Annotated in this window: 52 protein-coding genes and 4 pseudogenes (2 of these 56 only partly in view); 30 read left to right on the forward strand and 26 right to left on the reverse strand. The window is 58.0% G+C overall.

What is annotated here, in order from left to right; translation table 11 throughout:
* The 3 genes from KHO49_RS25205 to KHO49_RS31635 all read left to right on the forward strand — a co-directional run.
* Window positions 1-233: the 3' portion of a hypothetical protein gene (locus tag KHO49_RS25205; protein WP_170004158.1), read on the forward strand. 493 nt of this gene lie to the left of the window's left edge; only the last 233 of its 726 coding nucleotides appear in the window; its start codon lies off the left edge, out of view; the stop codon is at window positions 231-233.
* A gap of 414 nt (window positions 234-647) precedes the next feature.
* Complete coding sequence (locus KHO49_RS25210; protein ID WP_249735836.1) at window positions 648-890, forward strand: type 2 periplasmic-binding domain-containing protein; 243 nt, start codon at window positions 648-650, stop codon at window positions 888-890.
* 9 nt (window positions 891-899) lie between these two features.
* Complete coding sequence (locus tag KHO49_RS31635) at window positions 900-1,082, forward strand: Imm32 family immunity protein (RefSeq protein ID WP_502938143.1); 183 nt, start codon at window positions 900-902, stop codon at window positions 1,080-1,082.
* 22 nt (window positions 1,083-1,104) lie between these two features.
* Here the strand turns inward: KHO49_RS31635 and KHO49_RS25215 are convergent, their stop codons facing one another.
* Window positions 1,105-1,461, reverse strand: a complete 357-nt coding sequence (locus tag KHO49_RS25215) for a DUF6572 domain-containing protein (RefSeq protein ID WP_170004156.1) — start codon at window positions 1,459-1,461, stop codon at window positions 1,105-1,107.
* A 38-nt stretch (window positions 1,462-1,499) separates the two neighbouring features.
* The gene (locus KHO49_RS25220; protein ID WP_213666011.1) at window positions 1,500-2,003 is read right to left on the reverse strand and encodes an SPOR domain-containing protein; all 504 of its coding nucleotides are present in this window, start codon (window positions 2,001-2,003) and stop codon (window positions 1,500-1,502) included.
* Between the two features lie 371 nt (window positions 2,004-2,374).
* On the opposite strand from KHO49_RS25220, the gene KHO49_RS25225 reads away from it, so the two are divergent.
* Window positions 2,375-3,244 carry an AraC family transcriptional regulator gene (locus KHO49_RS25225; RefSeq protein ID WP_110597093.1) on the forward strand — a complete coding sequence of 290 codons (870 nt, stop codon included), beginning with the start codon at window positions 2,375-2,377 and terminating at the stop codon, window positions 3,242-3,244.
* Between the two features lie 68 nt (window positions 3,245-3,312).
* Window positions 3,313-3,567 carry an Imm32 family immunity protein gene (locus KHO49_RS25230; RefSeq protein WP_110597094.1) on the forward strand — a complete coding sequence of 85 codons (255 nt, stop codon included), beginning with the start codon at window positions 3,313-3,315 and terminating at the stop codon, window positions 3,565-3,567.
* Between the two features lie 48 nt (window positions 3,568-3,615).
* Here the strand turns inward: KHO49_RS25230 and KHO49_RS25235 are convergent, their stop codons facing one another.
* Window positions 3,616-3,972: a DUF6572 domain-containing protein gene (locus KHO49_RS25235; protein WP_108546317.1), complete on the reverse strand. Its 357-nt coding sequence runs from the start codon at window positions 3,970-3,972 to the stop codon at window positions 3,616-3,618.
* 476 nt (window positions 3,973-4,448) lie between these two features.
* On the opposite strand from KHO49_RS25235, the pseudogene KHO49_RS31640 reads away from it, so the two are divergent.
* A pseudogene (locus KHO49_RS31640) lies at window positions 4,449-5,204 on the forward strand (MCP four helix bundle domain-containing protein); the annotation flags it as partial.
* 66 nt (window positions 5,205-5,270) lie between these two features.
* Window positions 5,271-6,059, forward strand: coding sequence for a methyl-accepting chemotaxis protein (locus KHO49_RS31645; protein WP_372859300.1), 789 nt, complete (start codon window positions 5,271-5,273; stop codon window positions 6,057-6,059).
* Between the two features lie 603 nt (window positions 6,060-6,662).
* On the opposite strand, the gene KHO49_RS25245 is transcribed toward KHO49_RS31645, so the two are convergent.
* Together KHO49_RS25245 and KHO49_RS25250 are read right to left on the reverse strand one after the other, a co-directional pair.
* Window positions 6,663-7,121 (reverse strand): hypothetical protein, encoded by a 459-nt coding sequence (locus tag KHO49_RS25245; RefSeq protein WP_213666012.1) that lies wholly within the window; start codon window positions 7,119-7,121, stop codon window positions 6,663-6,665.
* A 32-nt stretch (window positions 7,122-7,153) separates the two neighbouring features.
* Window positions 7,154-7,522: an antibiotic biosynthesis monooxygenase family protein gene (locus tag KHO49_RS25250; protein ID WP_102880282.1), complete on the reverse strand. Its 369-nt coding sequence runs from the start codon at window positions 7,520-7,522 to the stop codon at window positions 7,154-7,156.
* Window positions 7,523-7,654: 132 nt separating this feature from the next.
* Between KHO49_RS25250 and KHO49_RS25255 the strand changes: the two genes are divergently transcribed.
* From KHO49_RS25255 to KHO49_RS31165, 5 genes are all read left to right on the forward strand, one after another.
* A complete protein-coding gene (locus KHO49_RS25255; RefSeq protein WP_213666013.1) occupies window positions 7,655-8,083 on the forward strand; it encodes a MarR family winged helix-turn-helix transcriptional regulator in 429 nt (142 codons plus the stop codon).
* A gap of 193 nt (window positions 8,084-8,276) precedes the next feature.
* A complete protein-coding gene (locus KHO49_RS25260; protein ID WP_102880284.1) occupies window positions 8,277-8,708 on the forward strand; it encodes a hypothetical protein in 432 nt (143 codons plus the stop codon).
* 470 nt (window positions 8,709-9,178) lie between these two features.
* Complete coding sequence (locus KHO49_RS25265) at window positions 9,179-10,900, forward strand: ShlB/FhaC/HecB family hemolysin secretion/activation protein (protein WP_283777126.1); 1,722 nt, start codon at window positions 9,179-9,181, stop codon at window positions 10,898-10,900.
* Between the two features lie 32 nt (window positions 10,901-10,932).
* Entirely contained in the window at window positions 10,933-18,405 is a 7,473-nt protein-coding gene (locus KHO49_RS25270) for a two-partner secretion domain-containing protein (protein WP_213666015.1), read from the forward strand.
* Window positions 18,406-18,415: 10 nt separating this feature from the next.
* Complete coding sequence (locus KHO49_RS31165) at window positions 18,416-18,769, forward strand: hypothetical protein (RefSeq protein WP_249735838.1); 354 nt, start codon at window positions 18,416-18,418, stop codon at window positions 18,767-18,769.
* Window positions 18,770-18,872: 103 nt separating this feature from the next.
* Here the strand turns inward: KHO49_RS31165 and KHO49_RS25280 are convergent, their stop codons facing one another.
* The 4 genes from KHO49_RS25280 to KHO49_RS31170 form a co-directional block, all read right to left on the reverse strand.
* Entirely contained in the window at window positions 18,873-19,274 is a 402-nt protein-coding gene (locus KHO49_RS25280; protein ID WP_213666016.1) for a type II toxin-antitoxin system HicB family antitoxin, read from the reverse strand.
* 35 nt (window positions 19,275-19,309) lie between these two features.
* Complete coding sequence (locus KHO49_RS25285; protein WP_041120604.1) at window positions 19,310-19,492, reverse strand: type II toxin-antitoxin system HicA family toxin; 183 nt, start codon at window positions 19,490-19,492, stop codon at window positions 19,310-19,312.
* Window positions 19,493-19,878: 386 nt separating this feature from the next.
* Complete coding sequence (locus tag KHO49_RS25290) at window positions 19,879-20,139, reverse strand: DUF6429 family protein (RefSeq protein ID WP_123392720.1); 261 nt, start codon at window positions 20,137-20,139, stop codon at window positions 19,879-19,881.
* Between the two features lie 132 nt (window positions 20,140-20,271).
* A complete protein-coding gene (locus KHO49_RS31170; protein WP_249735840.1) occupies window positions 20,272-21,312 on the reverse strand; it encodes a hypothetical protein in 1,041 nt (346 codons plus the stop codon).
* 133 nt (window positions 21,313-21,445) lie between these two features.
* Here KHO49_RS31170 and KHO49_RS25300 point away from each other — a divergent pair, with 133 nt between their 5' ends.
* The 12 genes and pseudogenes from KHO49_RS25300 (at window position 21,446) to KHO49_RS25350 (ending at window position 31,502) form a co-directional block, all read left to right on the forward strand.
* Window positions 21,446-22,033 (forward strand): hypothetical protein, encoded by a 588-nt coding sequence (locus KHO49_RS25300; RefSeq protein WP_123392722.1) that lies wholly within the window; start codon window positions 21,446-21,448, stop codon window positions 22,031-22,033.
* A pseudogene (locus KHO49_RS31175) lies at window positions 22,034-22,382 on the forward strand (transposase family protein); the annotation flags it as partial.
* A pseudogene (locus tag KHO49_RS25305) lies at window positions 22,376-22,586 on the forward strand (IS3 family transposase); the annotation flags it as partial. The pseudogenes KHO49_RS31175 and KHO49_RS25305, both read left to right, overlap by 7 nt.
* 273 nt (window positions 22,587-22,859) lie before the next feature.
* On the forward strand, window positions 22,860-23,378 hold the full coding sequence (locus KHO49_RS31325) for a sugar O-acetyltransferase (protein WP_123392725.1): 519 nt from the start codon (window positions 22,860-22,862) through the stop codon (window positions 23,376-23,378).
* Window positions 23,379-23,398: 20 nt separating this feature from the next.
* The gene (locus tag KHO49_RS25315) at window positions 23,399-24,637 is read left to right on the forward strand and encodes an aminotransferase class III-fold pyridoxal phosphate-dependent enzyme (RefSeq protein ID WP_102880289.1); all 1,239 of its coding nucleotides are present in this window, start codon (window positions 23,399-23,401) and stop codon (window positions 24,635-24,637) included.
* On the forward strand, window positions 24,615-26,402 hold the full coding sequence (locus KHO49_RS25320) for a thiamine pyrophosphate-binding protein (protein ID WP_249735842.1): 1,788 nt from the start codon (window positions 24,615-24,617) through the stop codon (window positions 26,400-26,402). Before KHO49_RS25315 ends, KHO49_RS25320 begins: the two co-directional genes overlap by 23 nt.
* Window positions 26,403-26,498: 96 nt before the next feature.
* A complete protein-coding gene (locus KHO49_RS25325) occupies window positions 26,499-27,344 on the forward strand; it encodes an SDR family NAD(P)-dependent oxidoreductase (RefSeq protein ID WP_213666017.1) in 846 nt (281 codons plus the stop codon).
* Entirely contained in the window at window positions 27,337-27,960 is a 624-nt protein-coding gene (locus tag KHO49_RS25330) for a DUF1349 domain-containing protein (protein WP_213666018.1), read from the forward strand. The genes KHO49_RS25325 and KHO49_RS25330 overlap by 8 nt, the downstream gene beginning before the upstream one ends.
* A 6-nt stretch (window positions 27,961-27,966) precedes the next feature.
* Window positions 27,967-28,752, forward strand: coding sequence for an HAD-IIB family hydrolase (locus KHO49_RS25335; protein WP_213666019.1), 786 nt, complete (start codon window positions 27,967-27,969; stop codon window positions 28,750-28,752).
* Between the two features lie 18 nt (window positions 28,753-28,770).
* Entirely contained in the window at window positions 28,771-29,796 is a 1,026-nt protein-coding gene (locus tag KHO49_RS25340; RefSeq protein ID WP_213666020.1) for a methyltransferase, read from the forward strand.
* Between the two features lie 109 nt (window positions 29,797-29,905).
* Window positions 29,906-31,096, forward strand: coding sequence for an MFS transporter (locus KHO49_RS25345; protein WP_349628984.1), 1,191 nt, complete (start codon window positions 29,906-29,908; stop codon window positions 31,094-31,096).
* 82 nt (window positions 31,097-31,178) lie between these two features.
* Window positions 31,179-31,502 (forward strand): hypothetical protein, encoded by a 324-nt coding sequence (locus tag KHO49_RS25350; RefSeq protein WP_249735844.1) that lies wholly within the window; start codon window positions 31,179-31,181, stop codon window positions 31,500-31,502.
* A 400-nt stretch (window positions 31,503-31,902) separates the two neighbouring features.
* On the opposite strand, the pseudogene KHO49_RS31190 reads toward KHO49_RS25350, so the two are convergent.
* The 6 genes and pseudogenes from KHO49_RS31190 to KHO49_RS25375 form a co-directional block, all read right to left on the reverse strand.
* A pseudogene (locus KHO49_RS31190) lies at window positions 31,903-32,085 on the reverse strand (hypothetical protein); the annotation flags it as partial.
* A gap of 2 nt (window positions 32,086-32,087) precedes the next feature.
* Window positions 32,088-32,717 carry a His-Xaa-Ser repeat protein HxsA gene (gene hxsA, locus KHO49_RS25355; RefSeq protein ID WP_081818692.1) on the reverse strand — a complete coding sequence of 210 codons (630 nt, stop codon included), beginning with the start codon at window positions 32,715-32,717 and terminating at the stop codon, window positions 32,088-32,090.
* Window positions 32,714-33,943: a His-Xaa-Ser system radical SAM maturase HxsC gene (gene hxsC / locus KHO49_RS25360; RefSeq protein ID WP_213666022.1), complete on the reverse strand. Its 1,230-nt coding sequence runs from the start codon at window positions 33,941-33,943 to the stop codon at window positions 32,714-32,716. The genes hxsA and hxsC overlap by 4 nt, the downstream gene beginning before the upstream one ends.
* Before the next feature lie 5 nt (window positions 33,944-33,948).
* Window positions 33,949-35,436, reverse strand: a complete 1,488-nt coding sequence (gene hxsB, locus KHO49_RS25365; RefSeq protein WP_213666023.1) for a His-Xaa-Ser system radical SAM maturase HxsB — start codon at window positions 35,434-35,436, stop codon at window positions 33,949-33,951.
* Window positions 35,433-35,738, reverse strand: coding sequence for a His-Xaa-Ser system protein HxsD (gene hxsD, locus KHO49_RS25370; RefSeq protein WP_349628986.1), 306 nt, complete (start codon window positions 35,736-35,738; stop codon window positions 35,433-35,435). The genes hxsB and hxsD overlap by 4 nt, the downstream gene beginning before the upstream one ends.
* A gap of 591 nt (window positions 35,739-36,329) precedes the next feature.
* Window positions 36,330-36,611, reverse strand: coding sequence for a hypothetical protein (locus KHO49_RS25375; RefSeq protein ID WP_092316092.1), 282 nt, complete (start codon window positions 36,609-36,611; stop codon window positions 36,330-36,332).
* An 860-nt stretch (window positions 36,612-37,471) separates the two neighbouring features.
* Here KHO49_RS25375 and KHO49_RS25380 point away from each other — a divergent pair.
* Complete coding sequence (locus KHO49_RS25380; RefSeq protein WP_213666024.1) at window positions 37,472-38,254, forward strand: hypothetical protein; 783 nt, start codon at window positions 37,472-37,474, stop codon at window positions 38,252-38,254.
* Window positions 38,241-39,359, forward strand: a complete 1,119-nt coding sequence (locus KHO49_RS25385; RefSeq protein WP_213666025.1) for an ATP-binding protein — start codon at window positions 38,241-38,243, stop codon at window positions 39,357-39,359. Before KHO49_RS25380 ends, KHO49_RS25385 begins: the two co-directional genes overlap by 14 nt.
* Before the next feature lie 179 nt (window positions 39,360-39,538).
* On the opposite strand, the gene KHO49_RS25390 is transcribed toward KHO49_RS25385, so the two are convergent.
* From KHO49_RS25390 to KHO49_RS25420, 7 genes are all read right to left on the reverse strand, one after another.
* Window positions 39,539-41,389: an NERD domain-containing protein gene (locus tag KHO49_RS25390; protein ID WP_213666026.1), complete on the reverse strand. Its 1,851-nt coding sequence runs from the start codon at window positions 41,387-41,389 to the stop codon at window positions 39,539-39,541.
* Window positions 41,390-41,676: 287 nt separating this feature from the next.
* Window positions 41,677-42,477 (reverse strand): amino acid ABC transporter ATP-binding protein, encoded by an 801-nt coding sequence (locus KHO49_RS25395; protein WP_249735846.1) that lies wholly within the window; start codon window positions 42,475-42,477, stop codon window positions 41,677-41,679.
* A 16-nt stretch (window positions 42,478-42,493) separates the two neighbouring features.
* Window positions 42,494-43,735, reverse strand: a complete 1,242-nt coding sequence (locus tag KHO49_RS25400; protein WP_213666027.1) for an NAD(P)/FAD-dependent oxidoreductase — start codon at window positions 43,733-43,735, stop codon at window positions 42,494-42,496.
* 46 nt (window positions 43,736-43,781) lie between these two features.
* Complete coding sequence (locus tag KHO49_RS25405) at window positions 43,782-44,492, reverse strand: ABC transporter permease (RefSeq protein ID WP_016962591.1); 711 nt, start codon at window positions 44,490-44,492, stop codon at window positions 43,782-43,784.
* Window positions 44,489-45,208 (reverse strand): ABC transporter permease, encoded by a 720-nt coding sequence (locus KHO49_RS25410; RefSeq protein ID WP_110597106.1) that lies wholly within the window; start codon window positions 45,206-45,208, stop codon window positions 44,489-44,491. Before KHO49_RS25410 ends, KHO49_RS25405 begins: the two co-directional genes overlap by 4 nt.
* An 86-nt stretch (window positions 45,209-45,294) precedes the next feature.
* Window positions 45,295-46,047, reverse strand: coding sequence for a transporter substrate-binding domain-containing protein (locus KHO49_RS25415; protein WP_047285526.1), 753 nt, complete (start codon window positions 46,045-46,047; stop codon window positions 45,295-45,297).
* A 16-nt stretch (window positions 46,048-46,063) separates the two neighbouring features.
* Window positions 46,064-46,939 carry a MurR/RpiR family transcriptional regulator gene (locus tag KHO49_RS25420; protein WP_213666028.1) on the reverse strand — a complete coding sequence of 292 codons (876 nt, stop codon included), beginning with the start codon at window positions 46,937-46,939 and terminating at the stop codon, window positions 46,064-46,066.
* Between the two features lie 132 nt (window positions 46,940-47,071).
* Here KHO49_RS25420 and KHO49_RS25425 point away from each other — a divergent pair, with 132 nt between their 5' ends.
* The 4 genes from KHO49_RS25425 (at window position 47,072) to nahK (ending at window position 53,486) form a co-directional block, all read left to right on the forward strand.
* Complete coding sequence (locus KHO49_RS25425) at window positions 47,072-48,109, forward strand: Ldh family oxidoreductase (RefSeq protein WP_213666029.1); 1,038 nt, start codon at window positions 47,072-47,074, stop codon at window positions 48,107-48,109.
* A 208-nt stretch (window positions 48,110-48,317) separates the two neighbouring features.
* Window positions 48,318-49,502, forward strand: coding sequence for a porin (locus KHO49_RS25430; protein ID WP_213666030.1), 1,185 nt, complete (start codon window positions 48,318-48,320; stop codon window positions 49,500-49,502).
* Window positions 49,503-49,756: 254 nt separating this feature from the next.
* Window positions 49,757-50,920 carry a nitric oxide-sensing protein NosP gene (gene nosP / locus KHO49_RS25435; RefSeq protein WP_110597109.1) on the forward strand — a complete coding sequence of 388 codons (1,164 nt, stop codon included), beginning with the start codon at window positions 49,757-49,759 and terminating at the stop codon, window positions 50,918-50,920.
* Window positions 50,850-53,486 (forward strand): hybrid sensor histidine kinase/response regulator NahK/ErcS', encoded by a 2,637-nt coding sequence (gene nahK / locus KHO49_RS25440; protein ID WP_213666031.1) that lies wholly within the window; start codon window positions 50,850-50,852, stop codon window positions 53,484-53,486. Before nosP ends, nahK begins: the two co-directional genes overlap by 71 nt.
* Before the next feature lie 407 nt (window positions 53,487-53,893).
* On the opposite strand, the gene KHO49_RS25445 is transcribed toward nahK, so the two are convergent.
* The 4 genes from KHO49_RS25445 to KHO49_RS25460 form a co-directional block, all read right to left on the reverse strand.
* Window positions 53,894-54,559: a response regulator transcription factor gene (locus KHO49_RS25445; protein ID WP_015635003.1), complete on the reverse strand. Its 666-nt coding sequence runs from the start codon at window positions 54,557-54,559 to the stop codon at window positions 53,894-53,896.
* Between the two features lie 46 nt (window positions 54,560-54,605).
* Complete coding sequence (locus KHO49_RS25450; RefSeq protein WP_213666032.1) at window positions 54,606-55,148, reverse strand: PQQ-dependent catabolism-associated CXXCW motif protein; 543 nt, start codon at window positions 55,146-55,148, stop codon at window positions 54,606-54,608.
* A gap of 341 nt (window positions 55,149-55,489) precedes the next feature.
* Entirely contained in the window at window positions 55,490-56,284 is a 795-nt protein-coding gene (locus KHO49_RS25455) for a lanthanide ABC transporter permease protein PedC (RefSeq protein ID WP_123392772.1), read from the reverse strand.
* Window positions 56,281-56,791, reverse strand: partial view of a lanthanide ABC transporter ATP-binding protein PedB/LutE gene (locus tag KHO49_RS25460; protein WP_213666033.1) — the 3' portion only. Its footprint extends 248 nt past the window's final position; 511 of the gene's 759 nt are visible here — the last part of the coding sequence; its start codon lies beyond the right edge, outside the window — the gene reads right to left on this strand; its stop codon occupies window positions 56,281-56,283. The genes KHO49_RS25455 and KHO49_RS25460 overlap by 4 nt, the downstream gene beginning before the upstream one ends.

Raw genomic sequence — 56,791 nt, forward strand, 5'->3', positions numbered from 1 at the left:
ACATCGAGAAAGCCACTTGGCTGTTGAGCCAGCGTCAGGATGCCAATGGGGTGTTGTTGCTGTTCTCCAATGAAATTTCCGAGGAGGGCAGCAATCTGAGTTTTGCTGTGGAGTTTGGGAAGATTGTGGCGCGGTTGGATTTGCTGACGCAGATTCTGGATGAGCGCTATCGGCGGGTGGGGTTCAATTATGCGCAGAGTCTGTTGTTGATGAATTTTTTGCCGGTGCAGTAGTTGGGGGCAGAGCACTCGTCTTGTGGCGAGGGAGTTTGGCGGTTGTGGAGCCTGAGTTTGTGGTTTGTGTGTACATATCCGTTGCTGCGGGTGTGGCCGCTTATGGTTTCGCCCTTACGGCGAGTCACTTTGGAAAGAGCCCAAAGTAACCAAAGGCTCTTGCCCCTCCACTCGGTGCCTCGCTTAGGCTCGGCATGCCCGAACGAAGGCATTGATCCGTGGGCCGCCGCCACAGGCCATCCATGGCCTGGGGCGGCTAACCCGGCATCCCTGCCGGGTTACCCACGGATCAATGCCTGCGTTCGGCCATCGTGGTTAACGGGGCGTTCAGATCAAGATCAAGATCAAGAGCGCGACGGCGGCCTGCCGGCCGGCCTGAAGCTAAGGGTGGGGTGCGTTTGTGTAGGAGCTGGCTTGCCAGCGAAGGCGTCAGTCCAGGCGCTGCATGAGTTTGTGCGCCAGTCCGATACGGTGGCCTTTGCCAGCGCCATCAGTGGTGAGGGGCGGGGGATGGATGGGCTGGTGTCGGTGCCGCTGTCCAACCCGCGCTTGGGCGATCGGGACATTCAGGTGCTGACCATGCCCAAGCGGGTGTTGCCGGAAAGCCTGGCGTTCTTTATCGACACCTTGATTGCGCGGTTGCAGAAAGAGGGCTGAGGGAGGCTGCTGACCGTTCTCGCCGAGCCGGACACGCTCAGGGCGCTGGGTGAGTTCCTGATCAAGGCTTCAGCTGACATGGCGGCCAATGGCCTGGAGCATGTGCACCTGCAAGATGTGATCGAGCACTTCTCGCACCAGGATGATGTGGATGTGATTGCCCTCAACCGGGCGCTGATCAAGCCTGCCTGAGGCACCGCCGTGCGCGGCCCGGCTACATGTTGCGAATCCTCTCGTTGACCCTGAGTTCGAACTTAAAGCCAATGCCCACGTCATTCAGGGTTTCGGTCACGCGGGCCATGAAGTACTCGGCCTGCTCGGGCAGTTCATACAAGCCTACGACCTGGATGATCGGGTACTTGCCATAGGCGCCGGGGATCTCGGTGTAGATCTGGCCACCTTCGATGAAGGCGATGTAGCTGTTGATTTTCTCTTGCAGCAAGAGCAGGTGTTCGCCTTGTTCCGCCTTGCTGCCCCATTCGAGGTGGTCGGTCATCACCAGCAACAGGCTGTCGGGCGGGTCTTTGGGAATTGCCCAGAAATCGATGACTTTGGGATTGGTGATGGACACGTCTGATCCTTAACGAGGTCGGCTTGCAAGCATTTGATTTACCGGGTCACTGAGCGCCAGGTCACCATTCCATCCAGGCCATGCTCGGACTTCTGGTAGTTGAGTGTGTTCTGTGCCTCGGCCTTTTCTTCGAACGGGCCGACAAAAAGGTGCGGTGGTTCATCGAGAATGGTGGGGATGTCGATGAGCCCCATCTGTGCAGCCAGGCGTTCAAACTCTTCATCGGTTTGAGCGCTGATGCGCGCTACCCAACCGCTGCGATCCCTCAAGGCGATAGGCTCCACTTCGGCGCCGCAGCGCTTGCATCGTGAGGTGTTGGCCTTGATGTCCTGGCCGCAGGCAGGACAAGGGCGCAGATCTTCATGCACCAGCGCGTCAACGCCGGTCTTTGCCAGCCGGGGCATCAACCACAGGGCAAGCAGGGCGACACCCGGAAAGAACAGCCCGATTGCAAACCATCTTGGCCCCGAGCGCCCACGTGTACTGGCAGCGTAAGCGGTTATTGCCGTGAGAATGAGCCAGACGGGGAGCGAGACGCCCATTGCAACTCCTTGTGTTGAGGTGTGAGTAATGCTCCCGCTGAACGGGGGGCTGCAAAATATCCGTTCTTTGGCGGCGACGCCATAAACCATCATGCGAGCGGCCTGGTGTGGGGTAGTGGCCAGTGAGGTCAAGTGGTCGCTCGGTCGGCGCCGCTGCCGTTATCAAACCGGAGCGCCTTTGTGTTGCTGGCGCGCCAGGCCATTGGCTTGCTGTCGAATGATGAGGACAATCACGGCGCGGGGTGATTCAAGGCCTTACCCCGGGCGGCTGCCACGAACCACCCGGGTGCACCTTGAGCAAGAGCGGCTAGGCGCGTGCCTGCCGGGATAGCCGATCCTGTGCCTACCGTTATTCCCGGAGCCTTTGCCCAGTGCCTGACCTGTCGATCAACGCCGCCTACGCCAAACGCTTCAACGCGGTACTCGCTTACATCAATGAGAACCTTGAAGGCGATCTGTCGGTGAGGACGTTGAGCCGGGTGGCGAACTTCTCCGAGTTTCACTTCCATCGGCAATTCACCGCCTTCGTCGGCGTGCCGGTTGCACGTTATGTGCAACTGATGCGCTTGCGCGGTGCGGCCCATCGCCTGGTGTCCCGGGCGGACCACTCGGTGCTGGAGGCCGCGTTCGGCGCCGGTTTCGAAAGCCCCGAGGCGTTTTCCAGGGCGTTCAGGCGGGCGTTCGGCATGAGCCCGAGTGCGTTCAGGAAGCAGCCGAACTGGCAGGTCTGGAATGCGGTATTTGCCATCCCTCATTTTTCCAGGAGCATCATCATGCAGGTACGAATCGTGGACTTTGCCGACACCCGGGTTGCAGCGCTGGAGCACTGCGGGCCTGCCGAGCTGGTCAATGAAAGCGTGCGCAGGTTTATCGATTGGCGGATGCAGAGCGGGCAGTCGCCGGTGGCATCGAGTCGCAGTTTTGGCATTCCCTTCAACAACCCCGATACCACGGCGCCGCAGGAATTCCGCTTTGCCATCTGCGGCGAGATTCATGAGGCGGTGGTGGCCAATGAGGTGGGTATTGGCGAGATGCAGATTGCCGGTGGCCGCTATGCGGTGGTGCGGCATGTGGGCTCGCCGGATCACATCGGTGAAAGCATCTACCCGATCTACCGCGATTGGCTGCCGGGCAGTGGCGAGGAACTGCGGGATCAGCCGATGTTCTTTGAATACCTGAGTATTTATCCGCAGACCCCACTGGAGCAGTGGCTGACGGATATTTATGTGCCCTTGCAGTAGTGGGGATGGGGCAAACCTTGCTCATGACCTCGATTTGAGCATGACCTTCGGGTACAGGAGTTCGACCTTTGCCAACGTTGAAACGCTTTAGCGTTCAGGGAACCGCGGTGGGCGGTGAGCAGAGCATCCAGCTGGACGAGATCTCGATTCTCGCCGAGCCGGACACGCTCAGGGCGCTGGGTGAGTTCCTGATCAATGCGGCCAACGAAATGGCGCTCAATGGGCGGGAGCATGTGCACCTGCAAGAGGTGATCGAGGACTTTTCCCATGAGCGGCATGTGGATTTCATTGCGCTTAACCGGGCGCTGATCCTGCCGGCATAAGGTGGTGCTGCGCGCTGCTCGACCGAGGGGCAGCGCGCAGCTGGCGGGCTACAGGCCGGGAGCCTGTTCGGTCACTTTCAGCTCGAAATCGAAGCCAATGCCGCGCTCGTTGAGGAGCTCGCCAATGCGTTTGAAAAACCAATCGACTTGCTCGGGCAGCTCGTGCAAACCCAGGACCCGGATCATCAGCTGCTTGCCGCAGGCATCGGGAATTTCGCGGTAGATCTCCTCACTTTCGATAAAGGTGATGTAGGTGTTGATCTTCTCCTGCAGCAGGAGCAGGTGCTCGCTGTGCGCCGCTTCGTCACCCCATTCGAGAGGGTCGACCATGATCAACAGCAGGCTGTCGGGCGCGGATTTGGGGATTGCCCAGATATCGATGACTGTTGGGTTGGTGATGGACATGGCTGATCCTTCAGGCGGTTGAGGGCGGCATTGTATGCCGTAGCGGCTGGATTCTTCAGTGGGCAGTCGGTTTTTGCCCCGTTCAGGCGCAACCTGGCCGAGCGGTTTTCAAGAGCGGTCGGATCGACGGTGGTGACAAAATGCCATTATCTGCTATGGCTTGTTAGGCCCCCGGTGGATAGAAGCCGGCTTCAGGTGCCATTGCCCAGAAGCATCGAGACGGCGCGGGCCGCGTTGTTCGACTTAACTGATGCTCACCCGCCAAGGGCGACATGGGCGCAGGAGCACGGAGTGGGGCCTGCGATCCCGACAGGCCTGGATTGACCCGAGTGAGCATCGACGTTGCCGTGCCGGGTGGGCCGCTAATCCAGTCGTCGGCTTGTTTACAGCTCACGGACACTCAGTCGATAGCGTGGAATGACAGCAGGGAAGTACCGACCCTTCTATTAGAGAGATAAAAAATGAACGTCCGGACAATGAACCTCGCTCCACGGTCTGCCGCCTTTTTCTCACTCATTGTCCTGGTGGTGTTTGCCCTGGGCATTGTCGCGGTGCTGCAAATGGGCAAGCTGCGAGACGCTGAACAGGATGTCGAGACCAACTGGATGGCCAGCATCCGCGAGATCGGCAAGATGAAGACCGGCGTCTTGCGCCTGCGCCTGGAAAGCATCCGCATCACCGTGACCACCGACGAACAGCAGCGGCAAACCCGCATCGCCTCCTTGAGTGGTTATCGAAACACGCTGCAGAGCACCATCAGCCAGTACCAACCCCTGATTACCGGGCCGGCGGAGCGCGAGCTGTACCAGGCGGTGGCGACTGATGTGCAGGCTTACTTCAAGCTGCTGGACGAGCTGGAGCCGCTGTTGCGCAGCGGTGACAACGCTGCGGCCATCACCCTGATCAATACCCGCATCAGCCCCATGACCAACATCCTGCAAGAGAAGATGGACAAGCTCTCGGACTTCAATGACGAGGGCGCGAAGCAGGCGGGGATCACCGCCGCGTCGGTGTACAGCAGCGGCCTGACGTTGGTGCTGGTGTTGATGGGGGTGACGGTGGTGCTCACCGTGGTGCTGGCCACCGTGCTGACCCGCAGCATCACCTCGCCCATCGGCGATGCCCTGGCGGTGGCCGAGCGCATCGCCGGCAGCGACCTGTCCCGGGAGATCGCAATCAGCGGCCGCGATGAAGCCGGCCGCCTGCTGGCCGCCCTGGCCAAGATGCAGAGCAACCTGCGGGAAACCATCGCCCACATCGCCGATTCCTCCACCCAGCTGGCCTCGGCCTCGGAAGAAATGACCGCGGTGACCGAAGATGCCAGCCGCGGGCTGGTGCGGCAGAACGATGAAGTCAACCAGGCGGCCACCGCCGTGACCGAAATGAGCGCCGCGGTGGACGAGGTGGCCCGTAACGCCGAAGCGGCTGCGCAGTCGTCCCGCGAGTCCATGGAGTTCACCCGTTCCGGCATCGAGAACGTGGCCCAGACCCTCAAAGCCATCGAAGGCCTGGCCGACAACGTGGCCAGCACCGGCGAGCAGGTCAAGGCCCTGTCCGGCAGGGCCCAGGACATCAGCAAAGTGGTGGAAGTGATTCGCGCGATTGCCGAGCAGACCAACCTGCTGGCCCTCAACGCGGCCATCGAAGCCGCCCGCGCTGGCGAGCAGGGCCGGGGTTTTGCGGTGGTGGCCGATGAAGTGCGGGCCCTGGCCCACCGCACCCAGCAGTCGACCCGGGAAATCGAACAGATGATCACCGCGATCCAGGCCGATTCGACCCAGGCGGTGAGTGCGATGAACGTCAGTGCGGAGATGGCCAGCAGCTCGATTTCGGTGGCGCAGAATGCCGATGTGTCGCTCCAGCAGATTGCCCAGGCGATCACCCAGATCAATGAGCGCAATCTGTTGATTGCCACGGCTTCGGAGGAGCAGGCGCAGGTGGCGCGTGAGGCGGATCAGAACCTGACCAGTATTCGTGAGTTGTCGATTCAGAGTTCGGCGGGGGCCAGTCAGACGGCCAGTGCTTGTGGGGAGATGGCCAATCTGGCGATTGAGTTGAATCGGTTGGTGGCGCGGTTCAAGGTTTGAGGGTGGTTTTTTGCCCTGCGGTGGTCTGGTTACTCTGTGGGGGCTGGCTGGTCAGCGAAGCTTGTCGAAGATGATGGTGGGGGGCTTCGACAGCGTTTGTTCTTTGGGGAGGGGGGGGCATATCCGTTGCTGCGGGTGTGGCCACTTATGGTTTCGCTCTTACAGCGAGTCACTTTGGAAAGAGCCCAAAGTAACCAAAGGCTCTTGCCCCTCCACTCGGTGCCTCGCCTAGGCTCGGCATGCCCGAACTCCGGCATTGATCCGTGGGCCGCCGCCACCGGCCATCCATGGCCGGGTGGCGGCTAACCCGGCATCCCTGCCGGGTTACCCACGGCTCAATGCCTGCGTTCGGCCATCGTGGTTAACGGGGCGCTCAGATCAAGATCAAAATCAAAATCTGACGGCGGCCTGCCGGCCTGAAGATGGGGCGGTGTGTACCGCGCCCCGTGTAGGAGCTGGCTTGCCAGCGAAGGCGTCCGTCCAGGCGACGCATGACTCACGGGCCTCTCGCCGGCAAGCCGGCTCCTACAGCCAGATGTGTGGTGGTTGGGCCTTCGTAGGAGCTGGTTTGCCAGCCAAGGCGTCGGTCCAGCAAGGTATGGCTTACCGGCCCTGAGGCATGGCCCTCTGTAACCGACCGGTAAGCCGCAAACCATCGCGTACGTTCAACCCCATCAATGTGAGGTTGGTGGCTCCGGCGATCAGTTCGATGACCTGCACCAGGTAAAAACCCGTGTCGAAGTTGCCAGCCGACGCCCACCGGTTGAGCACAATGGCGCAGGGCACGAGCACCAACAGGCCGTTGGCGGCAATGAAGGGCATGCGTTTTTTCTTCGAGGCGATCAGGTGTCCCTGTCGCGCCTGGCTCAGCCCCATGCCGCTGGCTCCTGCCACTGCCATCGCCGGGATCAGTACCCAAAGCCCAGGGCTGACGATCAGTTGCTTGAGCAGAGTGATCGCATACGGGGTGCCCATGCTTTCCACCAGCAGGGTCGAGACAAAGAACGTGGCGATGCACAGCAGGGCCAGCAGGCTGGCGGTGAGGTGGAGTCGTTTGAGCATGGGGCGCTTTCCGTCAGTCAATGGGGCGGTGTTCAAGCCGTGCAGATGTTCGGCACGGCTACCTTGGTGAACAGATGGGGCATGGCCAGGGCGCTTGAGGGGTAACGGCCCAGGGCGTTGGCGAAGTCCGGGTGATTGAAGGCTTCGCGAAAGCGCTCCACCGACTCCCATACGGCGTAGTTCAGGAACATGCAGCTGCCACCGATGGCCTGGTGGAGCTGCGTGGAAATGTAACCGGCCCGCTGTTTCATCCAGTTGGCATCCAGCTCCCAGGCACGCAGAAGCTCGGGTATATCGTCCTCGTCGACGCTGAACAGGTTGACCAGCACCACCGGTGACTCGCTGCACTGGAGTTGCTGATGGATGGGGACTACAGGATCAAGCGGGCGAATGGACAACATGGCGGTCTCCAATATGTAAACATGATGACAAGATGGTGCGATGGATAAAAGCTAGCTTGATTGACATCATGATGTCAATGTGGAAAAGTTCGCGGCATGAAAAAACCAAACCACACCCCCGCTGGACGCGCCATGACCGATCTGGTCCTCGAGCTCTTTCGAGCCAGTGCGCGCATGCTCACCGCAGGCGATCGCCTGGTGGCTGAGATAGGTCTCACCAGTGCCCGCTGGCAGCTCCTTGGCACGATCGTCGCTGTCGATCGGGCGCAGCCCGTCTCGTGGATTGCCCGCGACATGGGCGCGAATCGGCAGAATGTTCAGCGGATCGTCAACGATCTGGTGAAGGATGGCCTGCTGGAATTTCAACCGAACCCTCACCATCGCCGAGCGCAACTGGTGGTGCTGACGGAGGCTGGAAAGGCGGCATTCGATCAGGCGTTGAAGCTTCAAGCGCCCTGGATCAACGACCTTGCTCAGGGGCTGGAAGTCGATGAGATCCAGACGACCCACCGTGTGCTGAACCAACTGCGCAACCGGTTAGAGCAAGACCAGGACGAATGAGCCGGGCCGGCCTGGAGACGGGCAACTCCTCAGGGGGACTCGGCCACAGGCTGTCGGCATCCCCGATGATGATCGGGCCAAAATCACTGCCAGCGTTTCAGGACCTGGGCCCTTTATTGGGAGAATGGCCTGTTCCCCATAACGCGCTCTGCCCACCCAGCAGCGATCTTTTGCACAGTTTTAAGGTTGATGTATGAATGCATTCGATTTTAAGAAATTTAATGTGGGTTCCATTGTTCGAACAGCTGATAGTTGCGCGGCGCTCAAACACCAGATCGGATTCTTGATCCAGGTTCTGGAGGCCTTGGATATCAAGTTCTCTGACTGCGAGCAGGACCCTTTGCTTCTGGCGAAAGCCTATGTGGCCGGGGATATTCCCATTGAACAGTGCAAGGCGCAGGCTGCGGTCTGGTGGGCAAAAATCGACGAAAAAGGCGCCGTGCGAGCGTTTCAGGATCGGGACGTCTTGATGGCCCGGCTGGCCATTTGCTTACTGTCGAATGATGAGGACGATATCGCTGTTTTGGGAGATAACCTGTCGTGGTTTTTTGAGGTGTTGGGTTTCTTGAAAGTGGAGCCGATGAAGCCCATTGAGATGATGAAAGAGTACTTTGAATTCAAATAACCTTTAGTTCGCGGCCGACTCGCTCATTGGTGTTCCCCCCTGATGAGTCACAAGATCAAAGACGCACTTCGTTTCGCAGACTCCCTCCGCCACTCTGGAGTCATACGCGAAGCGTTTTCCCAAACTGAACCCAATGGGTAGCCGATTTGCGGGCGTCGGTCACAACGTCAATTGCCTGCGGCTCAATACCATCCTCTGCAAGGAGCGGGCTTGCCAGCAAAGTTCGCCAACGATGACGTGCAGGCACCTTTATATCGCGTATGCGAGGGAGCGGGTGGTGGACATATCCGTTGCAGCGGGTGTGGCCACTGGCGGTTCCGCCCTGACGGAGGCTCACTTTCGTAGAGCGCAAAACTGATGGTTGGATGTACCAAGATTCAAACAAATCAGTACTTTAATTGACGTCATTAAAGCGCCAACCTAAGATCGCCGCCGTTTAATTGCACAAAGCCATGTAGAGGGATCTAGAAATGTGGCGTTTGGTACGTCGGACCAGGTTCAGCCTGCTGTCCGCTTTTTTTTGCCTGGGCATAGCAGGGATGGCCGAGTCCGCGCCCCTACAGAACGCTCCAGGCGTCACCGACCTGATCCGAGACCGCCAGGATCGCTTGCTCGAAGAGCAACAACGTCGCCTTGAAGAACTCAAGGACCTGCCCGGCAAAGTCGTAGCGCCTAGCAAGCCGGCAGCGCCCATCGACACCCGTTGCTTCGCCATCAAAACCGTCGACCTCAGTGGTGCCGATGCCTTGTCCGAGCGCGAGCGCAGCAACTTGCTCAAGCCTTACATCGGCCAATGCCTCGGCGTGCCCCAGCTCAATGAATTGCTCAAGGTCATCACCGACCAATACATGACCAAAGGGTTGGTCACCAGCCGCGCGTACTTGCCACAGCAAGACCTTTCCAGCGGCAACTTGAAGGTGCAGGTGGTTGAGGGCCGACTGGAAGGAATGAAGGGCGCCGAAAACAGTGGTATCACCGACCGCCAGCTGTTCATGAGCTTCCCCGGCAAAACGGGCGATCTGCTCAACCTGCGGGAAGTTGAGCAGATGGTTGACCAGCTAAACCGCTTGCCTTCCAACCAGGCGCAGATGGAGTTGGCACCGGGCAAAGCCGTTGGCGGCAGCGAAGTGCTGGTCAAAAACACCCCACAAAAGCCCTGGCGCGTTGGCCTGTCGCGCCACAACGGCGGCCAGCGCAGCACGGGGGAGCAGCAGTGGGGCGTCAATCTGGATTGGGATAACCCTCTCGGCCTGGCCGATCAACTCTCGCTGCGTGGCGGTCACGATGCGCTAAGCGATCACCAAAAAACCTCGCGCAACTCGATGCTCAACTACAGCCTGCCGTTCGGCTGGTGGAACCTTAATTACACCTACAGCGAAACCGAATATCGCTCCTTGGCCCAGGCCAGCGGTTTCAATTTCAAGCAATCGGGTGACAGCCAAAATCATCAGTTGCGGCTGGAGCGCGTGATCCATCGCGATGCCCTGAGCAAAACATCCCTCAGCACCGGCGTGGCGTACCTGCGCACCAACAACTTCATCGAGGACAGCAAGCTCGCGTTGAGCAGCAACCGCCTCAGCGAAGCCCAGTTCGGCATTAACCATGGCCGCCGCATTGGAGGCTCATTCCTCAACATCGACCTGGGCATGCAGGATGGCATCGGTGCGTTCGACGCCCAGGCCAACCACAACCCGCGCCCCGGCCAGGCCGATGCGCGCTATCGCAAATACACCGCGACCCTGAGCTACCTTTACCCGTTCAAGCTGTGGGGCGAGTCGTTCAGTTTCAGCAGCCTGATGACCGGCCAGCGCAGCGAAGATGTGCTGTTCAGCCCTCAGCGCATGAGCCTGGGTGGGCAGTCGTCGATTCGCGGCTACAAGGATCAAAGCCTGGCTGGTGACAGCGGCGGTTACTGGCGCAACGACTTGCGCTGGAGCCGTCCGGTGACCTGGGCCTGGATGCAGCCGGTGTTCAGCGAGTACGGCACCAGCCTGGGTTATGACCAGGGCGTGATCCGCCGCGACCGCTATAACGTCGAACAGCACGGGCGCATGACCAGCAACTCGGTGGAGCTGTTTGCACGCGGCCAGAACGTCGCCGCTACCGTGACCTTTGCCCACTCTTTGGAACGACCGGCGCCGATCACTGAGCGTGAAGCGCCGATCTATTTTCGCCTGGATTTCTTTCTCTAAATTTTTACCGCCCTTGGGCATCGAGACATGACATGGACGTTCAACAGTTCGCCTTCCTTGCGCGCCAACCTTCTGCATCCCTGAAAAGCCGCTCCCACTTTATGGGCTTGCCCAAACGCGGGTTGGCGTTTGTTTTGGCGAACGTCATGTTCTGGCAACCGTTGCTGGTGCAGGCGGATGGCATTGTAGTCAGCGCACCGGGCACCAGCCTGGGCCAGGCGGCGAATGGCGTGCCTATCGTCAACATCAGTGCACCCAATGGCAGCGGGCTGTCGCACAACCAGTTCAGCGATTACAACGTTGGCCAACAGGGAGTGATCCTCAACAACGCCACCAGCCGCACTCAGTCCACGCAGTTGGGCGGGATCATCCTCGGCAACCAGAACCTCAATGGTACGGCCGCCAGGGTGATCCTCAACGAGGTCAACGGCGGTAGCCCCAGCCAACTGCGCGGTTTTACCGAAGTGGCGGGGCAGTCGGCCCATGTGATCGTGGCCAACCCGTATGGCATTACCTGCAACGGCTGCGGCTTCATCAACACCCCGCAAGCCACCTTGACCACCGGCAAGCCTGTGCTCGAAAACGGCCAGCTTCAACGGTATCAGGTGGACCAGGGCAGCGTTGCTATTGAAGGGGCCGGGCTCAATGCCAACAACATCGACCGCTTCGAAATCATCACCCGCTCAGCCAAGCTCAATGCTGAAATTCAGGCCAAGAACCTGACGATCATTGCCGGCGCCAATGATGTTGAGGCCAAGACCCTGAACGCCACTGCGCGCGCCGCCGACCCGGCGACCGCCCCTCAACTGGCCATCGACTCCTCGGCCCTGGGCGGCATGTATGCCGGAGTGATCAAGCTGGTCAGCAGTGAAGCCGGTGTCGGCGTAAAGCTTGACGGCAAGATGCTCGCCAGTGGCGGCGATATGCAGTTGGATGCCAATGGTCACTTGAGCCTGGCGCAGGCCACGGCGGCGCAAGCGGTTGTCATCAATGCCAAGAGTCTGGATGCCCAGGGCGCGATCTATGCCGGTACCCGTGTCGAAGCCACCACCCAAGACACGCTGACCAACCGTCATTCCATCGCCGCTCAGGACAGCGTCAAGCTGACCAGCGATGGTCAGCTCAACAACCTTGGCTTGATCGAGGCCGGTGTCACCCCGCAAAGCACCCGCAACCAGAGCGGTGATGTGACCCTCACCGCCAAGAACATCGACAACCGTGGCCAGAGCGTCATCGCCAGTCGCGACCTCAAGGCAACCGTCAGCGAGACCCTCGACAACCGCGCCGGCACGCTGTCGGCGAACGCCGGGATGAACCTCAACGCCCAGGACATCGACAATCGCGGCGGCACCCTGACCAGTCAGGGCACGCTCAACACTACCCTCGGTGGTCGGCTCGATAACCGCGACAACGGTACCCTCGCCAGCGCCGGTGAGCAGACCCTGAAAGCAGCCGCGGTGCAGAACACCAACGGGGTCATCAGTAGCCAGAATACCCTTGCCCTGGACGTGGCCAGCCTCGACAACAGCAGCGGTAAGATCACCACTAAAAGCGCACTGACCCTGACGGGCATCACCGTCGAAAACGCTAAGGGTCAGATCACCAGTCAGGGTGACATCCTCGCTACCGCCAGAGCCTTCAACCAGCAAGGCGGCAAACTGATCAGCCAAGGCCAGCTCAGCCTGACCGCTGACACGATCGACAACAGCCTCGACGGCTACATCGCCTCCGTCAATGCCATGGGCCTTACTGCCCATCAGCAACTGATCAACACCGGTAAAGGCATCATCAGCACCCAGCAGGGCCTGACAATCAACGGCGGTGCGGTGGACAACACCACGGGCAGCCTGCTCAGCCAGAGCGGCATCACCGCGACCTTGGGCGCAGGGCTGAATAACCAAGATGGCAGCGTCATCACCCAGACCGATAACCTCACCATCGAAGCCCATAACGTTGATAACCGTGGCGGTGTGTTGGCCAGTGTTGCGGGCAAGCTCAAGGCCACTGCGGCGACCGTGCTGGATAACGGAAAATCGCTCAGCGCAGCTGACGAAGCGGGGCTGATCCAGGCCCAGTCGATCAACCTGGGCGCGCAACAATCGCTACTGAACAACGGCGGCCAGATTGCTGCCCTGAGCGGCGATACCCAGATCACCAGCACGATCCTCGACAACCAGAACGGTGCATTGCTGGCCAAGCAAACCCTGAATGTACGCGCCACCCATCTCAACAACAGCCAAGGCCGAGCCGCCGCAGATGCCATCGATTTTGGCCTGACCGGCGAACTGAACAATCAATCTGGCCTGGTCGAAGGCACCAGCGCTTTGCTGATCGACGCCGCGTCCATCAATAACCAGAACGGCAAACTGCGGTCCCTCGGTCAACAAGGCACCGCAAGCGTAGCCAGCGCGCAGTTGCTGGATAATCAGAGCGGCATGATCGAAGCCGCCAACCATGACGTCTCCTTGCGCATGGCCAGCTTCAAGAACACCGACGGCAATGTCCGTCACGTCGGCACAGGCACTTTTGCGGTTGATCTGGCGAAGTTCAGCAACATCGGCGGAAGCGTCGCCACGGCCGGCACGCTGACCGTCGACGCCGCCACCTGGGACAACAGCACGGATGTTCAGGCTGATGTGCTGAACGTCACCGTAGTCCAACTCAACCAGGCAGCCACCGGCAAACTAGCCGCCAGCCAAAGCTTCACCGGCAAGGGTGACAGCTGGACCAATGCCGGACGCATCACCAGCGGCGGAGCGTTCTCCCTGACCGCCGCCCATGTCACCAACACCGGTACCCTCGGCGGCGCCGGCAAGGTTGATCTGAATGCCGAAGCTGTGCGCAACGATCACGGCCTGATCTTCAGCGGCGCCGACATGGCGCTGCGCTTCAAGAACCTTACCAACTACTACGCCGACATCTACAGCCTCGGCGGCCTGAGCATGATGGCCCGCGACGGTGTGGCTCGCAGTGCGTCACTGGAAAACATCTCCAGCCATATCGAAGCCGCCAACGATGTGCTGGTGCGCAGCGACAGCGTAATCAACCGCAAGGACGTGTTCAGCACTGTCGACCAGCTGGTGTCGGGCAGCCTGAGTGTGAGGTGCTACGACTGCAGCGGTGACCACCACAACGTCGATTACATTGCTAACGAAGTCTCCAAAAGTGTGGTGGCGACAGATTCGGCCAGCTCATCTATCCAAAGTGGAGCCAAGTTGACCGTCGAAGGGTCCAGCGTGCTGAACAAGTACAGCACCATGGCCTCGGGCGCGGATCTGCTGATCACCGCCGACAACTTCGCCAACATCGGCGCTACCACCAGTACCAGCACACGCACGCGTACCTGGAACACGGGCCGCGTTACCGACGGTACGGATGAGCGCTTCCGCGCCAACTGGATTTACCCCTACAACGCCCAGCCCAACCCCAAGGTATTGCCGGTGGGCGCGCTCAACTCTTTCAACCTGGTGGGCGACACCACCACCGTGACCCCGGGCGATCCCATTGCCTCGGTGATTCAAGCGGGCGGCAACATCAGCATTCAGGCTACCCAGCAGCTGGAAAACAGCAGCATCGTCCAGTTCACGCCGCCGACGCCCGTCGCGGACAAGGGCGGCGCCACGACCGTGACCAAGCCCGCCGTGGTGGTGCTGAACCCGCAACTGCCACCGGACCTGGCACAGCAACAAGTCAACCCGACCACCATGCCGGGCTTCGCTCTGCCCAGTGGGACGAACGGGTTGTTTCACGTGGTCGATAGCGCCGCCGTTGCCAAAAATAGCCAGGATCTGAGCCAAGCCAACATCCAGGGCTCGGACGCCAGCCGTGTGTTCGTCGGCCCCAAATACCTGGTCGAAACCAACTCCGCCTTCACCGATCTCAAGCAGTTCATGAGCTCGGACTACCTGCTGGGCAAGCTGGGCTACGACCCTGAAACCAGCTGGAAGCGCCTGGGTGATGGCCTCTATGAACAACGCCTGATTCAACAAGCCGTCACCGCGCGCACAGGTCAGCGCTTTATCGCCGGCCAGACCACCGACGAAGGCATGTTCAAGTACCTGATGAACAACGCCATCGCCAGCAAGGAGCAACTCAACCTTTCCGTTGGCGTGACTTTGACCTCGCAGCAAGTTGCCGCACTGACCCATGACATCGTCTGGATGGAAGACCAGGTGATCAATGGCCAGCACGTGCTGGTGCCCGTGCTGTACATGGCCCAGGCGAACAACCGCCTGACGGCGGATGGGGCGTTGATCCAGGGCAAGGACGTCACCTTGATTGCCGGTGCGGATTTGAAGAACTCCGGCACGTTGCGCGCCAGCGAAAACCTCTCGGCAGCAGCGGGGAACAACCTCGTCAATACGCGGCTCGCGCAGGCCGATGAAAAGCTGAAGCTGGTGGCGGGTAAGGACCTGGTGAACATGCAAGGCGGCATCCTCAAGGGTAAGGATGTTGACCTGAGCACCTTGACTGGGGATATCCGCAATGACCGGACCATCACCACGATTGAAAACAGTGGGAAGGGCTTCAGCTCCAAGACTGCAGTCGTCGATAGCGCCGCGCGGGTTGAGGCCGAGAACAGCCTGAAGATGCATGCAGCGCGGGATTTGCTGAATGTCGGCGGTGCCATTACCGCAGGCAAGAACGCTGAGCTGAGCGCGGGTAACGACGTGGTGATTGCGGCGGCTCGCGAAGAAACCGGCTCGACGCGCCAGGACAAACGGCATTTCTGGGCGCAAAGCCAGACGGTGCAGCATGCCAGTGAGATCAAGGTCGGTGGGGATCTTGATGTTGTGGCGACGAACGAACTGACGATGGTTGCCAGCCATGTCAAGGCAGGCGGCGACGTCAACTTATCGGGCAAGGATGTGAACCTCCTTGCGGCTGCCAACGAAGAGTCAAGTGAGTACCGCTATAAGCGCAGCGGCAAGAAGATCAATCAGGAAGAGGACCATGTTCGCCAGCAGGGCACGACGATTGAGGCTGGTGGTGATGTAAACGTTGCGGCGCTGCAAGACCTGACGATGGTTGCCAGCAAAATCAACGCCGGTAACGAGGCCTATCTGGTGGCCGGTAAGCAGTTGAATTTGATGGCTGAGCTCAACCGCGACTACTCCCTCTACGACATGAGCAAAAAAGGCAGTTGGGGGAGTAACGCGGCGAAACGTGATGAAGTGACGCAGCACACTAACGTCGGCAGCGAAATCAAGACGGGCGGCGATCTCACGCTCAAGAGCGGCGGGGACCAGCGTTACCAAGTGGCAACCCTGGACAGCGGTAAGGACCTGACGCTGGACAGCGGTGGCCGCATCGTGTTCGAGGGCGTGAAGGACTTCCACGACGAGAGCCATACCAAGAGCAAGGGCGATTTGGCTTGGTACAAGATGAAGGGCGAAGGGAAAACCGATGAGACCCTGCGGCAAAGCGCCCTGATTGCTCAAGGCAAGCTGGTGATCAAAGCTGCCGAAGGCATTCGTATCGATATCAAGCAGGTCGATCAACAGAGCGTTAGCCAAACCATCGATGCGATGGTGCAAGCGGATCCCAACCTGGCCTGGATGAAGCAGGCGGAGGCCCGTGGTGATATCGATTGGCGCCAAGTCAAAGAAATTCACGACAGCTTCAAGTACGAGTCTTCTGGCCTCGGCGCTGGCGCCAAGATTGCCATCGCTATTCTGATGTCTTTCATCCTCGGCCCCGCTGGTTTGGGGTTGAGCGGGTCAAACCTGGCAGTTGCTGCCAGCCTGAGCACGACTGCGGTCACTAGCACCATTGATAACAAGGGCAACCTTGGTCTGGCGGTGAAAGATACGTTCAGTACGGGGAGTCTGAAGAGCGCTGCGATTGCAGGATTTACAGCTGGGCTTCTTGATTACGCCGACGACAAATGGTTCACGGCAGCCGATGGCGCTGGCTCGGCCACACAGGGTATTCAACCCACGGATGGTGCTGCAGTAGGCGCGACCACCCCTTCCAAAGATATCTTCCGTTGGAGCAATGCCTCTGATGCAGCGACTCGTACCGTTGGACGAGCGCTTATCTCGAGCGGAGTGTCCTCGGCCATTGGGGGAGGCAGTTTCGGCAGCAACTTCAGTGCGGCCTTGATGGGCGAGGCCGGCCAAATGGCCATGGCCTCCGGCTTCAACTGGATTGGTGACAACGCCATTCATTTTCCAGATGCAAGCGTCCAGAAAGTGGTTGCTCACGCGATCATGGGCGGCCTGCTGGCTGAGCTGACAGGCAGTGACTTCAAGACCGGTGCGGCAGCAGCAGGGCTCAATGAAGTCATGGTGAGCTCGATGGGCGACCTGGGTCGGGATAACAAAGAGCTGAGGCTGGTTCTATCGCAACTTACCGGCTTGGTAGCGGCTGCGGCAGTCGACGGCGATCTGGACAAAGGCGTTGCCATCGCCAAAGGCGCCACTCAATACAACCATGACCTGCATGAAACTGCGGCGAAACAGGTGGCCCAGGAAGCGCTGGACCACTGTCGCAAAAACCCTCAGCTATGCGATCTGGGTATCGATTTCAGCAAGTTGACGGTCGACGACATCGTTTTTGCCATGCGTGTAGAGGGGGAGCATGGAAGGGGGATAGAAAACGCCAAGCCGGAAGCAATCGCTTTTGTTGACGGCTTCATGTTCAGCAGAGCTCCTAAACTACGTGACGCTTTGTACACTGAAACGGAGTCTGAGCGGAGTAGGCTTGATGTCGAGAATAAGGCGACTTTGGCGCTTTCGGTCATCAGTCTTGGCAATGCGGTTCGTAATTTTGGTAACTTCCTGCAAGGATTGGTGAGGGCGACGCCAACCGGTGTACCTGTCGTCAAAGCTGTGGATGAGCTTGGTGCAAAAGGGGGAGGAGCTGTTGAGAAAGCTGCTCTGCCGGCTGGTTATCGTGAAGGCGGTTCAGTAGGGGCTGCTTTTAATGAAACAGGAGGGTTACCAGAGGGCTATCGCCGAGTCGTCAATACCAAGACGGGCAACATCGAAGTTTTGGCGGCGGATGGAAAGCTTTATTTCGAGACGGGTAATGGGCTGAGACCGAAGGCGGGAGGTAATCTTGCTGGGTTGGCTGAGGCAGAGAAAAATATCGATTTGAAGGTAAAAGCTTCAAAAATTACAGCCCCAATTGATTTTGATGGGCACATAATTAGAGCCGAAGTAAAAGCAAATGGAAACGTAGTGGGTGGGCATTCGACTGTGACTGGAGATGTTCGCGTCATTCCTGGAACCGAGTCTGCTCCGAATGCCCAAGGTGTTTATAGTGCAAGAATTGAAGTGCTCGATCCTCGTAATCCTGGAGCGTACTTACCAAAATCAAACAACGGTGGTGTATCCACAATGTTTCCTAAGTCATGGTCTGCCGACAAGATAAAAGTAGAGGTGGATGCTGCCTACCAGAACAAAACAGTAATAGGAAATAAATGGACAGGTACTACACCAAGTGGTGTAAAGGTTGAAGGGTTTATTAGTCCTAAAACTACCGTTTATCCGAAAATATAGGTTTACTTGAATGGAAATTTGTTTTTTTTGGGATGATGAAGATGGTGCTTGTGTACCAAATTGCCGATCAAGTGTTCTTAATGAAAATGGGGTGGATTTTTTAGCGTGCCTTTTTACCGATCATGGTGGGCAAAAATATGAAAGCTCCATACCATGGTTGGATGAAGGGTTGTCTAGAATTAGATTGGTTAAAAGCGGTGTTGTTGAGAAAGCAGATTGGAGTCGTGATAGTTGGGGTGTAGAGCTAAGCAAAAGTTTGGCAAAAATATATTCCTTATATGATGAGGATTATTGTTCAATTATAAATATTGATGAGTTTGAAAGAGCTTTGCTTGGTTGGAAGGGTTTTATTCTGAGTGTGTAGATTCTAAATTTTGGATTTTTCTCAAGCTTAAATTTTTACAGCCCTAGTGAAAGCTAGGGCTCTTCCTTCCTCACACCGCTCGGCCTGCACCCTGCAGCCGCTTTCAGCGCCCAAGCTTTTCCAACGCCGCATCGGCCAGAAAAGACGACCTGCTCTTGATGTTGTGCTCGCGGACAAAGCGGTCGATTTGCTGGATGACATAACCCGGCAGGGTCACGTTGACCTTCTCGGTCTTGCCCAGATAAGGCGCGATATCGATATCCAGCATGCCCCAGCCCATGCCCTCGAAATCGGGGTTGGCGCGGTGCTTGCGGGTGGGAGAGGGCAGGGGAATGGCGTGCCCCGCACGGGCCAGTTCTTCGAGCATGACGTGGGCAATCTCGATGGCCGCGCTATAGGCGCTCTCGAAGCTGTCGCCCGCAGTGACAGCACCGGGGATGTCGGGAATCTGGATGCCGGTGGCGGTGTGTTCGTCGCCCCATTCGATGCAGACGGGATATTGCACGGGGATCTCCTCAATAGGTGTGAAGGTGGCGGGAGCTAGATCAGTTCAGCCAGTTTTCTGATGGCCCTGACCGTGCCCCGTGGCAGATCCTTCTTCGGGTGAGGCACCGGAACGGTGTTGGGCCTGTAAGGGTGCTTGAACAGATGATGGCTGCCAGTGACTCGCTCCAGCACCCAGCCTGCGGCTTCAAGCTCCTTGATCAACTGTCTGCTTTGCACCTCCATCTCCTTATCGGGGTGAGAGGTGCTTTATAACTCCAGGCGCATAGTAACGCAGGTTGAATTGTGTGTCTGGAGTTATGTATCGGGACATGTCGTTCGGGGTGGTTTTTGGCCTTGGACGGTTGGGTAGGTCGCTCAGGGAGGCTTGGGTGTCGAGGTGGAAAATGGCGCCGTCATCACAGCCTGTCACGGGCACCGCAAAGGCGACTGCAAAGGTGTTGTGGACGCTGATGCGACCGGCCAAGGTCGTCGCGGATATTGCTGCGAAGGGGAACTACCGGGGCGGGCAGTGGGGACCGGTAACGGTGGATTGGAGGTGATGTTTGAGTGGGGTGTGTCGTAAGCGATCCACAAACTCAGCTATTTTATGACGCGGGAAGATGTCAGGTATTCGAGTCGGATACCTGCCCCGCATGCGTCCTTGACCCGAACAACCGGTCGGCTAGCTGCCGACCTCGCTCCAGTCCTTGCGCCGTCAACCAGATGGATTTGTTTGTGTTAACTGGATCACTGATGAAACCCTGTTCATGCAGTCGATTCATGATCTGGAAGTCGAACCCTTTCCACGCATTACCTTGGTCGGAGCTGTAGGCTGCCAACAGGGCAAGCACTGCGTCTTCGATCAGCCTATCGTCGTATTCCATGGCCGTTACTCCGCTTTTGTTCTTCAAACCCTCGGAAAATCCCCGCCATTCTCAAGATAGCGGGCTTCCTCGGCCAGTCAGTACTAAGGCGGCGTACGTGCGGCGCTCGGTAATCTCAAGCCGGACCCCGATTCAACGTTGCCAGCAGGCCGCGAAACGCTTGCACACCTCAAAGCGCTGATCCAGGTCGGCCATGCGTGCCTGATGTGCGCTCAGTGTTTCCTTCAGCAGTGCTTGCTGGGCTCGGTAGTAGTGCTCCAGCATTGCATTATTGGTCGACATTGCCTTGCTACGGTCGGCCGCTTCGCTGTCGGGCAGCAGTTCCTTGATCGCCGGGGTGTCGAGCAGGCCCAGACGGTTGCTGTAGTCATCCTTGTACAGCTGCAATGAACGAGCCTTGGTGCCCCTCATCTCATTGGCGAACTGCTCCAGATTCTGCCGATATTCAGTCCAATAGACATCGGGCAGGCTGAAGTCGAGGCGCTCTTTGCGCTCCGCTATGGATTTGTCGAGCAGTGTTTTCTGGACTGAAGGGGCATCCTCGGCGTCGGGCTTCATTTTCGCGATGACACTCGCGTCGACGATCTGCGCGATCAGCGCTGCACGCTCCGCTGACTGCGGTTGTGCTTCGGTGGGCTTGGGGAAAATAGGGTTGTGGCCGGCGCAGGCGGGCAGGCCTTTGTTGGTCAGCACGATCGGCGAGCGCACAGTCTTGCCATCGATCTGGCGCAGACGGCTAAGGGTGACCTGGCAAGTGCGACCTACTCGGCGGAAGTCCGCTTCATACTCGCCGCCGCTCTGCGGGGTAAAGTTGAACCCCACGGTGCACACGCTGCCGGTGCTCAAGGTATTGGCGCGCGCGAACAGCTCATGACCCGGTTGCAGCCGCACTTCCAGATAGGCCTTGGCATCCTCGGGGGCAGCGGCACTCATGGCGGCCCGTCGCCGGGTATTGGCGCTGAACAGGTTATTGAGCAGCCCCGTGGTTTGGCCGCCGCAGTGTTCGGCATCGAACAAGTCGAGCGTCGAGCTGTCACTGCTGCTGATAAAGCGCAGCTTCGCCGCATCGGGTGCACTGGCGTCCGGGTAGGAGCCGTTGAAACTGCACCCGCCAAGTAACAGCGCGGCAATGCTTACAGCGCCACGCACGCGCCATTGGGAAAAACAGAACATGTTGATAGATCGTCCTTGATGCACGAATGGGCGAAAGGCCATCATGCTAAAGAAGGCAGTCGCCGCCGTCTAGCGCGCCTGTCGTCCCTGAATTTTTCTGGGGTTTTTCTTTGTCTTCCACCGAGGTAGCGGAATGTTTGGCTCGCGCAACATCTTTGCAATTGGCCTGATCGGATTACTGGCCGGTTGTTCGTCAATGCCAGCTGAAATGGCGTTGAATTCACCCGTTTACAACGCGCAAAACGCGGGTCTAGTGGTCGGCGCGCTGCTGGAAGGCGGCCCCTACGGAACCTACCTTGAGTTTCGCGATATCAAGAGCGGCAAGACTTATGGCTGGGGACCCAAGGATGATTACTCGGCATGGCTACCTGCCGGTGATTATGAAGTGAGCCGCCTGGGTCACCGTCGCGGGGCCATGGGGGCTTACTCCAAACCGCTGCGTTTCACCGTCACCCAAGGGCAGCTCAATTACCTTGGCGAGATGGTCTACGGTTGCTCGGCCGTCGCGCAACCGGCTGCGGTGTACGGGGTATTGAACTGCGGGGCCCTCGCGCTTGGCGAATGCACCGTCCCTAGCCCTAACGTGAACGTATGCGTGGTGGATCGCCAGGATCAAGCGATCAAGCATTTTTTGCAGCAACACCCCGAGCAAGCCCCTTTACCCGTGCGTAACGCGGTCATGTCGGCAGCAGCCTCTGTATCGAGCGTCCGCTTTCCCTAGGTTCTGTGCTCGGGCGCTGCCTGGCGCGACGACGGTACGTTTGAGCGGATACTGGAGCGCTTGCACATCCAATTGAACCGGGAGGGGCTGATCGATCTGGACACCTAGATGATCGACTCCACTGCGGTACGTGCAACCCGAGCCTCTTCAGGAATCGGGAAAAAGGGGGACTGGAGAACCGCTAGATCATGCTTTGGGCCTAGTCGAGGCGGCCTTGCTACCCAGATTCACATGATCTGTGACCCACTACTGCGACCGGCATCGAATGCTGCCGGTGATCCCACTGCGGGCTATGCCACGCAAGCCTCGGCTCTTTGATCGTCCAAAGTATCGGCAGCGGAACATCATTACCGCCGCATCCGCTTCGTATCCCCTTGCGCAGCGTTATCGCGGCGAGGATCAAGAGGTGCTGGCCGAGCGTCATGCGCTGTAGCAGCAAGTCCTTTATCAACCTGCGCATCGCTGGTCAGGTGCGACGCGTAATGGGCAGCCCATCGGCGTCGTCACACTCAATCCAGAACGGAAGCAACAGGCCCTGAAAACAGTGACATGACAATACGACTGACGTAATAACAAACTTGCAAGGCGCTGGTGGCGAGTGTAGAAGGTGGAAAAATTTCAAGAAGTGCCGAAGTATATTTAAAAAATAAATAGTAGATGGAGATGATGATGGCTGAAGGGAATCAGGCTATTGGGGAAGTGTGGGCGTTATTTGTGGGTGGTAGTGGCGGGCGCGGAACTAATGATCGTCTTGTTTGCCCCCGTTTACTTGCCGATCAGCACGGCATGAGTGCTCTCTGTTACGCCCGTGTGTACAGGGTGGCGTATGCGTGAGTTCATGACATTCGATGCGGCGGAACCTGCTTTAGTTGCCCGTAGGCGCACCGCTCGTGCGTTGTGTTCCTCCATCAGCAATAACCCTGATGGTCGGGAGCCGCTTTATAAACTCCTGTTCGGATCAGTGGGTGAGGGGTTTGAACAGTGGGGCAATTTATTTTGTGAGTTTGGTTCGAACATAAACATTGGTGATGGTGTTTTTATTAATGCCAATGGGGTGTTCCTCGATGCGTTTGAAATAAACATCGGGAACCGTGTGTTTATCGGGCCTCATGTCGGTATTTATACCTCTAACCATGCCAAGGATCTTGAGCAGCGGCGTCGTTATATAGAGTTGGGTGCACCTGTAGTCATTGAAGATGATGTATGGATTGGCGGCGGCGCAACAATCTTGCCGGGCGTCACAGTGGGTAAAGGGTCAATTATCGGTGCGGGTGCTGTCGTGGCAAAGTCGGTTCCGCCACACAGTAAAGTGCTGGGCGCTGGTTCTCAGGTTTATCCGATCTAATTAATAGAGGGCGTAAAGGGATGTTTGTCTATCAGTCACGCGTGAAAGACCAAATTGTTGGTTCTGTTAAAGATGTCAGTGTTCATGCAGAGGGTGGCATCTACACGGATGCGATTTCGGGCATGTTTAACGTACCGTTCGGGTATTCGTGCGACCCCATCAAGCAGCATATTTCCAAAACGTTGACGGATCTGCCTTTCCACCCCAAGGATCATTTCTATTCGTCCGAGCTGTTTGAAACTTCAGAGCTGCTGCTCAAACGCGCGAAGATGGAAGATGGCGGCGTGCTGTATGTCAACAGCGGCTCGGAAGCCATCGAGTCGTCGATTGCCATGGCCTTGGAGTATCACCAGCGCAAAGGCAATACGTTCAAGAAGAAAGTGATCTGCCGCAAGCACTCCTATCACGGCGCCACCTTGGGGGCCCACAGTATTACCGGCAGGAACGATTTCAAGGACCTGCGTTGCAGCGGTTACGACACTATTCGGATCAACCCGCCATTCCCTGTCGTTCACGAAGGTCAGGCGTTGGAAATGCACAGCGTGGCGGATGTGGAGAATATTATTCTTCATTATGGTGCGGAGCAGATCGCTTGCATCATTTTCGAGCCGGTCAACCATTTGAAAGGGATGCGGCAAACTCCCCGCGAGTATCTGATCGGTATTCGTGAACTGTGTGACCGTTACGATATTGTGATGATTACCGATGAAATCGTGACCGGCGCCTCTCGAACCGGAGAGTTCTTGAATACCCATCAGTTTGGGGTTTCTGCCGATATCGTCGCGCTCGGTAAAGGCATCAGCGGTGGTTATTACCCGGCATCCGCTATGGTGACATCCCATAAAATCGCCTCGGTGTTTGACAAGCCAGAGCCGTGGATCCCGTTTTCCTATTCGCATACCTATGCAAGCAACCCGGTTTCGATCGCGGCCATCAATGCGTCGATGCGCGTGCTGGAACAGATAGAGGCCGCAGGGCAGTTACAAAAACTCATTACAAAGACTCAGGCGCTGTGTCAGGAAATCGCCGGGAATGAGCGTATCGCCCGGATTGAATCTCAAGGCTTGCTGATCGGCATAACCCTGGACTCAAGCCTTGGGGAGCAGGCAGGCAAGAAATTGGGTGGGCTGTGCTTTGAAAGGAAGTTGATTATCCGAGGTGAGGAAGATTGGGCTTGCCTGGCGCCCGCCTACATCATGTCAGAGGAAACGCTAAGTGACGTGTTCGAGGTGTTGAATGAATCAATTAGTCAGTTATGACCTCGAGCCAGTTGCCAGCCTGTTGACGCCGTTACATGGCATTCGTCAAAGCGTGCATAAACGGAAGGCGTACCTGACGGCCGATGAGTATGTGCGTGCCAATGAGGAAGTTGAAGTCGGTATTGCCGAGGCGTCCAAGTGCCAGACGATCAACGAACTGTCGGTAGCCATCGCCAGACAATTTACGCCTTTCTATTCAGACGTCAGGGTGTGCCTGGAGCGGATTCATGAAATTGCCGGTTACGGAACCCTGGCATCTTGCCTGTCGTCACTGAACATTGCCGAAGCACTGTTTGCATTGGAGTTCTGCAATGCGGCAGGGGTGGCCAATCAGGATCTGGTAATTGGCAGGGGGCATATTGCGCCACTGTTTTATGCTTATCGTCACGTGCTCAACGGTATGCCTTTGGCTTTTTTAGCTGCGGTTCACGACAAGGTTCCGGCCGTTGTCAATAAACACTACGGTTTTGCCTACAGCATGCGGCACAGCCTTGGCGAGGGAGTGGGCATTGCGTTGGGGCGGGCGAATGCCAATCGTGATGCACGTGTTATCTGTGTGGCGGGTGACGGTGAATTGAACGAAGGGGTGTCTTTCGAGGCGATTCGCCTGATTGGCGAACTTGAGGTCAAGAACCTGACGTTGATAGTGGACAACAATGGCAGAGGGATTGACCCACTTCCCGGGAAGTTGAGGCCGGAGTATCTGGCCGCCTACTTTTCTGATGTTTATGAAGTGGATGGACACGACACCCAGGCGATCAGTGAACACATTCGCCAGGCAGAGAAGGACCATCGGTCGACCGCGATCATCTGTCATACCGAAAAAGGCGTTCACTCCTTCAAACGTGCCAGCCATCAGAGTTTGATGACGTCAACGGACGATCAGCAGAAGAATGATCTCAGGAAAGCTTCCAGTTGCAGTCGGACGGCCGACATTATCGAAGAAGTTCGGTCAGGGGCACCTGCCCATGTATTCACCGCGGATCTGGCCGCTCGGTTTGGCCTTAAGTCATTGTCCGGTTATTGCAACACCGGCCTGGCCGAGTCAGCGTTGCTGACCTGCGCGATGGGGTGCCCGGATGATGAACTGAAGTTTGTCCTGACCGATGACAAGTATTACCTCAACGCAATAGATGTACTGCACTCTGCTTTGATTGCCTGTCGTAATTTGCATGTCATTGGCGCTCGGAAGAACGGTGTGTGGGGCGGCGCTACGTACGCCTCAACCGTATTCAGCTTGCTGACGGAAGAAACCGTATACGAACTGACAGACCCTCTCGATCTGTTGGCCTGTATTCATCGGCAGAAATCAAAGGGTGGAAACGGCCTGTACTTAATGTACGACCAGCCCATGGAAAGAGTGTGTGCCCTGAGGGAGAAGTACCGGAAGCTGTCTGAAGATATCTATATTTTTCAGCCCGAGTTTGCCGCCGGTTCATTGATAGTGTCATCGGAGTCGATGGCATACGAAGCCTTTCAGGTCGCCACGACAAAAAGATGCACGCATATCCGGTTTCTGTCCGTTCGACCGGATCTTGAGCTGGTTAAACAGATGCTGAGCCAATGTGCCGAAATTATTGTCGTAGAACATAACAGTGGTCGCTTCAACCTGGCTGAATACATTGAGTCCAGTTTGCTGATTCGAGTTCGCAAGGTCTTCAGTGATGCCTATGAGTGGCCGACCATCGAGCCTTTCCAGGCAAAAGTTGCACCTCAAGTACTGGGTGCATTGTTGGCTGACCCGCCGTACGCATTAGTTAATTAGACTTCACACGTTTAAATACCGTTTCAACTATTTATTGGTTTTCTGAGCCCTGTATAGGGTTCGGCAGGCCTTCTATGGATTCAGGAGCAGTGGTTTATGACGCAGGGAAATAAAGCGCAAGGCAAGTTGTCCGGTAAAACCATGATCGTTGTGGGCGGTGCCAGAGGCATCGGCGCCGCGATTGTTGAAGTACTGGCCAAAGAAGGTATTCATGTCTACATCTTTGATACCGACCGGACACCCAATGCAATCAACCACTATCAAACTCAGGAGGTCAGTGGTTATCAGGCGGCTCGCACGCTGGCGGCGGATCTGGTGGAGCAAGGGCTTTCGGTAAAGGCCATTGCGGTCGACGCAACGTCTGAAGCCCAGGTCATAGAAGCCGTAGGTGGCGTTGTCCATGAGTCAGAGCACTTTTACGGCCTGGTCAACGCCATTGGCAGCAGCCATCTGATCAACACGGTTGAATCAGCGCTGAGCGAGTTTGACGCGATCGTGCAAACCAACCTTACAGCACCTTACTTGACGTCGCGTGAGGCTGCCCGCGCACTGATCCAGAGAGGCAAGGGCGGCGCGATCCTGAACATCAGCTCCATTGCCGCAAAAGTCGCCTTTCCTGGAATATCTTCCTACTGCGCCGCGAAAGCCGGGTTGCAGGGCTTCTCTGGTGCCTTGGCGCTGGAGTTGGCCACTCACAATATCCGGGTCAACTGCGTTTGCCCCGGCATCGTCAAAACCAATATGTGGAAGTACCTGGAGAACCGCCTCATCGAGCCCAACGAGTCGCTGGATGACTTGTGGGCTCGCATGGAGGGCCTGATCCCGCTGGGGCGTACACAGATCCCGGAAAACATTGCCCGGTTCTGTCTGGCGGTGCTTGAGAACGAAGACATCACGGCTCAATCCCTGTCGGTCGATGGCGGAATGAACCTGTATGGATGACACCGTTGGCACTACACCTCTTTTGCGCGAAGACCCGAACACCGTACTGAGGATCAGTGATCGTGTGTTCGGTGCCGAGCATTGCGCGCAGCTGCGTTATGTTGCGCCGGTTCTGAAACTGCGAAGCGAACCCGGTAGCGATTCGTTCAATATTCCAGGGCTTCATACGGTGGACAGCTTGGGCACTTTGCTCACGTCGGTGACGGGAGAATTTGCCCTTGGCGCTGACATCAAGTTATTCAGCCTGGCCAAGTTTGATGCTGCAGGGCTCTTTCTTCACGTCGGGCTGCACAAGCTGAAGTTCGGTGTTGAAGAGTACGGCAGCAACAAGAAGATCGTATCGGTGCATTCATCGCCCTATAGCGATGAAGTCAATGGCATCGAAGTAAACGATGAGCCTGTGCGGCTGTTCATTTCGCGAAGTGGGGATGTGTTCTCGTGTTATCTGAGTGGCTCTGAGGGTGCCGTGGTTTTTCATCGGGCGTTCTATGTGAGCAACTGCCCGGATGAAGTGCGCGTTGGGTTTAGTGTGCAGTCGCCCTTTTCCGAGGGAGCGGTCGGGGAGTTTTCCCGGATTGAAATATCCTCACAGTCCATGGGACTCATCAGAGAGTGAGCAGGTATGACGAGCAAAGACACCTGGTTGATAGTTTCTGATTTTGACGAGACGTTTATGCCGGTCTTGTCGTCTCGCGAGGCGGATGCCGGGATAGACAAACTGGAAAGCTGTTTGAATCAACTCAAACGCAAGCACCACCTGTTATTTGGCTGGGCCACGGGAAACAGTCAAGCGGTGGTCCTGGACAAGATGAAGAGATACCCCGAGTTTCCCTGGGACTTTGCACTGACCAGTCTGGGAACCGAGTTGTACTGGAATCACCCGGACAGTGTTCTGGAGGATGAGGGTTGGCCGTTACAAGGCGCTGGAACGTTTGCAGAGCGGGTCATGAGGCTGAGCACCCTGTTCGAGCGAGAGGGTATTGAGTTGACGTTGCAGTCGGAGGCTTTCCAGCAAAAGCGCATTCGGGGTTATTACTTGAATGCCGATGGCAATGAAGCAATCGCCATCGAGCAGATCCATAGACTCTGTTTGCAGGTGGGCCTTGAGGCCTCAATTACCTACGCCAGTGCCGCCGCCGGCGACCCTGAGAATGTCTACGATGTCGCCATCATGCACCCGGGGTGCGGAAAGAAGCAGGGGGTCGATTTCATCGTCAAGAAACATGAGATTTCCCCCGCCAAGGTCATCTCCTTCGGGGACAGTTGCAATGACATCGAGATGTTGAAGGCCTGTTCACATGGTTACCTGGTGGGCAACGCTTCGCATGAGGCCAGGCAGGCGTTTGATCGTGTTGTTGAGGGTTTCTATTGTCATGGCATCGTTGATGGTCTTCAACGGCATTTTTGAAATGGGATAGGCATCTACATGGACAGTACAGTGCACACGGAGCATCACAGTGATAAACAGATATTTGATATCTACTTCGGGTTTATCAATACCTACACCTTGTTTTTTGCCGATGAAGTAAAACTGTTTGATCTGCTTGAAGGCAAAGCGCTGAGGCTGGGGGAAATCGGCTCGGCATTGGAACTGGCACCTCGGGCCGCACAGGCGCTTGTGGCTATGTGCACCAGTCAGGGGCTGCTTGAGAAGCGTGGGGAGTGCTATGGCCTGACGTCTTTGGCGCAAGCGTTTCTGACCCGAAAGTCGGAGACCTCGTTCAGTGGGGTCCTGCAATCCGCACGCCACAAAGAAGATGCGTTCTCTTATGCATTCTTCAAAGAGTCGATGCTCAGTGGAGAGTCCGGGTTGTTCGGTGAGACTGATCTGTTTGAGAACAATGCGCAGGACCAGTTACACAGCGAAATTTTCACCAAGGCGATGCACAGCAAAAGCAAAGGACCGGCTCGGGCCTGGTCGGGGCGGATTGATCTGTCCGGGTATAGCTGTCTTCTGGATGTGGGCGGTGGTTCGGGTGTTCACTCTATTTGTGCGCTGGAGAAATGGCCTGAACTGAATGCCGTGATCTTTGATCTTCCCTATGTCTGCGACATTGCCGATACCTACGTCGAGCAGTACCGAATGGCGGGGCGCATCACAACCCATAAAGGAGACATCTGGGCGTCTGAGTATCCAGCCGCCGATGTGCATCTTTACAGTGATATTTTTCATGATTGGCCGCTGGACAAGTGTCTGTTTCTGGCCAAAAAGAGTTTTGATGCACTACCCAGCGGCGGCCGTATCATTCTTCATGAGATGTTTTTTAATAAAGAAAAGACCGGCCCACATAATGTCGCGGCTTATAACGCGAACATGTTGCTTTGGACCCAGGGTCAGCAATTGTCAGAGACCGAGATAAGGGAGCTGCTGACGATCGCCGGTTTTCGCGATATTACAGTTTCCCGCACGCAATACGGTGACTGGAGCCTGGCAACCGGAATCAAGCATTAAGGTTGCTGACAACCAATGCCCGGTGAGGGCGTTTTGATCACACAGTGTGAACTCAAGGTCCGGCGCATTCGCCCCGGACTTCACTTGTGTCTTCTTGCGGGAGATTAAAGTGATCCCAGTACGTTACCGTATTCTTTGTATTTACTCCGGCATGCTGGCGTTGACCCAGTATGAATGGATGCGCTTTGCACCTATCACGGATCAGGTGTCCACCCAGTACGGTATTACTTATGGGGAAGTCGGTTCATTGTCTTTGGCTGTGACGGCACTTGCATTACCGCTGGCACTTCCCAGCGGTGGCCTGATTGACCGGATATCGGTGCAAACAGCGTTGCGTATCACCGCCATTGCCATGTTGTTGGCGGCATTGATCCGGGTGTTACAACCCCATTATGAATACCTGCTTGCCGGCCAACTGTTGTTCGGGTTTGTTCAACCCTTGACCATGTCGCTGCTCGTCAAGTTGATGATCACCTGGTTTTCTGAAGATGAACATGTGCGGGTCACGACGCTGTTCAGTACGGTGATTTTCCTGGGTATAGGCTCCGCGTTCATGATTGTCCCGTTGACGGAGGAGGGGAACGTCAGCAGTTCGTTGTTGATTGACGTCGCGATCCTGGGGCTGATTGCGCTCTTGACCTTCATTTATGTCCCGCGAGATAGCCCTCTTGTGCCAACAACGTCCGCTCCGAGTAAGTCCGGCGGCCGTTTACTGGCGGAGGGTGTCGATTTATTGCGCACGGCTCCGTTCACGGCTGTTTTGCTGATGATTTTTTTAACCAACGGCTATTTCTCCGCCATTACGACATGGCTGGAGCCGATCCTGTTGCGTCAGGGGATCGATGCCCAGGTTTCAGGATTTATCGTTGTTCTAATGTTGGCCGGTGGTATCGCGGGTATGACGTTCATGCCTTTATTGGTTCGTAGCGGTGCAACCGTGGGGGGCATTCTGTCCGGGGTTTCATTGTTGGCAGGGGGAGGCACGGTACTGCTTTTCACCTCGGGTTCCCCTTGGATATTGAGTCTGGCAGGGATCGTGATTGGTGCCGCGCTGTTATCTCCGCTGCCTCTTCTGCTGCAACTGATAGCCGACACTGCCGGACTCTCCAGGTCGGGGACGGCGACCTCAATTTTCTGGTTAGTCGGCAATATTGGCGCCACGATAATGATCGCGACGTTGGGGGTTATCGCCGACCACGGTGACTGGGGAATGGCAGCGGTATTGCTGTGTCTGGTTCTGGTCGTCCAGATAACGATTTCTCTCATGGGCTTTCGAATGGTCGGCGCTCGCACTACCTGACAGCGAGCAGTCGAGGAACATTCGCATAGCTGCAAATAGGGGCCTGGCTATGGGGCCAAGGTTAAAGGGGCGAGGGTAGTTTATGAGTACAGTGTCGCAGTTGAATGAGCTGCTTGTTGCTCACAACTGCTTGCGCGCCATTGAGATTCAGTTGAGCGAAGATGGGGGGGCTTATGATTTATCCCTATCGATTTCAGTCTCTGAAAAGGCAGGGGCTGATGTCGTGCGTATCAGATATTTTGATATCAGCCATTTTACGTCCCGTGATATTGGCGGCGGGTTGACTCAGTTGATGCATATGAGCGTGAGTCAGTTGGATTCGGGTTTTGACCGGATGCGTTATCAGTTGGTTGATCTTGAAGATAATAAGTTGTCGTTTTGCTTCTCATCATTTTCGGTTGAGTAGAGGCTGCGAAAGAGAGGCGGTGCGTAGTTGGAGTTGGGTGTGCAATTGGTGGTTCCGCTTTTACAGCGGCGGGTTTGAGTACATATCCATTCCTGCGGGTGCGGCTGCTGGCGGTTTCGCTCTTACAGCGAGTCACTTTGAAAAGCCCAAAGTAACCAAAGGCTCCTGCCCCTCCACTCGGTGCCTCGCCTAGGCTCGGCATGCCCGAACGAAGGCATTGATCCGTGGGCCGCCGCCACAGGCCATCCATGGCCTGGGGCGGCTAACCCGGCGTCCTGCCGGGTTGCCCACGGATCAATGCCTGCGTTCGGCCATCGTGGTTAAGGGGGCAGGAAGATCAAAAGCCAAAGCCAAAGCCAAAGCCAAGCGCGTTTTACGCGCTGGTTGAGTTCAATGGCGTTCAGCGCTCTTGCGCTGTTCGCCACTGAATCACCTCCAGCACCGCGCAACCCTCCCTGGTAAGCAGATGCACCCCTCGTGTGAACCGCGTCAAATCGCAGTCGGCAATGTCTTTCAGGTTAAGCGTGGACAGCGTGTCCATCAGATCCAGCACCACGGTGAAACGATGGGCCGCACTGCTAGCACCTAAGGAATGCGAATGCCCAATGCGTTTAATGTTGGTGTGTCCATCTGTCCGTTTACGGTCAGGCCGTTGTCCGTTTGAAACGACATCAGCGCTCCTCGAGTCCCTTTGCCCATCACGCCATCGATTGCTCCTTGGTAGTACCTGCGCACCATTAAGGCCGTTTGCACTCGTATGACCAGGTTGCTTTTCTGTACTTCGCTAGGTCGTGTTCGCGTAGTCGTTGAGGTCGAGCCTGTCGATGTACCAGATGATTGGTAAAAAGAGCTGCTGGTTGATGAGCCGGAAGAGCTGCTTGAGCCGTAATTCGAGCTGCTTGGTGTGTTGTAGCTGCGAGTGCTCGTGGCAGGAGGGTTGTAGTAGCGAGGCGCGCTATAGCCACTTGATCCACTGTAATGAGAGCTATGGGAGCTGTGCGAGCGGTGTGAACTATGCGAGCGGTGAGCTGCGTACATATTGGTCGCATCAGGGGCATTGAGCGTGTCGGCAAAGACTGGTGGCTGACTCTTCTCCCGTGGCTCCCAATTTGTATCGGCAAGTGGCATTGGGTTGGCCTGGGCAAGGTTGATACTCGCGACCGGCAACAGGGTCATGCCCCCAATCAGGATTTTCCAGCGATCAAGCAGTTTCACTGTGCGCTCCTTGCGTAGGCATTGAATGCCTCAGTTGATAGTTGTTTTATCCCACGGCTTTGCCAGCGCGCGGTATGAGATTTGAAAAAGCCCGAGCATTGATGAGCTGCGGCGCATTGTTGGCAGGTGTCGATGAACAGATTCTTCCAGTCTGAGATGCTCTGGCGTGCAAAGCGTGAGAGATGCGCAGGTACCAGGCACAGAGGGAGGTTATAGATTGAGACCGGTAATCCTCGGTTGTGCAGAAAGTAAATGGCCTGACTTAGCGACTCTTGGTAATCCAGAGGATCAATCCACAGCTCCTCATAATGCTTTCGTGCTAAGCCAGTACTCTCTATACCCATCAGTGCAATATGTCGTACGAAGGGCAAATTACGGAAAATGTAGTGAGCGAGCTCTGGAAGTCGTGGCGTGGTCAGTCGGCTGAGGACGACGCGAATCTCGATGATCTGGTTGGCTCGAGCGAGGTTGTACAGCCCTTGGAGTGTTTCGCTAAAGGCCCCTGGCGCCTGCACTACGTGGTCATGATCTCTTGCGTTGTCGGCATACAGCGGGATGCCCCAACTAAGTTGCGGATGCTGGATATGAGCAAGTGACTCTATCCAACTCGGATCCTTGAACAGCCGGCCATTGCTCAATACATGAATAGACTTTTGTCGAAGCACAGTTTTGCACTTGGCTAAGATTTCTAACAAACCATCGCGGTAGAGCGTGGGCTCCCCGCCGCTGATGCCTAGGTTCTCCTCGCCAGGATCCATTAGATCGATTAGACGAAGGTTTTCCTCAATGTGCCAACGATCATCAATATCCTTAGGTGGTTGGGAGCACATCAAGCAGAGGCTGTTGCAACGATCAGTCATGAACAGCAGGTTACTGTCGGAGCCGCGTCGATAGAGAACTCGGACGATCGGGCTTCCGGGTGTTATGGCAATTACGTCACCAGGGCGAACGACATCTGGATCTTTTGGGGAGTGAAGTCGCAGCTTGCCGACCTCTGCACTCCCGCTAAGTTGTTCCGGAGTAAGGAAGCCTCCAACGGGTAATGATAGTAAGTGCGGGTTACGTTGAAGCTCGGCATCTGGCAGCCACAGTATTAGATCGTCGAAGCTCACGTCCCCAGCGCAGATGGATACGCCTTGTTCAATGAACTCGTCTACGGTGACGACCTTCAACAACTTAGGTTCAATTAGATGCTGGATCTCGAAATGGGTATCTTTTCTTAGCATCGTTCCTACCCTCGATACCCAGGGGAGAGGACTTCGGAGTAGGCGCGACGATTTAGCCAGGAAAGCAAGACGCGTTGGATATCATCGTCGCCATCTCTCAATAGTTCGAATAGATGTTGAAGTAGTCCTAGATTTTTCTTACAGAAGCTACTGAAGGCACGGTGACCAATCGGATCGCCTTGGCGTGCGAAGTGTTCCACAGGGTCGGCGCCGCAATAGGGGACGAGTGCGCAATCCACGCAGCCCGGTAGTGTTTCGGCAACACCACTTGCTAGCAATGCTTCCATGACTGGTGAGCGTAGTAGCTCGGCTAACGGCTGATGCACGCTGCCTAAACGCAAACCATCCTCGCCCATTTCCAGCAGCATTCTTGCTTCGTCAGATGGGTATACGTAGCCATCGTAGTTATAAACCAAGGCTGCGGTGCCGGCACCGGCAGGTGAGCGCAGATCGACATAGCCAGATGAGAAAGGCGTCAGGATGTTCTTTAACAGTAGACTTGCGTAGCTCTCTGATAAGTACACACCTTGTTGATTGATTTCCAGCAGGTAAGCCAGCGCTTCCTTGTAGAACGCCAAATAACGTTCCATCGAGTAGTCCAGCCGTTGCGCACCCTTCGAGGCGAAACCGTAGGGGCTTAAGGGGCGAAGGGAGATACTGGAAAACCCCTGGGCTACATACTCGTCGATGATCGCTCTTGGTTGCTCAAGGCTCCTCGCTGTTAACGTCGTTAGAGCCGAGACAGCTTCATGGCCTAGGTATTCGCGGACGCGACGAATGCCGTCGAGGGTTCGTTCATAAGAGTCTCGGGAGGGAGTGGGGCGGTTAGCGTTGTGTAATGACGCCGGTCCATCGAGCGAAGTAGAAAACTGGATGTGATGCTTCTTGGCGAAGACGAGAACTTCTTCGGTCAAGTGATGGAGTGTGGTTGTGATGACGAATTGGATATCGCGCTGTTCCACGACGTTCCGTTCCACTATCCATTCGATGATCTGGCGGACGCGTTCAAAGGCCAATAGAGGTTCGCCACCTTGGAACTCTACCGTGAGGGCTCGAGCGTTCGACTCGAACATGCGGTCTACGGCAGCACGTGCATCTGCTTCGGAAAGGTCATGTCCAGAGCCACCTAAAGGTGCACGTGATACTTGGCAATACTGACATGTATGGTTGCAACGCAGAGTCACCACAAACAGGTGTAATGCAGGACCTTGCAGGAGGAAGTCTTTCCGACTGCGGTACTGCGCCGCCATCTCCGGAATTGGATCGTGTTGATCTGGCTCGTAAATAAAATGACGAGCGAGTAGATCCTTGTATAGAGAGGTTCCTGGCTGTACGCGCTTAAAACTTAGATCTCGAAGTTGTGGATCGGTGACATGGAGGTACTCGCCTGTTTCAGAAGTAAGCAAAATATCCCGTTCATTCCCTGAACTCATACGCATGAAGCGAAATGGCAGGAGGCGATAACCTTGGGTTTCGGTGGCTATCAAGGTCATTGAGGCAACCCACATCCAGTGAGTGCGGCACGTGCCAAGACTTCTCGCAATCCAGCCGTTTCACTATGGATGTGGTCACGTAAAGCAAAGTCATTCAGATGCTGGAGAACTAGCGCCCGTGCGTGATCAATAGAGAGGGCTGTTTGGGCGCTGGAAGGGTAGATCGTGAGGTTGATAAAACCAGGCTCAGGAGTGATCTGAATAGCCAACTCAGCGGCCAAGCTATAGGCGGTTCTTTGTGCTGCGCTGAGAGGGTATGTGGTGTCGCTGAGGTGCAGAGTGACTGGCCATGTCATCAACATCAATCCTTGAAAAACCCTGAAGAGTGTGCGGATTTTGCCGAGTTCCTGGGCGATTGGCCATCATTCGTCGCAGCTTTCTTTTAAAATATTTCTGCGCTCGCGTTCTTGACTCCAATCGCCCTGCTAGGCGGTCTTGCGAATGGCAGCTGTAAATCAGCGATTTCCCCGTAGATGCCGGCTGTCAGCGAAGTTCGTCAACGATGACGCGGAGTTACCTTCTTACCGAATGCACTTGGGGCGCTTGGCGTACAAATCCGTTTCTGCGGTCACGGCCACTGGCGCTTTCGCCCTTACGGCGACTCACTTTTGAACAGCGCAAAAGTAAGCAAAACGCTCCTGCCCCCGCATCCGGCACCTCTCTAAGGCTCGGTGTTCCCTCACTCCGGCATTGCTTCGGGGGCACGCCGCCCCAGGCCATTAATGGCCGGGGGCGGCTAGCTCGGCATCCATGCCGAGCTGCCCCCTACGCAACGCCTGCGTTCGGCCTCCTGAAGGGGCAGGCAGATCAAGAGCAAGATCAAAAGCCAAAGCAAGATCAACGGCCGGGGCAAAGCCAAGCGCGTTTTACGCGCTTGTTGAGTTCAATGGCGTTCAGGCCTCTTGCGCTGTTCGCCACTGAATCACCTCCAGCACCGCGCAACCCTCCCGGGTGAGCAGATGCACCCCTCGGGTGACCCGCGTCAGATCGCAGTCGGCAATGTCTTTCAGGTTAAGCGTGGACAGCGTGTCCATCAGGTCCCGCACCACGGTGAAACGATGGGCCGCACTGCTGGCCAGATCGCTCAGAGAGGCTTGGGTGTCGAGGTAGAAAACGGCTTGGTTGGCGTCGTGGGTGTCGACGGCGGTAAAGCGCGAGAGTGGCTGGTCAATCATCGGTACAGCTCCTGTTTATGGAGCAATCACCTGGGTTGCCGACGACGAAGAAAATGACCGCTGTGCGCGCCTATGACGACCGGAGAATCACCGCGCACAGCCGTCATAACATCCTGTCGCGGGCACCGGAAAGGCGACTGCAAAGGTGTTGTGGACGCTGATGCTGCGTTGTAATTCGACCGGCCAAGGTCGTCGCGGATTTTGCTGCGAGGGGGAACTATAGGGGGTGGGGTTTGGAAGCGGCAACCGCGCATTGGGTGAGATGTTTGAGGGAGTGTTTCGTCGCGTTAGCAATTGTTGCATCAGGTGAGTTGCCTAGGTTCTGTAGACACACCTGAGAGGCAGCTTTCGGTCAGAAGCGGTCACTCGCTGACGTCTTTTTACGACCAAGGATAGACATTTGACGCATTTACTAATGCTAGAGGGGCGTTTCAGTAAGCATCTGCGATCTAATGGTACTTAGATCGGTTCGCCCGAATTTTAAGCTCCTCGCTGGCGAGCGTTGGAATTTTCCTATACAGCATCGTGTGGCAATTCGGGGGAACATGACGAAGGTCCGTCACGGGATTTAAGTCGTCAGCGTTTCCAATCTCGGCGAAAGGTCTCAAGTGATGGGCGTGAATAAGACCTTCATCTAATTCTCTATACGTCGTAGCAAAGTCGAATTGACAAACAGAGCATTTTCGGGCCAGAAGTGGATAGATCGCGTCTATAGGAGCGACGTGCCAGTCTCTGTTGTGATTGAATTATTGGATTAAGGGCCAATTGCCATCTTAAGTTTTGATCCGTATGCTAACCGGATTGTAAGGCCCTGCCGAGCAGAGTTTGGATCAACTCGGGTCTATATGGAGATACATTGAGTGCTTGAGTTTTTTGCCACACAAAGCCCATTGGCTAATTTTCTGACTATTGTTACTGGTGTGATAGGACTTCTAAGTCTGTGTGTTGCTTTTAGCAAGAAATTAAGACGCTGGTTAAAGAGTAGGTTTCTACCTGAAACCTTTTCTAAACTAATAACTAAGCATCGTTTGGATCAAGTATCTAATGAGTCGCTTAGGAAGGTTGCTAGGATTGCAGTAATTGATGACCATTTGGAAGACATACCCTTGAACGAGCTTAAGGCGTATGGCTTTAATGTGGATCCATACGTTTCGATTAGCTTGTCCGACTCTGAGCGATTTAAGATCTATGACATAATATTTTTAGATGTGAATGGTGTTGTAAAAGAAGATCTTGAGTTAGGCGGCGCGAAGCTTTTGCCTTTCCTGCGGCGCAACAATTCTCGCCAGAAAATATGTGCAATCTCACATAAAAAGTACTCCGCAGCTAGCAGCAAATACTTCTTAGCAGCTGACGAAGTACTGGATAAGCCACTAACGAGCCGAGACTGTATTTCGCTTATAGAGGAGTTTCTTGAAGAGAAACTCATGCCTACAATAATAGCAAGCAAGCTTGACGCTTCGTTGACGAGCGTGAGTAAGAAATCTAGGAAAAACCTAATTGGTGATTTTTTAAAAAAAATCCCGCTGGATCCAGCTGCCGCAGGTTTCGTTGATTTAAAGAAAACTCACGCGTTTCTGTCAAGGGAGCAAGAACTTAAGTTGCTGGATTTGATGAGGGTTGCTAAGAATGAGCTTGCTTAATGAGATATTTAGCTCTGGAGCCCTCCTTACTTGGCCAGTATGCATCAATGGAGTGAAGGTAACAATTCCTCCAGACTCAGCTAAAGCCTTCGTGGTTCCTGATATTTGCTTCAGGAGCTGTGGGGTCTTTCCGAAGTGTATAAAATCTGAAGAAGTTATTGGTGTAGAGCATATATGTGACTATGGCGTTTCATACTACAAGACTACAATTGGTAATGATCAGGTATTGATATATGGGGTCAAGGGGACAAAGCTCCAAGATCGAGAGTGTTTAGATTTATCGAAAGGCCTTGTCGCTATAAGTTCTGGAGAGATTGCTACTTGGAAGAATGGAATAAATAGACTGCTCGCGTCTATTGATAAGTCTTTTATTGATAGGCAACAAGAAATGCTCGAACCCCTTCATGACCCCAGTCGTTTGACCAAACAAATCAAGGATCTCTCTGTTGCATTAGCCAAGCGAATGTGGGGTAGTGATGACCCTGAATCACCATCAGCAAATGATAATCCTGAGCTGAAGTCATTGGTCAAAGCATCGGAAATGCTCATGGAGCAGTTTGATCTACTCACCATATACTTCAATCCGGAGGCAGCAAAATTTGGAAGGAAATATAGCGTATCAATCCATGGTCTACTTTTTAAGCTGACTAAGATCTTGAAGCCTATTGCTACTGAGCAGGGTAGATTGCCCCTTAGCATTTACATGGAGGGGGAAACGTTTAGAAATGTTAACGTCTACAGAAGCTTCAAGCTTATACCATTCGCATTAATTAGTAATGCTGTAAAATATTGTGCACAGGGGAACGTAAAGGTCATAGTTATTGACCGTAACCCTGAGATCGAGGTCCGAGTTGAGAACGTAGGTCCTTGGATTGAGCCTAATGAAACAGAATTGATATTTGATAAGCGACAGCGTGGCAAATGGGCAAAGGAGATGAGTATAAGCGGAGAGGGGGTTGGGCTGTATTTGGCTCAAACAATAGCTAGCGCCCACAGAATGAAAATCCATGTTTCTAGTGTAAAAACGGGAGAGGAGGTCGGTGGTATTATAATGGCAAGGAATTCCTTTTACTTCATAATACCTAGGTTAGAGCTAGAGTTGTGAATGTGTGCCTAAAATAATATTCATCTTTTTACTAGCAGTCTCTTTCATAATAGCGCTCCATTCGTCGTCAATGACTCCTTCTGGCCGATAGCCGTCGGTACGAGTGGCCGCATTCGACCCAAAGCGGTCACTCGTAACGGTCAGTTTTCCCCATAGCGCAGGGCGACTGCACCTATCGGTTATTTAGTCCGATTTTTTTTTCGAGAAGCCCGACCCTGCTTTTGTCGAGCCTTCTTTGCCGTCTTCACAGCTCTGCTTTTCGCCCGGTTTTTTTCATGCGTTCGAAAAAGCTTTCTCCTGTCTAATTGGACTAAGTCCGCAGGCTCAATGGTGAGCTCATAGCTCTCACCGTTATTTATACAAGCATAAATTTCATCCAAGATATCGGATTCAGTGATGTCCAGTGGAATAACGTCTGCTCTGGCCTCAATGTAGGCGTGCAGTCCTCCGTGCCGTAAAAAGGCTCCGAAATACTCAAGTTCATCAGTCCCAATAACTTTCCCGTGAAGGAGCGAACGCTGCTCCAAGTATGCGGTCAACGTATCGATTCCCTTTTCGAGGTGTAGTAGGGCATCCACCAAGTATTCAAGGTCGGTGATACATATGACCCAGGGGTATGGAGCATCGAAGTCTTTCTCTAGTAGCAAAGCAAGATTCGTTGCAACAGGCCCGAAGTCGTCTCGAGTAATGCAAATGCAATAAATGTTATCGATATGTTCTCGTTCAAGATTTACTAATAAGTTACCTTTCTTATCGTATAGGGCAGTAGTCGCATTTTCGAGCAATCGCTTCCTCAGAGTATTACCTTGTTCATAGGCCTTTTGGATGCCATTCCTTCCACGAAAGTGGTCCCTGATTCTCAGCGCCGCTTTCGACGGATCACGAAGCGGTTCCTTTGGCGGTGAGGCTTTGGCCTCAACTATGTAAACGTTCGATTCGTGGACGATCACTAAATCATGCTCGCCGTGCGAGTCAGGTCGGTCAAATGCGCTTTCGAAGAAACGCGCACCCTCCGGAAAAAGTCTCTTTAGGTGTTTATGAGCCATCTGTTCGAGACGACGGTCCCGTTCTTTCAAGTATCGCGACGCGGCGGATGTTCGTGTCAGATGCCGTTCTAGCTTTTCAATGATGGCTTGGTAGAACGAATTATTTCCTATGTAGAATATTCGCTCTCCATCTGTAGTAAGTAACGGACGGTCTATGATCGGATTGGGTTCGGTAATATATGTGATCGGAGCCGCGTTACCGCGTACGGTAACAAAGTGCTTCATTACGGAGTCCGTGATCTCTATACCGAGGTTATCCACTAACTGTTGGCGCTTGACCTCGAACATGGTGGTGCTTCCATGCTGGAACGCCTCCATATTTTTCTGTAATTGGGCATCATCGCGTACACGCGCCATAGCCAATTTAAATTCCATTCCGCCCTTCAAGTCTTGAACGAACCGCTGATGTAGAACTTTTATACCTTCAATGGCATCAGCTACGGGCCTCACGTTATCTTGAATTACCGATTCGATGTAACTCCCCACACTGAGCAGATCATGGTGAGATATCCCGAAGGCCTCAATGGTTTCTTTCTCAAACCCATCAAAGCACGCAGCAATCCAAGTTTTGATTTGCTCCGTAGATGTTTTGAAACCGGCCATGAAATAGTGCATAAACGCCGGCATAGCGATTTCGCGTTGACGATGCCACTCAGTGCTTAAACCGGCGATATGCTCCTGCTGTGTAGGAAAATATGCAAGCCCGTAATTCGTGAAAATTGATTCTAAACGACGCACTAGCTGTGTATTTCGACCATCGTTCAATGATTTAGCAACCGGCGGTTCTGGCTGGCTACTCGCTAGAGCGAGCAGATACATACCCTGCTTGAGAGGAGATCCTAGATTTTTTTCACGGCGACCATCATTAAAAGCGCGTTGTTGCATCGTGACGAAAGTTGTTAGCTCTTGGAGGCTCAGTTCAGCAGTGAGTTTTTTGAGGCTAGTGACCTCGGATAACAGATTTTTGTGCAGAGTTGAATTCATGCCTTTCTGTGACTCCTTTCAATAATGAATATTATCAACGCTTCAGTGTGAGGCTAACGTCCACACTATCGGGCGCTAGGCCAAGAGTCCATGCTGAGGTTACAGAATCGAATAGTCTGTACAGTCTGAAGGTTGTTAAATCGGGCGAGCGACGATTCAAGTAAGTCTACTCGTCCTAGAAAAACGGACTGTCCCCTTTTGATCGATAGCAGTCTTTCACTAAGTGCAGCAATAAATAGCTCTACTTAAGCTAAACAGACACCGCAAAATACGCGGCGCCCATCCACTCAATGCACAATCTGCGCAAGAAACGCCTTAGCCCTCTCACTCTTCGGCGCCCCAAAAAACTCCTCCGGCGGCGCATCTTCAACGATGCGTCCACCATCGAGAAACAACACCCGCTCCGCCACCTGCCGCGCAAACCCCATCTCATGGGTCACGCAAAGCATGGTCATCCCACTCCCGGCCAGTTTCACCATCACATCCAACACCTCACTCACCATCTCCGGGTCCAGAGCCGAAGTCGGTTCATCAAACAACATAATCTTCGGCTCCATGCACAACGCCCGGGCAATCGCCACGCGCTGTTGCTGCCCACCTGAAAGCTGGCTCGGGTACTTATCCGCCTGATTCTCAATCCCCACCTTGGCCAGAAACCCCCGCGCCAGTTCTTCAGCCTTTTTCCGCGACAACCCGCGCACGGTCATCGGTGCCAGGGTGCAGTTGTCCAGCACGCTCATGTGTGGGAACAGGTTGAAGTGCTGGAACACCATGCCCACTTGGCTGCGCACCTGGGCGGCTTCGCGGGTGTTTTGCGAGAGGTCGGTGCGGTCCACCAGGATGCGACCTTTTTCGGCAATCTCCAGGCGGTTGATGCAGCGAATCAGGGTCGATTTACCCGAGCCGGAAGGCCCGCAGAGGACGATGCGTTCGCCCTGACGTACCTTGAGGTCGATGTCGTGCAATACGTGAAAGGCGCCGTAGAACTTGTTCAGCCCGGCAATATCGATCACCACTTCACGCGGGTCGGCAATGGGCTGAACGGGCGCTTGGGAGGCGGCGGGAAGCGGGGCGGTCTGGGTCTGCATGGCGGTTCTCCGTCGGTCAGTTGAAGCGCTCGGCGCGGTAGGGGGTGGGGTCGGTAAAGGGCGTTTCGCCGGTGACCATCTGCGCCAGCAACTGGCCGCTCACCGGGCCCAGGGTCAGGCCGTGGTGGGCGTGGCCGAAGTTGAACCACAGGCCGGGGTGGCGCGGGGCCGGGCCGATCACCGGGCACATGTCCGGCAGGCACGGGCGGCGGCCCAGCCAGGGTTCGGCGTCGAGGCGTTCGCCCAGGGGGTAGAAGTTCCGGGCCAGGGCTTCGCAGCGGCGCAGTTGGATTTCGTTGATGGGGTCGTCGCGGTCGGCGAATTCGATGCCGGTGGTCAGGCGGATGCCGCCCACCATCGGCGCCAGGACGTAGCCGCCCACCGGGTCGAGGATCGGGTGCTGCAAGCGGGTGCCGGGCAGGGCGGCGTAGTGCATGTGGTAGCCGCGCTTGATCGCCAGGGGGATGCGGTAGCCCAGGGGTTCGAAGATGCCGCTGGCTTGCGGGCCCAGCGCCACCACCACTTCCTGGGCGGTGATCGGGCCGAGTTCGCTGTGCACCTGCCAGCCGCCTTCGATCTGGGTCAGGCTCAGGGCTTCACCGATGACGAATTGGCCGCCGCGCTGCTTGAACAATTCGGCGTAGCCGCGGGTCAGGCCGCCGGGGTCGCTGACGGTCTTGGGGTCGAGCCAGTGCAGGCCGCCTACTACGTCTTGGTGCAGGCCGGGTTCCAGGGCCAGCAGTGCAGTGCGGTCCAGTACCCGGTAGTTGAGCTGGTAGTCGCGCAGGTCGGCGGCGGCGCGTTGGGCGAAGTCGAAGGCCTCTTGGTCGTTGAAGGCTTCGATCCAGCCGCCGTCGGCGATCAGCTCCAGCATGTTGGCCGGGCGGGCCAGGGCCAGGTGTTCGGTGACGCAACGCTCGATCAGCGGCAGCATGGCGCGGGTGGCGGCGGCCAGGCCCTTGGGCGAGGAGTGGCGCCAGTATTGCAGCAGCCAGGGGCCGGCCTTGGGCAGGTGGCGCAGGCTGTAGCGCACGTCCGATTGCTGGTTGAGGCCGTAGCGCACCAGCTTGGTCACTTCCCGGGGGAAGGCGTAGGGAATCACGCTGGCGCGTTCGATCAGCCCGGCGTTGCCGTGGCTGGTGCCGTTGCCCGGGGGCTGGCGGTCCAGCAGGACCACATGGCGGCCGCGGGCCTGCAGGTGCAGGGCGCTGCTGACGCCGACGATTCCGGCGCCCAGAACGAGGGTTTGGCAATGCATGTTTCAGTCCTTATGACAGGGGCCGCGCGGCGGCCCGCTAAAGGGTTCAGTTCAGGTGCCGGCCCAGGCGGCCTTCCAGGTATTTGAGGCTGCGCCGCACCACTTCGACGATCAGCAGGTAGAGCACCGCAGCCCACAGGTAGATCTGGAAATCGAAGCTGCGGGAGAAGGCCAGTTTGGTCACCCCCATCAGGTCGTAGATGGTCACCAGGGAGGCGATGGCGCTGGCCTTGATCATCAGGATCAGCTCGTTGCCCAGCGGCCCGATGGCGATCAGCAGCGACTGCGGCAGGATCACTTTGCGAAACGCGGTCCAGCGCGACAGGCTCAGGGCCTTGCAGGCTTCGCGCTGGCCCTGGGCCACAGCCAGCAGGCTGCCGCGCAGAATCTCCGCCTGGTAGGCGGCGGTGTTCAGGGTGAAGGCCAGCAGGGTGCAGAACCACGCGTCGCGGAAGAACCACCACAGGCCCACGTCTTGCCAGAAGCCTTTGAACGAGCCCAGGCCGTAATACAGCATGAACAGCTGGGCCAGCAGCGGCGAGCCGCGGAAGAAGTACACGTAGGCCCCGGTGAAGCGCCGCAGGAACTGATTGCTGGACAGTCGCCCAAGGGCGATCAGCAGGCCGAGCACGGCGCCCAGGCTGAAGGAAATCGCCACCAGTTTGGCGGTCACCAGCAGGCCGTCGATAAAGCGCGGGCCGTAGCGTTCCAGCAGTTCCTGGTTGAGGAACAGGTTCAGCAGGTCATCCAGGCTCATGGTTGCAGGCTCCGTTGCGCACGGTTGAAGCGCCGTTCAAGAAAGCTGAACAGGTGCCCCGACAGCGCCGAGAAGAACAGGTAGCCCAAGCAGGCCACGCTGTAGAACAGCATGGGTTCCTTGGTCACGCTGACCGCGAGGTTGGTCTGGCGCATCAGGTCCACCAGGGAAATGGTCGACACCAGCGAGGTGTCCTTGAGCAGCGACAGCCAGTTATTGGAAAGCCCCGGCAGGGCGATGCGCGTCAGTTGCGGCAGCAGCACCCGGGTGAAGGTGGTGCGGCGCGACAGGCTCAGGGCGCTGGCGGCTTCGTACTGGCCCTTGGGCAGGGTCTTGAACGCGGCCAGCCAGATCTCGCTGGAGAAGGCGGCGAACACCAGGCTGAAGGCGATCATCGCGGCGACGAAGGTGTTGATCGCCACTTCACCGGGGTAGCCCAGGGCGCCGAGGATCTTCTGCGCGGCAATCTGGCAGCCGTAGTAGATGATCAGCAGGGTCAACAGCTCCGGCAGGCCGCGAAACACCGTGGAAAAGGTCGTGGCCCAGGCCCGCGCCCAGCGGTTTTTCGAGCGCGCGGCCAGGGCTACGGCGAGGCCCAGGGGCAGGCCGATGGGCACGCAGGCCAGCGCCAGGGCGATGGTCACCAGGGCCCCGGCGAGCAAGGCCGAGCCCCAGCCGCCGCTGGCAAAGGACAGGAGTGACAGCTGTTCGAACATGCGCGAACCCTCAGGAAAATTGAACCGTGCAGGGCGCCGCCGCGCTCAAGGGAGCGCGGGGCAAGGGCAGCGGCAAAGGCGGGCGGTCAGTAGATGTCGAAGGCGAAGTAGCGGCTGGAGATCTGCTTGTAGGTGCCGTTGGCGACGATCTCGTCCAGGGCCTTGTTCAGGCGCTCGCGCAGGGCGTTGTCTTCCTTGCGCACGGCGATGGAAGCGTCGGCGGTGGTGCCATTGACGTCGCCGATGATCTTGCAGCAGTCCTTGCCGGCGCTTTCAGCCCAGGCCAGCAGCGGGAATTTGTCGGCAATCACCCCGTCCACGCGGCCGGCGGCCAGGTCGCTGTTGGCTTCGTCCAGGGTCGGGTAGAACTTCACGTCGGCGCCGGCCGGGCCGTAGTGGTCCTCGGCGTAGATGGCCTGGGTCGAGGAGGCCTGGGCGCCCACGGTGCGGCCCTTGAAGTTGGTCTGGGCGTCGGTGATGTCCGAGTCCTTGGCCACGGCCACCGACAGCGGGGTGCGGTAGTAGTGGTTGCTGAAGGCGATCTTCTTCTTGCGCTCGTCGGTGGCGATCATCGAGGCCACCACGGCGTCGTATTTCTTCGCCAGCAGCGCCGGGATGATGCCTTCCCAGTCCTGGGCGACGATCTGGCACTCGACCTGCATCTGCTTGCACAGGGCGTTGGCGATGTCCACGTCAAAGCCGTGCAGCTGGTTGTTGGAGTCCACGTAGTTGAAGGGCGGGTAGGCGCCTTCGGTGGCGATCTTCAGGGTTTCGGCCTGGGCCGTGGAGGCGGCGATGACCAGGGCGCAAGCGCCGGCGAAGCGGAGGACGTTGTTCATGGAGCACCTCGGTTATTTATTGTTTTGGTCGGGCGGACGATGTGTAACCAACAAACTCGTTATGCAGGGCAGCGGTGGCTTCCAGGCGTTTTTCCACCTCGGGTCCCAGGTGCTTGCACACCTCGTTGACCAGCAGGTGCACCAGCGACAGCATGGCCGCGGTGGACTCCCAGAACAGGTTGAATTCAGTGGGCACGCGGAACACCTCGTCGGCGTTCTGCTCGGCCCAGTCGCAGAAGGTGTCGGTGACCAGGGTCACCGGAATCCCCGCCTCGCGGGCCTTGTGGCACAGGGTCAGGGCGTGGCGCGAGTAGCGCCGGGCCTCGAACACCACCAGGGCGCAGTCTTCGGCGGGGCTGAGCAGTACGTCGGCGAAATGCCCGGCGGCGCCGTCCACCAGGTGCACGCCGTCGCGCAGGTATTGCAGCAGGTGGACCATGGAGGCGGCGATGCCGCGCTCGGTCTGGAACCCCGCCACGTACACCCGGCGCCGGCTGGCCAGGCGCCGGACCACGGTCTGCCAGGCCGGGGTCAGGCTGTATTCGTAGACCTTGACCAGCGCGCCGACTTCCAGCTCGAAACTGCGGGGCAGGCCCTGGGCCGCCGGGTTGGGCTGCTGGCGAAATTCCTGCAGGCGGTCGCCCACCAGCCACGGGCCTTCGCCGAGGTCGTTCTTCAGGTCGTTTTTCAGGTCCTTGAAATGGCTGTAGCCGATGGCGCGGCAGAAGCGGCCGACGCTGGATTCGCTGACACCGAGTTTTTCGGCGATGTCGGCGGCGGTCTGGAAGGGCAGTTCGTAGAGGTTGGCCAGCATGTAGCTGGCAATCGCCCGGCCCGACGCGGTGGCGCTGGACAAGCTGCTTTCAAGGCGTTGTTTGATGGGCTGGCTCATGGCCGCTCCTGGTTTTTATTGACCGCTGGAAACGGAAAATGAAGGTTTTCTGTCATGAAGTCAACATTTGACAGTTAACTGGCGTGACGCGATAGTCAGGCACCTTCCAATAACAATTCCAATGGAGCTGCCATGTCCCAAGCGACCCTGGTGCAGGCTGATGTCGAGTACCTCGACCTGCCGGCCTTGACCGACTTGCTGCAACGCATTTTTCTTCGCCACGGCACCTCTGCCGAGGTGGCCCGGGTGCTGGCCGACAACTGCGCCCGCGCTGAGCGCGACGGTTCCCACAGCCACGGGGTGTTCCGCATTCCCGGTTACCTGTCGTCCCTGGCCAGCGGTTGGGTGAATGGGCAGGCGCTGCCGCAAGTGGAGGATGTGGCCCCCGGCGTGGTGGCGGTGGACGCCGCAGGCGGCTTCGCCCAGCCGGCCCTGGCAGCGGCCCGCGAGCTGCTGCTGAGCAAGGCCCGCAGCGCCGGGATCGCGGTGCTGGCGATTCGTAATTCCCATCACTTCGCCGCCCTGTGGCCGGATGTCGAACCCTTTGCTGAAGAAGGGCTGGTGGCCCTGAGCCTGGTCAACAGCATGACCTGCGTGGTGCCCCACGGCGCCCAGCGGCCGCTGTTCGGCACCAACCCGATTGCCTTCGCCGCCCCCCGCGAGGGCGCCGAGCCCATCGTCTTCGACCTGGCCACCAGCGCCATCGCCCACGGCGATGTGCAGATCGCCAAGCGCCAGGGCCAGCAGTTGCCACCGGGCATGGGGGTGGACCGCGACGGCCAGCCCACTTGCGACCCGGCAGCGATTCTCGACGGCGGCGCCTTGCTGCCCTTTGGCGGGCACAAGGGCTCGGCGTTGTCGATGATGGTGGAGCTGTTGGCGGCGGCGCTGACCGGCGGCAATTTCTCCTTCGAGTTCGACTGGTCGCAACACCCGGGGGCGCAAACGCCCTGGACCGGGCAACTGCTGATCGTCATCGACCCCAGCCACCTGGGCGGCGGGCGGTTTGCCCAGCGCAGCGGCGAGCTGGTGCGGCAGATGCAGGCCGTGGGCCTGGAGCGCATGCCCGGCGACCGACGCTACCGCACCCGGGCCAAATCCCTGGAGCACGGCATTCCCCTGGCCGTTGCCGAGCTGGCGCGGCTGCGCGCTTTGGCGGCCGAGGCTTAAGGCCTTATCCCTTGGCACCGGGGTCGATAAACCCTTGGTGCTACTCCAGGTAGTGGGCCCGGTAGCGGTCCGGTCGTGGATCGGATTTGCCGCTCCCTGCCAGCCCCTCCAAAGCACCGTGAACTTGCCCCCAAGGCAGCCTATGGGCGGCCTTGGCGCGTTTCGATAATCGCCTCCGACATTTCGTCCCCCGTTTGCGGAGCGCGCCATGCATAACAATAAGAACTGCCAGTACCCTCTGATTCCGGCCCTGCTCGTCGGCCTGTCGACCCTTGGCCTGGGCACTGTCGCCGAAGCCGAGATCATGCTGTACGACAAGGACCAGACCACCTTTTCCACCGACGGCTACGTCAACGCCTTCTACGTCAACAGTGACGTCGACCGCGCCGGCGAGCAGTACGACCGCCGCCAGGCGCGGGTGAAGATGGGCTTTCTGCCCAACTACCTGGGCTTCAACATGGGCAAGCAGGTGGACGACCTCAAGCTCGGCGCCCGGGCCTCATTCTGGGTGACCATCAACGACAGCGAAACCAACGGCACCGACACCGCCATCGACGTGCGCCAGTTCTACGGCACCGTGGCCAACCCGGAGTGGGGCGAGGTGCTGATCGGCAAGGACTTCGGCCTGTTCGCCCGTTCCAACATCCTGCTCGATGAAATGCTCGCCGGGTACGGCCAGGTCAGCGACAGCCTGGGGCTGGTGGACGGCGGCGGGGTGTCGTTCGGCAACATCGGCAGCGGTTACCCCTATCCCTTTCCGTCGTCGCAGATCACTTACCGCAGCCCGGTGATGGACGGCCTGCGGGTGGCGGTGGGCATCCTCGACCCGGTGGACACCAACGACAGCAGCGCCCTGGGCAAGGCCTACCAGAAGAACCCGCGCACCGAGAGCGAAATTACCTATCAGTTCGACCTGGGCGGGGCCAAGTTCTACAGCTGGCTCAACGGCAGCTACCAGACCTCCGACAACACCGACCCCAACGTGCAGTCAGTGACTTCCAAGGGCCTGGGTTATGGCCTGCAGGCGAAGATGGGCGGACTGTCCCTGACCGGTTCCGGGTTCCAGGCCAAGGGCATCAACCCGTTCTTTACCAACAATGCCGGCGAGGCCACCCTGCGCAATGTCGACAGCAAGGGCTACCTGCTGCAGGGCTCGTACAAGGTGGGCAAGAACCGCCTGGCGCTGTCCTACGGCAAGACAAAGGACGACGGCAACGGCGTAGTCGGCAGCGGCGCCGATTACCAGACCCGGGGCGTGGCGCTGTTCCACGACATCAACGACAACCTCAAGCTGGTGGCCGAGTACAACCAGTTCGAGATCGACGGCCACCACACCACCGCGCAGAACGAAAACACCGACACCTTCGCCGTGGGTGCGGTACTGACCTGGTAACCCCAGCGTCGGCCCTGGCGTGCGCATCGCGCCCGGGCCGGCGCCCCCTCCATTCCCCATATCTCCCGCATGTCCCGTAGGAGCCGGCTTGCCGGCGAAGCGGCCCGCCAGCCTTGCACCAGCCCGGCCGACACTTTCGCTGGCAAGCCAGCGCCTACGCCCATGGAACCGGCTACCCGCTACCCAAGTAGCATTCGTGCCCCGGGGCCGGCTTCGTACACTCATTGCTCAGACAACCCGCGCCGGAGGCGACGATGCAGCAAGCCCAGAGCGAGGGCGTGGTCAGCGCCATGTCCCAGGCCGTCGATCCGCAGCAGGTGGCCCAGGACCTGGCCAGCCAGCTGCTGCATCCGCACCTGGGCTTCGTGCTGTTCTTCTGTTCCGCCGAATACCCCTTGCAAACCCTCGGCCCGGCCCTGCAGCAGAGCTTTGGCGGCATCCCCCTGGTGGGCTGCACCAGCGCCGGGGAAATCACTCCGCTGGGCTATGGGCGCAACTGCGTGACCGCCATCGGCTTCGACCACCGGCACTTTTCCATCGCCGCCGAACTCATCGACCAGATGGAGCACTTCAGCCTGATCGATGCTCAGCAGATGGTGGAGCGCCTGGTGGGCCGCTGCCGCAGCAACACCCTGGCGCCGATCAAGGGCAACAGCTTCGCCCTGACCCTGCTGGACGGCCTGTCGAGCCGCGAGGAAATGGTCCTGGCCGCCCTCAGCGCGGCCCTGGGGGACATTCCGCATTTCGGCGGTTCGGCCGGCGATGACAACTACCTGACCCACACCCACGTGTATTTCGGCGGCGAGTTCCACAGCGGCGCGGCGGTGGTGGTGCTGGTCAACACCTGGCTGGATTTCGAGGTGTTCACCACCCACCACATCCTGCCCCGGGAAGAAAAACTGGTGGTCACCGGGGCCGACAGCGCCTCGCGCCGGGTCTATGAACTGAACGCCGAGCCCGCCGCCGAGGAGTACGCGCGGCTGATCGGCGTGCCCCTGGCGCAGCTCGACCACCGGGTGTTCGCCGCCCACCCGCTGGCGGTGCGCATCAACCAGCACTACTACGTGCGCGCGGTGCAGCAGGTGCACCCGGACCTGAGCCTGAGTTTCTACTGCGCGGTGGAGAACGGCATCGTCCTCACCGCCATGACCCCCGGCCCCTTGCTGCCCAACCTGCAACAGCTGTTCGACGGCTTGCAGCAGCGCCTCGGCGGGCTGTTGCTGACCATCGGCTGCGACTGCTTTTTGCGCCGCCTGGAGCTGGAGGATCGCGGCAGCCTGGACCAGATCGGGGCCTTTTTGCGGGAACAACGGGTGATGGGTTTCAACACCTACGGAGAACAGTTCAATGGCATGCACATCAACCAGACCTTCACCGGGGTCGCCATTGCCCGCAGTCGAACTCCGGCCCGCCGCTGAGCTGCAAGCGCAGCTCGATGACCTGCAGCGCGAGAACCGTAAGCTGCGGCGCATCAACGAGGCGCTGATCGAACGGGTCGAATCCGGCATCACCCGGGGCAACGACCCTTATGCGGCGTTCCAGCATTCGGTGGTGCTGGCCGAGCAGGTGCGCGAACGCACCGACGCCCTGAACCAGGCCATGGCCGAGCTCAAGGCCGGCAACCATTTGCTCAGCGAAGCGCGGCTGCGGGCCGAGACGGCCCACCAGCACCTGATCGACGCCATCGAGAGCATTTCCGACGCCTTCGTGCTGTTCGACCAGGAGCAGCGCATCGTCCTGTTCAACAGCCGCTTCCGCGCCTTCTGGAGCCACAGCCGGGTACGGATCATGGCCGGCATGCGCCTGTCAGAAGTGCGTCGGCTGATGACCAGCACCGGGCTGTTCAGTGAAGAACCGCGCAGCGCCGGCGACGAACAACTGCTGTATCGCCTGCACAACGGCCGCTGGTTGCAGGTCAGCGAGCGGCCGACCCGGGAGGGCGGGCGGGTGATCCTGTTCACCGACATTACCGAGGTCAAGCACAGCGAAACCCTGCGCCGGGAACAGGCGGTGGCGCAGAAATCCCACCTGCTGCAACGGGCGGTGGACAACCTGTCCCAGGGCGTGGCCATGGTCAACGCCGAGGGCATCCTCGAACTGTGGAACCGGCGCTTCCTCGAACTCAGCGGGTTGGCCCCGGTGGCCGCGCACCGCTTGTTTGCCGAGGTCATCGGCGACAGCGAGCTGAGCCTGCTGACCCCCGCCAGCCGCGACGGCAATGGCCGGGTGATCCATGAATGCGAGCAGCGTTTGAGCGATGGCCGGGTGCTGGAGATTCGCACCCATCCGCTGCCCACCGGCGGCTTCGTCAACACCTTCACCGACATCACCGAGCGCTACCAGCACGCTGAGGCCCTGAGCGAAAGCGAGCGCTGGATTCGCCTGATCACCGACCATGTGCCGGCGCTGATCGCCTACCTGAATGCCGATCTGGTGTACGAGTTCACCAACAAGGTCTACGAGGAATGGTACTGCTGGCCGCGCGGCGTGATGCTTGGCCAGAGCCTGCGCGAGGTGCACAGCGAACAGCACTACCAGCGCCTGGAAAGCTATGTGGAACGGGCCCTGGCCGGGGAGAGCGTGACCTTCGAATTCGCCGAAACCAACATCAACAACCAGGAGCGCTACATGCTGCGCTCCTACGTGCCCAACCGCCTGGCCAATGGCGAAGTGGTGGGGATCTTCGTGCTGATCCGCGACATCACCGAGCGCCGGCGCACCGCCGAGGCGCTGCATCAGGCCTACCAGAACCTGGAACTGCGGGTGCGCGAACGCACCGCCGAACTGACCACCCTCAACCAGCAGCTTTTGCGCGAGATCGAAGAGCGCAGCCGGGTCGAATCACGCTTGCGCGAGGCCAAGGCCGAGGCCGAACGGGCCAACCTGTCGAAGACCAAGTTCCTCGCCGCGGTGAGCCACGACCTGCTGCAACCCCTGAACGCCGCGCGGCTGTTTACCAGCGCCTTGCTGGAGCGGCGCGATCCCCAGGCCAGCAGCGCCCTGGTGCGCAATGTCAGCAACTCCCTGGAGGATGTGGAAAACCTGCTGGGCACCCTGGTGGACATTTCCAAGCTCGATGCCGGGGTGATCAAGGCCGATATCGCGCCCTTTGCCTTGAGCGAGCTGCTGGAAAACCTCGCCGCCGAGTACGCCCAGGTGGCCCGCAGCGAAGGCCTGGAACTGCACTTCGTCGCGTGCTCGGCCTTGGTGCGCAGCGACATCCAGCTGCTGGCGCGGATTCTGCGCAACCTGTTGAGCAACGCCATCCGCTACACCCGCCAGGGCCGGGTGGTGCTGGGCTGCCGGCGCCAGGGGCGCTGGCTGTCGATCGAAGTCTGGGACAGCGGCATGGGCATCGCCGCCGAACGCCTGGAAGAAATCTTCCAGGAGTTCAAACGCGGCGAAGAACAGCGCCCGGACCAGGATCGCGGCCTGGGCCTGGGGCTGGCCATCGTCGAGAAGATTGCCGGGATTCTCGGGCACCGCATCGGCGTGCGCTCCTGGCCGGGGCGCGGTTCGGTGTTCAGCGTGCAGGTGCCCATCAGCGCCAGCGCGCCCTTGCCGGCGCCGCGCCCGGAACTGGGGGAAGCCCTGCTGGAGCGTTTGCACGGCGCGCGGATCTGGGTGCTGGATAACGACGCGGCGATCTGCGCCGGCATGCGCACCCTGCTCGAAGGCTGGGGCTGCCAGGTGATCACCGCCTTGTCCGAAGAAGACCTGGCGCGCCAGGTGGACGACTACCGCGCCGAGGCCGATCTATTGATCGCCGACTATCACCTGGACCAGCAACAGAACGGCATCGACGCCGTGGCACGAATCAACGCCCGGCGCGCCCTGGCGATCCCGGCGATGATGATCACCGCCAACTACAGCAACGAGCTCAAACAACAACTGCGCGAACTGGGCCACACCCTGATGCACAAACCGGTGCGCCCGATGAAACTCAAGACCGCCATCAGCCACCTGCTGACGCCCCCCGTGTAGCCGCTGCCGCAGGCTGCGCCCGGCTCCGCAGGAGACGCCAACCCTGTCAGCGCGGTCTACCAGAACAACCCGCGTAGTTCGATTCACCGCCATGGCGTTAGTCGCAATGAATGCGCCGGTCTTCAGATCGCTGAAGGGCCTTCGGCCCTTGTCGCAGCCTCGCCAAAGGCTCGGCAGCGGCTACAGGACTTGCAGGGCGTTGAAGGCTTCATGTAGCCGCTGCCGCAGGCTGCGCCCGGCTCCGCAGGAGACGCCAACCCTGGCAACGCGGTCTATCAGAACAACCCGCGTAACCCGATTCACCGCTACGGCGTTGGTCGCGATGAATGCGCCGGTCTTTAGATCGCTGGAAGGGCCTTCGGCCCTTGTCGCAGCCTCGCCGAAGGCTCGGCAGCGGCTACAGAGGGTTAGCGGCGCAGGTAGGCGCCGAAATCGATATCACCGGCGCTGAGGATCGCTTGCACCCGGTTGTGCACGTTGAGCTTGCGCAGAATCGCCGAGACGTGGGCCTTCACTGTGGTTTCGGCAATGTCCAGGGTGTAGGCGATCTGTTTGTTGGACTCGCCCTTGGTCATGCGTTCCAGCACCAGCAGCTGTTTGCGGGTCAGGGCTTGCAGCAGTTCCGGGGGAAAGCTCGGGGTCTCGCTGCTGCGCCGCCCCGGCTGGCTTTTCTGGGTGCGGATGATGTCCGGCGGCAGGTACACGTTGCCATTGAGGATCTGTTCGATGGCGTCGGTCATCTGCGAGCGCGCCGAGGATTTGGTGATGAAGCCGACGGCGCCGTAGGTGATGGCCTGGAGCACGATCTGCTTGTCCTGCTCGGCGGAGACGATCACCACCGGAATGGTTGGCGCTTCGTTGCGCAGGGTGATCAGGCCGTTGAGGCCGTGCATGCCGGGCATGTTCAGGTCGAGCAGGATCAGGTCCAGATCGTCGTGCTCCTGAGTCAGGGCCAGGGCGCTGTCCAGGTCGGCGGTTTCCATCACCTCGCTGCCGGGAAATCCGTCGCTGATGACGTTGTGGATGGCTTCGCGAAACAGTGGGTGATCGTCGGCTATCAGAATTTTATACATGGCCTTTCACCTCGTTATTGTGATTGTGCAGGGGGCTTTTGCGGCTTCAGGGAAAGGCTTCCGGCTGGGCCGCCACCACCGGCAACCCGGCGGCCTCCCAGGCGTCCAGGCCGTCGCGATACCAGTAGAGGGAGGTATAGCCCAAGGCTGCGGCGCGTTTTACCGCGTTCCAGCTCAGCCAGCAATCGGCGCGGCAATAAAAGACCAGCGGTCGTTGCCGATTACCGGCGCTGAGCTGTTGCAGGTAGCGGTTGAAGTAGTGCTGCCACTCGGGGCTCAGTTCGCCGTCGCCGGTATTGGCCAGCCAGTGGCTGCCGGGCAGGTTGGCGTGGGGCTCGCTGTCGATGAAACGGCCTTGCAGCCATTGCCGGCGATAGACGTCGATCAGCAGCGGTTTGGGCTGCTGCTGGAGCAGGGCCTGCAAGCCTTGAGTGTCGATGATCTGCGCGGCCTCTACCTGCGTGGGCGTCGGGCTGCGGTAGAGGCGGGTGCGATAGCCGTCGGCGGAAAACAGCGGAGTCTCGGCGTGGGCCATTCCCAGGGTCAGGCTCAGCGAGAGCAGGGCCAGGGTCTGCAGGGCACGGGGCATAAGGGGGTTGTCCTTCTTGTTATGGGCCCATTACATGCCAGCGCGGGTGCATTTGTGAATGCGACCATCGACAGCAAAAGCAGTACCAAAGTCGTAGGTCCTGGCTGGGCGACGCTCTTGCGCTTGTCTGTAGCCGCTGCCGCAGGCTGCGAACGGCTCCGAAGGAGACGCCAAACCTGGCAATGCGGTCTATCAGAACAACCCGCTTGGCTCGATTCACCGCCCTGGGGTTAGTCGCGATGAACGCGTGGGGCTTCGGATCGCTGGAAGGGCCTTTGGCCCTTGTCGCAGCCTCGCCCAAGGCTCGGCAGCGGCTACAGTGGCTCTTTATCTGGAGATACCTAGGCGGTGCTTTTGCGCAGGGCGGCGTGCTGCGGGTTGAAGGTCAGCACTGCCAGCACGGAGAACACCAGGGTCAGGCCCAGGCACACGGCCAGGGCCAGGAGGTTGAGGCGTTGATACAGGGCGAAGCGCACCAGCTCCACGGCGTGGGTGAAGGGGTTGAGGGCGCACAACCAGTACAGCCAGGGGCTGGCTTCGAGCATCTTCCACAGCGGGTACAGCGCCGAGGACAGGAAGAACAGCGGGAAGATCACGAAGTTCATCACCCCGGCAAAGTTCTCCAGTTGGCGGATGGCGTTGGACAGCAGCAACCCCAGGGCGCTGAGCATCAGGGCCACCAGCAGCAGCGCCGGCAGGGCGGCCAGCAGGCCCATGGCTGGCGGTTGCACGCCATACAGCCAGGCCACGGCGAGGAAGGCGTAGACCTGCAGCAGCGAGATCAGCGAGGTGGCCAACAGCTTGCTGGCGAGCAGGAAGGCCCGGGGCAGGGGGCTGGTGAGCAGCACGCGCATGCTGCCCATTTCCCGGTCGTAGACCATCGACAGCGAGCCCTGCATGCCGTTGAACAGCAGGATCATGCAGGCCAGCCCTGGGACGATGTAGACCTCGTAGGGAATGTAGGTGCTGTAGGGCTCGATGATGGCGATGCCCAGGGCCGCGCGAAAGCCGGCGGCGAACACCAGCAGCCATAGCAGCGGCCGCACCAGGGCGCTGAGAAAGCGCGTGCGTTGCAGCACGAAGCGCAGCCATTCGCGCAGCACGATGCCGCGCAGGCATTGCCAGTAGGCGTTCATGCGAGCGGTTCTCCGATCGGGGCCGGGCGCGGCTGGGGATTCTGGGTCAGGCGGGCGAAGGCGGTGCCCAGGTCGCCGCCCTGTTCCTGGCTGATGGTGGCGGCCACGCCACTGGCCACCAGGCGCCCCTGATGCAGGATCAGCAACTGGTCGTCGACCTGCACTTCATCCAGCAGGTGGGTGGTCCAGAGCACGCTCAGGCGCTGTTCCTGGCACAGCTGGCGAATGTGCCGGTTGAGGGCCAGGCGACTGGCCGGGTCAAGGCCGGCGCTGGCTTCATCGAGCAGCAGCAGGCGCGGTTCGTGCAGCAGGGCGCGGGCGATTTCCACCCGTCGGCGGTGGCCGCCATTGAGGGCGCGGACGCTGTCCCGGCGCCGTTCGCTCAGGCCCTGGCGCGCCAGTTCGGCGTCGATTCGCGCCTGCCCCTGGCGCCGCGACAAACCGTGCAGCGCGGCGTGGTAGTGCAGGTTCTGCTCGACGCTCAGGTCCAGGTCCAGGGTGCTTTGC

This window comes from Pseudomonas sp. RC4D1 (assembly GCF_018390395.1).
Classification (GTDB): domain Bacteria; phylum Pseudomonadota; class Gammaproteobacteria; order Pseudomonadales; family Pseudomonadaceae; genus Aquipseudomonas; species Aquipseudomonas danubii.

What these genes read in the sequence shown, in the direction of transcription:
- KHO49_RS25220 (WP_213666011.1), bottom strand. Translation starts at nt 2,003, where the DNA reads ATGGGCGTCTCGCTCCCCGTCTGGCTCATTCTCACGGCAATAACCGCT.
- KHO49_RS25235 (WP_108546317.1), bottom strand. Translation starts at nt 3,972, where the DNA reads ATGTCCATCACCAACCCAACAGTCATCGATATCTGGGCAATCCCCAAA.
- KHO49_RS31645 (WP_372859300.1), top strand. Translation starts at nt 5,271, where the DNA reads ATGACCGCGGTGACCGAAGATGCCAGCCGCGGGCTGGTGCGGCAGAAC.
- KHO49_RS25245 (WP_213666012.1), bottom strand. Translation starts at nt 7,121, where the DNA reads ATGCTCAAACGACTCCACCTCACCGCCAGCCTGCTGGCCCTGCTGTGC.
- KHO49_RS25250 (WP_102880282.1), bottom strand. Translation starts at nt 7,522, where the DNA reads ATGTTGTCCATTCGCCCGCTTGATCCTGTAGTCCCCATCCATCAGCAA.
- KHO49_RS25255 (WP_213666013.1), top strand. Translation starts at nt 7,655, where the DNA reads ATGACCGATCTGGTCCTCGAGCTCTTTCGAGCCAGTGCGCGCATGCTC.
- KHO49_RS25260 (WP_102880284.1), top strand. Translation starts at nt 8,277, where the DNA reads ATGAATGCATTCGATTTTAAGAAATTTAATGTGGGTTCCATTGTTCGA.
- KHO49_RS25265 (WP_283777126.1), top strand. Translation starts at nt 9,179, where the DNA reads ATGTGGCGTTTGGTACGTCGGACCAGGTTCAGCCTGCTGTCCGCTTTT.
- KHO49_RS25270 (WP_213666015.1), top strand. Translation starts at nt 10,933, where the DNA reads ATGGACGTTCAACAGTTCGCCTTCCTTGCGCGCCAACCTTCTGCATCC.
- KHO49_RS31165 (WP_249735838.1), top strand. Translation starts at nt 18,416, where the DNA reads ATGGAAATTTGTTTTTTTTGGGATGATGAAGATGGTGCTTGTGTACCA.
- KHO49_RS25290 (WP_123392720.1), bottom strand. Translation starts at nt 20,139, where the DNA reads ATGGAATACGACGATAGGCTGATCGAAGACGCAGTGCTTGCCCTGTTG.
- KHO49_RS31170 (WP_249735840.1), bottom strand. Translation starts at nt 21,312, where the DNA reads ATGTTCTGTTTTTCCCAATGGCGCGTGCGTGGCGCTGTAAGCATTGCC.
- KHO49_RS25300 (WP_123392722.1), top strand. Translation starts at nt 21,446, where the DNA reads ATGTTTGGCTCGCGCAACATCTTTGCAATTGGCCTGATCGGATTACTG.
- KHO49_RS31325 (WP_123392725.1), top strand. Translation starts at nt 22,860, where the DNA reads ATGCGTGAGTTCATGACATTCGATGCGGCGGAACCTGCTTTAGTTGCC.
- KHO49_RS25315 (WP_102880289.1), top strand. Translation starts at nt 23,399, where the DNA reads ATGTTTGTCTATCAGTCACGCGTGAAAGACCAAATTGTTGGTTCTGTT.
- KHO49_RS25320 (WP_249735842.1), top strand. Translation starts at nt 24,615, where the DNA reads ATGAATCAATTAGTCAGTTATGACCTCGAGCCAGTTGCCAGCCTGTTG.
- KHO49_RS25325 (WP_213666017.1), top strand. Translation starts at nt 26,499, where the DNA reads ATGACGCAGGGAAATAAAGCGCAAGGCAAGTTGTCCGGTAAAACCATG.
- KHO49_RS25330 (WP_213666018.1), top strand. Translation starts at nt 27,337, where the DNA reads ATGGATGACACCGTTGGCACTACACCTCTTTTGCGCGAAGACCCGAAC.
- KHO49_RS25335 (WP_213666019.1), top strand. Translation starts at nt 27,967, where the DNA reads ATGACGAGCAAAGACACCTGGTTGATAGTTTCTGATTTTGACGAGACG.
- KHO49_RS25340 (WP_213666020.1), top strand. Translation starts at nt 28,771, where the DNA reads ATGGACAGTACAGTGCACACGGAGCATCACAGTGATAAACAGATATTT.
- KHO49_RS25350 (WP_249735844.1), top strand. Translation starts at nt 31,179, where the DNA reads ATGAGTACAGTGTCGCAGTTGAATGAGCTGCTTGTTGCTCACAACTGC.
- hxsC (WP_213666022.1), bottom strand. Translation starts at nt 33,943, where the DNA reads ATGCTAAGAAAAGATACCCATTTCGAGATCCAGCATCTAATTGAACCT.
- hxsB (WP_213666023.1), bottom strand. Translation starts at nt 35,436, where the DNA reads ATGACCTTGATAGCCACCGAAACCCAAGGTTATCGCCTCCTGCCATTT.
- hxsD (WP_349628986.1), bottom strand. Translation starts at nt 35,738, where the DNA reads ATGTTGATGACATGGCCAGTCACTCTGCACCTCAGCGACACCACATAC.
- KHO49_RS25375 (WP_092316092.1), bottom strand. Translation starts at nt 36,611, where the DNA reads ATGATTGACCAGCCACTCTCGCGCTTTACCGCCGTCGACACCCACGAC.
- KHO49_RS25385 (WP_213666025.1), top strand. Translation starts at nt 38,241, where the DNA reads ATGAGCTTGCTTAATGAGATATTTAGCTCTGGAGCCCTCCTTACTTGG.
- KHO49_RS25390 (WP_213666026.1), bottom strand. Translation starts at nt 41,389, where the DNA reads ATGAATTCAACTCTGCACAAAAATCTGTTATCCGAGGTCACTAGCCTC.
- KHO49_RS25395 (WP_249735846.1), bottom strand. Translation starts at nt 42,477, where the DNA reads ATGCAGACCCAGACCGCCCCGCTTCCCGCCGCCTCCCAAGCGCCCGTT.
- KHO49_RS25400 (WP_213666027.1), bottom strand. Translation starts at nt 43,735, where the DNA reads ATGCATTGCCAAACCCTCGTTCTGGGCGCCGGAATCGTCGGCGTCAGC.
- KHO49_RS25405 (WP_016962591.1), bottom strand. Translation starts at nt 44,492, where the DNA reads ATGAGCCTGGATGACCTGCTGAACCTGTTCCTCAACCAGGAACTGCTG.
- KHO49_RS25410 (WP_110597106.1), bottom strand. Translation starts at nt 45,208, where the DNA reads ATGTTCGAACAGCTGTCACTCCTGTCCTTTGCCAGCGGCGGCTGGGGC.
- KHO49_RS25415 (WP_047285526.1), bottom strand. Translation starts at nt 46,047, where the DNA reads ATGAACAACGTCCTCCGCTTCGCCGGCGCTTGCGCCCTGGTCATCGCC.
- KHO49_RS25420 (WP_213666028.1), bottom strand. Translation starts at nt 46,939, where the DNA reads ATGAGCCAGCCCATCAAACAACGCCTTGAAAGCAGCTTGTCCAGCGCC.
- KHO49_RS25425 (WP_213666029.1), top strand. Translation starts at nt 47,072, where the DNA reads ATGTCCCAAGCGACCCTGGTGCAGGCTGATGTCGAGTACCTCGACCTG.
- KHO49_RS25430 (WP_213666030.1), top strand. Translation starts at nt 48,318, where the DNA reads ATGCATAACAATAAGAACTGCCAGTACCCTCTGATTCCGGCCCTGCTC.
- nosP (WP_110597109.1), top strand. Translation starts at nt 49,757, where the DNA reads ATGCAGCAAGCCCAGAGCGAGGGCGTGGTCAGCGCCATGTCCCAGGCC.
- nahK (WP_213666031.1), top strand. Translation starts at nt 50,850, where the DNA reads ATGGCATGCACATCAACCAGACCTTCACCGGGGTCGCCATTGCCCGCA.
- KHO49_RS25445 (WP_015635003.1), bottom strand. Translation starts at nt 54,559, where the DNA reads ATGTATAAAATTCTGATAGCCGACGATCACCCACTGTTTCGCGAAGCC.
- KHO49_RS25450 (WP_213666032.1), bottom strand. Translation starts at nt 55,148, where the DNA reads ATGCCCCGTGCCCTGCAGACCCTGGCCCTGCTCTCGCTGAGCCTGACC.
- KHO49_RS25455 (WP_123392772.1), bottom strand. Translation starts at nt 56,284, where the DNA reads ATGAACGCCTACTGGCAATGCCTGCGCGGCATCGTGCTGCGCGAATGG.